The following is a 57,671-nucleotide window of genomic DNA, read 5'->3' on the forward strand; positions in this document are numbered from 1 at the left end:
ACGATATTCAGCCCATGCGAGCCGCGAATGATTTCGAGCGCCTGCGGCACGGTCAGCCCAGCGATTTCCGGCGTGCCCGTACCCGGCGCGAAAGCCGGATCGATCCCGTCGATGTCGAACGTGATGTACACCGGGCCGTCGCCCATGCGTTCGCGCACACGCGCCATCAGCGGCGCCAGCGACTGGTTCCAGCACGCCTCGGCCTGCACGACTTCGAAGCCCTGATCGCGGCACCAGTCGAAGTCTTCCGCCGCGTAACCCGTGCCGCGCAAACCGATCTGCACGACCCGTTCGCAATCCAGCAGGCCTTCTTCGACCGCGCGGCGGAACGGCGTGCCGTGCGCGATCTTCTCGCCCATCATCGTATCGTTGACGTCGGCGTGCGCGTCGACGTGAATCAAACCGACCTTGCCGTGCTTGCGATGAATCGCGCGCAGGATCGGCAGCGCGATGGTGTGGTCGCCGCCCAGCGTGATCGGCTTGCAATCGTGCTGGAGAATTTCGTCGTACGCGGCTTCAATCCGTGCGATCGAGTCGTGCAGGTTGTACGGATTGATCGCGACGTCGCCGAGATCGGCCACCCGCAGCGAATCGAACGGCGCGGCGCGCGTCGCCATGTTGTACGGGCGCAGCAGCACCGACTCGCTGCGGATCTGGCGCGGCCCGAAACGCGCGCCGGTACGGTTCGAAGTGCCGAGATCGAACGGCACGCCGACGAAGCAGGCGTCGAACCCTTCGGCCGAGCCGACGTTCGGCAGGCGCATCATCGTCGCGATGCCGCCGCAGCGGGGCATGGCGTTACCGGAGAGCGGCTGCGGCCGTTCGCCGGCGTCGGGAGAAATGAAGGAAGAAGGTTTCATCGTGGCTCGGCAATGAAAAGGCGCTGCAAACGGACTGCAAGCGAAAAACGTGCGAACCGGCCGAGGAGAAAGCATAAGAAGCGCACCTTGCCGGGCGAATCTGGATTCTTAAGCAGTTTCCCTGAAGTTAAAATACGAACAGAATAAACTTCACATCGATTTTCAGCGATGTATCCTGACGCATGTTCTCTCAACTCACCGATCTCGACCTGCGGCTGATCCGCGTGTTCCTCGCCATCGTCGACGCGGGCGGCGTGTCGCCCGCCCAGGCGACCCTCAACGTCGGCCAGTCGACCATCAGCACACAGCTCGCCACGCTGGAAACGCGTCTCGGCTACCGGCTGTGCGAACGCGGCCGCGGCGGCTTCAGCCTGACCGCGCGCGGCGAGCAGTTCATCGACGCGGCACGCGCGCTGTTATCCGCGGTCGATACCTTCGGCATGCAGGCGCGCAACGTTGGCCGCAAGCTGGTCGGCACGCTGGATATCGGCATGATCGGCCACACGCCAGTGTCGGCCAGCGCCCGTATCAGCGACGCGATCGGCCGCTTCCGGGCGCGCGATCAGTCGGTGCGGTTTTCGATTCTGGTGCGCTCGCCGGGCGAGCTGGAAGAGTTGCTGCTCAATGGGCGGATTCAGGTTGGCATCGGCTATTTCTGGCATCGCGTGCCGTCGCTCGAATACACCGAGGTGTTCGCCGAAGACCAGCTCGCGTATTGCGCGAAGGGGCATCCGCTGTTCACGCTGGCGGGCGCGGTGCCGCCCGCCGAGGCCGCACAGCATGAATGGGCGTGGCGGAGTTATCCGCTGCCCGAGGCCGAGAGTTCGACCACGCCGCAGAACGTGACCGCCGTTGCGGACAATATGGAAGCGGTCGCGATGCTGGTGTTGTCCGGGCATCACCTCGGCTATTTGCCGGGGCATTTCGCGGCGCCGTTCGTCAAGCAGGGGCTGCTCGCGGCGTTGAATCCGGAGCTGATGCGCTACCGCGTCGCGTTTCATATGGTGACGCGGGGGCGGCAGCATCGCACAGATATCGTCGAGGCGTTTATCGACGATATGAAGGCCGCGCATCCGGCGCAGGTTCTGGAGGTGGAGGCGTAGTCGAGCTGACCGTGCCCGCCGGCCCCCACCCCGGGATAGTCAGGTAATAGCGGGTCGAGCGCCCCGCACCGACCCTGCCCAGTATGCCCATGTCCTCGAGCTCGATGAGTTCGCGCGACGCCGTGGCCCGCGACGTGCCGCCGACGCTCTCGTATTTCCTCGTGTTCATGCCGCCTTCGAAACCATGGGGACCGGCATCGAGCAGCAGCTTGACGACTTTGCGCTGCCGAGTGGTCAGTACCTTGTCCTGATGGTTCATCCAGAAAAGGGCTGTTGCGAGCGCGGCGTCCATGACGCCGGACGCTTCTTCGCAAGACACCCGCACCTGCTCCACGAACCATAGAACCCATGCGGTCACGTCCAGATCGCCATGCTGGGCGCGTTCGAGCTGCTCGTAGTAGTCGCGCCGCTTGTCGAGCAGGCGCTGCGAGGTACGGATCAACCGGCTGATCTCACCGTTTTCGCGCGCCAGCACGAGATCGATGAGAACTCGACCGACGCGACCGTTCCCGTCCTCGAAGGGATGAATCGTCTCGAACCACAGGTGAGCGAGTGCCGCTTTGACCAGACTGTCGTGCTCCGTCGTGGCGTTGAACCAGTCCAGGAATTGCTGCATTTCGGCCGGGACGTGGGCCGACGACGGCGCCTCGTAGTGGACCCTTTCGCGTCCGAAGCCCCCACTGACCACTTGCATCGGCTCGGCATGCTCGCGGTAGGCCCCGACAAGAATTTTCGTCATGCCCGAGTAGCCGGTCGGGAAAAGCGCCGCCTGCCAGGCGCACAGACGCTCATGCGAGAGTGGCGCCGCCCTTTGCAGCACCGCGTCGTCCATGATGTCGAGCAGGCCTTCGACGTTTCGAGGCGCGTTGGCGCCGTCCTGATTCCCGACACCGAGCCGCCGTGCCACGGACGAACGCACCGCGGTAAGGTTGATGCGTTCACCTTCGATAGCGGCTGTTGCGACGGCATCCTGACTCCAGGCTTCGGCGGCGAGCTCGAGGCGCTGTTCGAAGCCCAGACCGGCCAGCTTGCCTTCGACCACGCCTTGCGCCCGGTGCGCGCGCGCCAGTTCGGCACCGACCTGAATGACGTCATAGTGCATGCCGGGCCACGTGGGGGCTTGCCAGATAAGGAACTGTGTCGGTGACATGGCGGGATGAGCCTTGAGTCGATTGCGGGCTTTAATCGACTCACAACGTGAGTCGATTCTGAGTATAGTCGACTCTGAGGCGATTGATCGTTTAATCGACTCAAATTGTGAGTCGATTAAACGATCAACGATGAACAGCTCCCGGGCCCGGCAAGACCCGGCATAAAAAAGCCTCGGTAAGTCGATGACTTACAGAGGCTTTTGGCAAAATCGAAACCCACTACAACGGGCGAGGCGCCAGGCCTGACGCCTGGCGCGAACGCTTACCCGTTGATCACATCCGCACCCTTCGGCACCGTAAACTTGAACGCATCCGCCGGCAACGGCGGGTTCTTCTGAATGTTCGAGAACGTCAGCAACGTCACGTTGCCGAACACGTCGTGCAACTCCATCGCTTCGAGATTGCCGTCCTTGAAGCCGATGCCCACGCGTTGAAACTGCGTGTCTTTCGCTTTCGGCGTCAGTTCGAGCCAGTCGATGCCGGCCTTCACGCCCGCGTCGCGCAGCGTGAAGTTCTTATCCAGATCGTTGCTGCCGAACAGGATCGCCGCCGGGCTCGCGCCCAGCGCGCCGCCGAGGCTGCGCACCGTCACCTGATTCAGATCCTTGTCGTACACGTAGAGCTTGTCGCCGTCCGCCTGCAGCAGTTGCGCATAGGGCTTCTCGTATTGCCAGATGAACTTGCCGGGACGCGCAAACGTGAACGTGCCGCTCGACGTACCGGTCTTGCCGGCGCCGCTGGTAGACAGCACGCCGCTCGCGCCCTGCGCCTTGCTCGGCGCACGCACTTCCTGCTGCACGAAGGTGCCGCGTGCCGAATGCACTTGCGCGACGAACGCCTTCAGTTGCTCGGTGCCGCTCGCGAATGCCTGCGACGCCACCAGCATCGACGCGCCGATCGCCACGCTGCCGACACCACGCACCAACGTGCGCGCGAATTGGCCGAAGCGGCTGGATTGAGCACTCTGTCGAGCGTGCTGCTGCGCGAATAGCTGCATAGTGTTTTTCTCCCTTGATTGAGTTCGTTGAGCGGTCGCGGCGGTGGGTCTGCACCGGGTGCGGCGCGCCGCCTTTCGTGGCTCGTAACCGTAGCTCGTAGCTTCGAGGCTCGTGGCTCACTCCTGGCTCAAGCCCGAGCGGTTTGCCGTCAGCCTTATGCGACATAGCTTAGGTGGCGAGCCTTAAACGGGCCTTAGTGCGGCGCGAAGTGCGCGCCGCACCACCAGCGCCGCGACGCTTATTCCGCTTCCCGCGCCGGCGCGAGAATCTCGCGATTGCCGTTCGATGACATGGACGACACCACGCCCGAGTTTTCCATCTGCTCGAGCAGGCGCGCCGCGCGGTTATAGCCGATGCGCAAATGCCGCTGCACCAGCGAGATCGACGCGCGGCGGTTTTTCAGCACGACGTCGACCGCCTGGTCGTACAACGGGTCCGACTCGCCGTCGCCCGCTCCGGTTCCGCCGGCGCCCGCCGAGCCTTCGTCGCCCTCGCCCGTTACGCCGCCTTCGAGAATGCCCTCGATATAGTTCGGCTCGCCCTGCTCCTTGAGCTTGTCGACCACGCGGTGCACTTCCTCGTCCGAGACGAACGCGCCGTGCACCCGCACCGGCATACCGCTGCCCGGCGGCAGATACAGCATGTCGCCCATGCCGAGCAGCGATTCCGCGCCCTGCTGGTCGAGAATGGTGCGCGAGTCGATCTTCGACGACACCTGGAAGGCCATGCGCGTCGGCACGTTGGCTTTGATCAGGCCGGTGATCACGTCGACCGACGGCCGTTGCGTAGCAAGAATCAAATGGATGCCGGCCGCGCGCGCCTTCTGCGCGATCCGCGCGATCAGCTCTTCGACTTTCTTGCCGACCACCATCATCAAGTCAGCCAGTTCGTCGATCACGACCACGATATTCGGCAGGCGCGAGAGCGGTTCCGGATCGTCCGGCGTGAGGCTGAACGGATTCGGCAGCTTTTCTTCGCGCTTGGCGGCTTCGTCGATCTTGTTGTTGTAGCCGGCGAGGTTACGCACGCCCAGCTTGCTCATCAGCTTGTAGCGGCGCTCCATTTCGGCGACCGCCCAGTTGAGCGCGTGACCCGCCTGGCGCATGTCCGTGACGACCGGACACAGCAGATGCGGAATGCCTTCGTAGACGCTCATTTCGAGCATCTTCGGATCGATCAGGATCATGCGGACCTGGTCGGCGCTCGCCTTGTAGAGCAGCGACAGGATCATCGCGTTGATCCCCACCGATTTGCCCGACCCGGTCGTGCCCGCCACCAGCAAGTGCGGCATCTTCGCGAGATCGGCGCACACCGGCTTGCCGCCGATGTCCTTGCCGAGCCCCATGGTGAGCGGCGACGCGGCGTCCGCATAAACCGCCGAGCCGAGAATCTCCGACAGGCTCACGGTCTGGCGACGCAGGTTCGGCAACTCCAGCGCCATGAAATTCTTGCCCGGAATGGTTTCGACCACGCGGATCGACACCAGCGACAGCGAGCGCGCCAGGTCTTTCGCGAGACCGACGATCTGGCTGCCCTTCACGCCCGTGGCCGGTTCGATTTCATAACGCGTGACGACCGGCCCGGGATACGCAGCGACCACGCTCACTTCGACGCCGAAGTCCTTGAGCTTCTTCTCGATCAGACGCGAGGTGAATTCGAGCGTGTCGGCGGAAATGGTTTCCTGCGCGACCGGCGCGGCGTCGAGCAGCGAGATGGGCGGCAAGGTGGAGTCGCCCGGCAGATCGGTGAACAACGGCACTTGCCGTTCTTTCTCGACGCGCTCCGATTTGGCCGGCGTGACGACCGGCGGCACGATCACGACCGGCTCGTGTTCCTCGATCCGCACACGGCCTTTTTCGACCTTGCCTTCGCGCTTCACGGCCGCCGCTTCGCCCAGCTTGCGATCGCGGCCAGCCTCGCGGCGCAGCTTCGCGAACGTGACGGCGGAAATGATCGACTCGCCGACCTTTTCCGACACCGACAGCCACGAGAAACGGAAATACAGCGACAAGCCGATCGCGAGCGCGATCAGCAAGGCCAGCGTGCCGCCGGTGAAACCGAGCGCATGCGAAACTCCGCGCGCCACCGCCTCGCCGATCACGCCGCCGGGCGCACGCGGCAACTGCACTTTCAGCGACCACATGCGCAGCGCCTCGATACCGTCGCAGGCGAGCAGCACGAGCATGAACGCGAACGCATCGGCGAGCCAACTGACGTCGCGCGGCTTGTCTTCCTGCTCGTCTTCGTTGCGGGTGATGCGCTTGTAGTTGGCGGAGATATGGCGGCCGAGCAGCACGATCCACCAGTAGGCGGACAGGCCGAACAGCAGCAGCAGGATGTCCGACGTCCAGGCGCCGACACGGCCCGCCCAGTTGCCGATATGGTCGACCTGAGCAGCGTGGGTCCAGCTCGGATCGCGCCGGCTGTAGCTGACGAGCGCCATGAGCAGGAACACGCCGAGCGCCACCTGCAGGATCCAGCGGATTTCGGTGAAAAGGCGCGACATGCGGTGCGGCAATGCCTGCGCGCTCGCGGAATAGGGAGCTTTTGCCATTGATCCTGTTGCGTGTGGGGCCACGTACGGCCGATTCCCGGCTGGCGCCTCGCCCAGCGCGGTTTCGGGCCCGCTCGCGGCGACCGGAAACTTCGATCCGGCCTATTGTAAACGCAGTGTCCCGCGCAAGGCTGTAAATGACGGTAACTTGGCCGATTGGCTACACCAACGCGCCGCGGCCCGCGCGGCAACCCCGCGACAACCCTATCGGCGCGATCGGAAAGCTTCATGGAGCAGCCTCGCGCCCCGCCCTTTATAATGCCGCACTAACACCCCATCTGTAGTTTCAGCTCAAGTCGCACGGCCTCGCATGGGCGAGCCGGGCGCCGTAAAAGGATTCGATCATGCCCGCTACTTCCACGAAACACGCCAAGGTTCTGATTCTCGGTTCCGGCCCTGCCGGCTACACGGCTGCGGTCTACGCGGCGCGCGCCAACCTGGCGCCGGTGCTGGTCACGGGTCTCGCCCAGGGCGGTCAGTTGATGACCACGACCGACGTCGAAAACTGGCCCGCAGATGCGCACGGCGTGCAAGGTCCGGAACTGATGACGCGCTTCCTGGAGCACGCGGAGCGCTTCAACACCGAGATCCTGTTCGACCACATCCACACGGCCAAGCTGGACGAAAAGCCGATCCGCCTGATCGGCGACTCGGGCGAATACACCTGCGACTCGCTGATCATCGCGACGGGCGCGTCGGCGCAGTACCTCGGCCTGGCGTCGGAAGAAGCGTTCATGGGCAAGGGCGTGTCGGCTTGCGCCACCTGCGACGGCTTCTTCTACAAGCAGCAGCACGTGGCCGTGATCGGCGGCGGCAATACCGCGGTCGAAGAAGCGCTCTACCTGTCCGGTATCGCGAAGAAGGTGACCGTGATCCATCGCCGCGACAAGTTCCGCGCCGAGCCGATCCTGATCGACCGTCTGCTGGCGAAAGAAAAGGAAGGCCTGGTCGAGATCAAGTGGAACCACACGCTCGACGAAGTGACCGGCGACCAGACTGGCGTCACCGGCCTGCGCATCAAGCACGCGCAAACCGGCGCAACGGAAGACATCGCGCTGCAAGGGCTGTTCGTCGCGATCGGCCACAAGCCGAACACGGACATTTTCGCCGGCCAGCTGGAGATGAAGAACGGCTACATCATCACCAAGGGTGGCCTGAACGGTTTCGCGACCGCCACCAGCGTCCCGGGCGTGTTCGCTGCCGGCGACGTGCAAGACCACGTCTATCGTCAGGCGATCACCAGCGCGGGCACCGGCTGTATGGCCGCACTCGACGCGCAACGCTACCTGGAAACCATCGACGAGATGGTCGGCGAGCATGCCATGAGCCAGGAAGCCGGACGTTGATGCACGGCGCCGGGCGGCAACGCACGGCGCAACGGTAAAATGGCGACTGGGCGTGGCCCGGCCGCCTGCCTGATAAAAGGCCGCGGCTGACAAGCCTGCGGCCTTTTTTGCGTCTGCGTCTGCGTCTGCGTCTGCGTCTGCGTCTGCGTCATGCCGCTCGTGGTCAGCGTCGCGCGATCGATCTCCTTGTCTGCGTTGTCTTCCCGATATGCCGAAAAACCAGCCTCACCCCAACGAACCGAAGCGCGCCCGCACCGCCGCCAGGCCGGCACCGGAACCCGCCGTCCCCGTCGCCCAGGCGAAGCTCGAACCGGCGGCCGGTCTTGCCGGCCTCGGCGCGCTGCGCGACGCGTTGAAGGGCGAAACGCAACGGCGCGACCGCGAGCGTGCCGCCGCCGCGGTCGCACAACGCGAAGTAACGGCCGACGCGGATCTGTTCCGCCGCGAGATCGGCGCGGTGGCGCCGTTAGCAGTACCGCCACGCGCCACGCTGCCGCGTAATCCCCCGCCGCCGCTGCCGGTGCAAACCAGGCTCGACGAAGAAGCCGTCCTGCACGAAGCGATCTCCGACGAGTTCGATCCCGAGGTGCTGCTCGAAACCGATGAAACGCTGTCGTATTGCCGTCCCGGCGTCAGTCAGGAAGTCGTGCGCAAACTGCGGCGCGGCGACTGGATCGTGCAGGCGCAAATCGACCTGCACGGTATGCGGCGTGAAGAAGCGCGCGAGGCGCTGGCCGAGTTCATCCGCGAGTCGGTGAAGCGCGGGTTGCGCTGTTTGCGCGTGATTCACGGCAAGGGTTTGGGGTCGATCGGCAAGGAGCCGGTGCTGAAGGGCAAAGTGCGTGCGTGGCTCGTGCAGAAGTCCGAGGTCATCGCGTTCTGCCAGGCGCGTCCGCACGACGGCGGCGCCGGCGCGGTGGTCGTGCTGCTGCAGCCGGGCGCTTTACCGGCGCACGCCAAATCCTGAGGCCGCCACGGTGATCCATCCGAGGCTGACGCTGGCGCTGACCCTCATGGAAGCGCTGGCGATTTTCGCGTACGCGATTTCCGGCTTCATCGAAGCGCGTACCCGCCGGCTCGACGCCGTGGGCACCTTTCTCGTGGCGATCGCCACGGCGTTCGGCGGCGGCACGTTGCGCGACGTGTTGCTGGAGCGCCGCCCGTTCTACTGGGTCGAGCATCAGGGTTATCTGATCGCGATCTTCGTGATGTCGCTGTTCGCGCCCATGCTGTTGAAGATGACCTCGCGCCTGCTGTCCGAGCGCGTGCTGCTGGTCGCGGATGCCATCGGCCTGGGCTTGTTCAGTATCGCGGGCACGTCGATCGCGCACGACGCGCAGATGCCGTGGTTCACCGCGGTGATGATGGGTGTGCTGACAGGCGTGTTCGGCGGTGTGATCCGCGACGTGCTGTGCAACGAAGTGCCGCTGATCCTGCGCGACTCGCGGCCTTATGCGACCTGCGCGTTCGTGGGTTGCTGGCTGTATGTGCTGCTGGACTATGCGAACGTCGATACCGTGTACAGCGTGTTGATCGCTACGGCTTTTATCCTGCTCGCCCGGCTGTTGACGTTCAGGTTCAACGTACGTTTGCCGCACTGACGGCGACGGCGTTAGTCGGGCGCATTCGCCCTATCGAACGCTGCATCGAGCGCCGTACCGCCCGCGAATGCGAACGCAAACGCAAACGCGGACGACACAGCGCCCTTCACGCTTACTTATTGGTGGCCAGCGCGCCCGCGCTCTTCGAGCCGCCGAACAGCGCCGTCAGATAGGCGGAGTTGTTATTCATCGTCGCCATCAGCGTGTTCAGCGCGGTGAACTGGCTCTGATACTGCTTGGTCAGTTGCGTCGCGTAGTCGGCGAGCTTGGACTGCTGCGCGGTGACACTCTTCAGATCGGCGTTCAACGCGCTGTTGCGCGCGTCGATAATGCCGCCGGTCCGGGTGAACTCCGTGATGCTCCTGTTCAGCTTCGCGCCGAGCCCGTCGGTCGTGTTGAACAGTTGCGCCACGCGCGCCGGCGCGGTGCTGAGCGCCGAGCTCAGCTTCGCGCTGTCGATCACCAGCGTGCCGTCCGCCGGATCGCCCTTCAGCGTGATGCCGAGATGCGCGAGGCTCACCGTCGAAGTGCCCTTACCCACCCCGCCGCCGATAATCGACGCCAGCGAATTCTTGATGGTCTGCAGCGTCGAGTCGCCCAGCAGCGCGCCGCCGGTCTTCGACGTTTTGTCGTACGAGGACAGTTTGTTGACCGTCGTGACGACCGTGTTGTACAGGTTCGCGAAATTCGTGATCGCGGTGTTCTGCGCGGTGGTGTCCGGTGCGATGGTCAGCGTCTGCGTGGTGCCGATCGCGTCGCGCGACAGATTCAGCGATACGCCCGAGATCGCGTCGGTCACGGCGTTGGTCGCGCTGCGCGCGTCGATCCCGCCGATGGTGAGCAGCGCGTCCTGCGCGGCTTCGCTCTGACGCCAGGCCTTGGTGCTGTCCGACGAGACAAACGTGGACGCCGCGCCATCCGCGCCGGGCGTCGATTTGACGCCGAGCGCCGCCAGGCCCGCATCGTTCTGCACGTTGCTGGTGGTGACGTCGATCGTATTGGCTGCGCCGGTGGTGGCCGCGCGCAGCACGAGGTGCGCGCCGCCCGTGCCGGTCACGATCGTGGCGGTGACGCCCGGGTTGTTGCTCGCCTTGTTGATCGCGTCGGCGATGCCGCCGAGCGTGTTGTTCTTGCTGTCGACCGCGATGTCCATCGACTTGCCGCCGACCGCGATGCTCAACGTGCCGGTGCCCAGTGGCGTGGTCGCGCCGAACGCGGCGGACGCCAGGCTCTGCGACGTGGCGATCTGCTTGACCTCGACGGCGTAGCTGCCGGGCACGGCGCCGACGCCCGCTTTCGGGTCGAGTCCTTTACCGCTGGCCGTGGCCGCGAAGGTCGACAGCGTGGTGCCGTCCGACAGATTCTTGATCGCCGCCTGCAGCGCGCTCAGCGCCGACGTCAACGCGCCGTACGCGGACAGCGTGGTGTTGTCGGTGGTTTGCCGGGCTTGCAACGCCGCCGACTGACCCGCCGTCTTCGCATTCACCAGCGCCGACACGAGGCTCGCCACGTCCATGGACGAATTGCCGGTCGAGCCGCTGATGATGGATTGCGCCGCCTGCTGCACCTGGTTGCGTGCGTTGGACGTCGCCTGATTGACGGACGTGTTGTTGATCGTTGACATGCCATGGCTCCGTGCGTCGAGTGGTTCGTGATCTCTGGTGTGACGCCCCGGGCCTGTTCAGTTGCGCCATCTATCCGGTCACATCGGCGTCGCTTACATTTTTTTCAAATGTTACACCATATTTCTTGAACCGAATGTGACGATTTGTCGGAAATAAGCTAGCTAGATGTAATTTTGATTTGTAGAAACGAGATATTTGAGCGCTTTGCGCTCAAAAAAGACGTGATGCGATGCAACACCACTTTTGGAGGGAACAGCGACACCCGACGTCTGGCGCGTCCCGGGTGTTTGAAGCCGGCGGGGCGCCGCTGCCAGATCGCAGCGCGCCCCACCGTGACTACGTCAGCTCGTATTACTGCAGGAGCTTCAGAACTTGCTGCGGGTTCGAGTTAGCTTGCGCCAACACCGAGATGCCCGCTTGTTGCAGCACTTGCGCCTTGCTCAGGTTCGCCGTTTCTTGTGCGAAGTTGGCGTCCGTGATTTGCGACTGTGCCGACGACAGATCGGTCGACTCAGCTTGCTGCGACGTGGCGATTGCCGTGAAACGGTTTTGCGCGGCGCCCAGCGATGCTTGCAGGTTGTTGACCGTAGCCAGTGCGTTGTCGATCGACACCATGGCCTGGTTCGCGCCCGTCACGGTGCTGATGTTCAGGTTCGACACCGTCGGCGGCGTGTTGATCGCGTTGATCTGCGCCACGGCCGAAGCCTGAGCCGCCGAACCAGCGCCTGCGGTCGTCGTTGCCGCGCCCTGGAGTGCCAGCGCCGTGCCTTGCGTACCCGTACCCGCCGTAGCGCCCGAGCCGAGGATCGCGGCTGCGACGGTTTGGCCGATCGCCTGGTTGTTCTGGTCGGTGAAGTTGTAGCCGCCCTTGCCGTCCGACAACACGTTGATCGCCGTGATAGCCGGGCTCGCCGCCGACGTGTAAACACCGGCTGCGTCCGTGCTGACCGCCACCGTGCCGACCGTTTGACCGGTTTGCACCAGGCCGCCGCCGACCTTGGCTGCCGACATCGACTGGCTCAGGTTCAGGCTGATGGTCTGGCCAACGTTCGCGCCGACCTGGAACGTCACGTTACCTGCCGAGCCGTCCAGAATGTTCGTGCCGTTGTACGTGGTTTGCGACGCGATACGGTTCACTTCCGAGATCTGCGCCGACACTTCCTTCTGCAGCGCAGCCTGGTCGCTCGTCGACAGCGTGCCGGTCGATGCCTGCACAGCCAGTTGGCGAATACGTTGCAGGCTGGAGGTCAGCGACGACAGTGCGCTCGATGCCGTTTGAATCATCGACACGCCGTCGTTGGCGTTCGACACGCCCTGGTTCAGGCCGTTGATCTGCGTCGTCATACGCGTCGAGATCGCCAGACCTGCTGCGTCGTCGGCCGCGCTGTTGATGCGCTTGCCCGAAGACAGACGCGTAATGGCTTGCGAGAGGGCGCTTTGCGAGCCGTTCAGGTTCTGTTGCGCAACCAGCGAGTTGATATTGCTATTGATTCCGAGCATGGAAGATCTCTCAAATAAGCATTGGATTTTTTACCGACATCGGCAACGGCGGAATCATTCAATTGATGTCTACCGCATCACCAATGACGGCCTGGGCCAACGAAACTTGAGACATTTATCGAAAATTGACTTAAATAAGTTTTGTCGATATTTGTCAAGTCCCATTTATTCCATTTGCGATCCTAATTAACTAGCGCAATTTTGCCCGCCCGGCTTATCCCTGCTGGCTTCGCGAGCCCATGCCCCGGCTCGCGAAGAAAAACCCTTTGACGATAAACACTTATCGCTTTGCGCGACTGTCGCGCAAAGTTTATCAATACGCCATTTGCAACAACGTCGCGATGGTTTAAAGGTTCATTAATGTCTGATCGACGGTCTTTTGCGTCTTGATCGTCTGCGCGTTCGCCTGATAGTTGCGTTGCGCGGTAATCAGCTTGACCAGTTCGCTGGTCAGATCGACGTTCGAGTTTTCCACCGCGCCGCCCTGCAGCACGCCGTGGTTCGTCGAACCCGGCGCCGAAATCTGCGCGACTCCCGATTGCGAAGTCTGCTGGAACTCGTTGTTACCGAGGTTCACCAGGCCGTTCTGATTCGAGAAGTTCGCGAGCACGATCTGGCCGAGCGCGGCGGTTTGCTGGTTCGAGTAATTGCCGGTGAGCGTGCCGTCGGCGGCAATCGTGAAGCTCGTCAGCGTGCCGGCGGCATAGCCGTCGGGTTGCAGCGTGTTCACGCCGTTCTTGCCGCCGTACTGCGTCGTGCCGCCGATGTTCAGCGTCAGGTTCTGCGGCGTCGACGAACCGTCCGTGGTCGGCACGCCGAAGTTGAACACGAACGGCGTGGTGGTGGCGACGCCGCTCTTGTCCGTCGTGCCGAGCAGCGTGCCCGACGAGTTGAAATTCGCGTGGCCGATCAGTTGCGCCGCGCCGCTCGACGGCCCCGCGTAGACATTCCACGCGCCGGCCGCCGTCTTGGCGAAGTACATGTTGACCGTCTGCGAGCCGCCCAGCGAGTCGTAGACCGTCGTGCTGGTCGAGTAGTTATACGTCGTCGAGCTGTTCTGGTTGAACGCGATCGGCGTCGGGGCGATCGTGTAGCTGTCGTTCGTGGCCGGCAGACCGTTGAACGTGATGGTCTGACCGTTGCCGAGCGGAATCGCCGTACCGGCCGTGTACGTGCCGGTGGTCGACGTGCCGAGCGTGTTGTCGGTCACCGTGTAGGCGGTCGCGCTCGTGAACTTGACGGTGTAGTTGTCGTTGTTCGTGCCGGAAGCCGGGTGCGTGATGGTCGCGCCTGGCGTGGTGAGCGTGCCGGTGTTCGCGCCGGGTGTGACGGTCGGCGTACCGAGCATCAGCTTGTCCTGCGCGTTCAGGTTCAGGCCGGCGACGATCTTCGTGGTCGCCTGCGGCGCGATGTTCGCGGTCGGCACGCTGAGCGGCACGGTTTGCGCGGTGTTGACGACACCCGCGGCGTTCGCACCGAAGCCCATCAGTTTCAGGCCTTGCGCGTTGGTGATGAAGCCGTTCTTGTCGAGCTGGAACACGCCGTTGCGCGAGTACACCGCCGTCCCGTTGTTCGACAACTGGAAGAACCCGTTGCCGTTGATCGCGACGTTGAGCGCCTGGTTGGTGCTGTTGATCGTGCCTTGCGAGAATTGCTGCTGCACTTCGGCGAGCCGGGTGCCGATGCCAACCTGATTGCCCACCGCGGTCGCCACCGAATTGGCGTACATGTCGGCGAATTGCGCGGAACCGCTCTTGAAGCCGACCGTATGCGAGTTGGCGACGTTATTGCCGATCACGTCGAGATTCTGCGACGCGGCCGTCACCCCACTCAAACCTTGCTGGTATCCCATCGTGGTCTCCGTTCTGGAAAATCGTAATTTCGGTGGTGTTGTTCTGAAGAGCGATGCGGCGCCGTGATGTCGGCACCTGGCAATATCAGGCGCTCGTCGAGTCGCCGGACACGCTATCGGGAAGAGGATTGACGGCCGGTTGCGATGCCGCGGTGTTCGCATTCGCCAGCGCCGACGCCGCCACAAGGCTTGAAACGAGGCTCGACACGTTCATCGCCGCGCTGCCGGTCGAGCCGCTAATAGCGAATGGCGCCGCCGGCTGTATCGGGTTCTGCACACTGGCGGTCGCAGTGCTGACCGACGTGGTGGTGATCGATGACATGCAAAGGCTCCGTGCGCCGAGTTATTCGCTGTTTTTGGTGTGACGCCCCGAGCCCGCTGAACTGGGCCATTTATTCGCCACACCCGCATCCTTACAATTGTTTCAAATGTTACGCTATATTTCTCAAAAACATTGTGAAGATTTGTCGTAGGAATGCGGCGGCGCAACCCTGTGTGCGGTTTTTACGCAGCGGTCGCGCGCCACGATGACGACCTCGGCGCGCTATCCGCGCATGTCGATTTCCGCTGTTATCGTTCGTCGTCGGGTAAACGGCCCCTACGGCCGTCGTTGCGCCACAACAGCGCCCCCAGCAACCGCCCACGGTGACCACGATGACCCTGAAGCTTTATGCCCATCCCTTCTCTTCCTACTGCCAGAAGGTCCTGACCGCGCTCTACGAAAACGGCACGCCGTTCGAACTGCGCAAACTGGCGCACGACGACCCGCAAGTCATGGCCGAATTCGCCGCGCTCTGGCCGATCAAGCGCTTTCCGTTGCTGGTCGACGGCAGCCGGACCGTGATGGAGGCGACCGTCATCATCGAGTACCTCGGGTTGGTGTATCCCGGGCCGGTGCGGCTGCTGCCAGCCGCCCCGCTCGCCGCGCTGGAAGTGCGCGCTATGGATCGCTTCTTCGACAATTACATCTCGACGCCGCAGCAGAAAATCGTGTTCGACAGCATGCGGCCGGAAGCGGACCGCGACCCGCTCGGCGTCGCCGATGCGCGCGCCATGCTCGACACCGCGTACGGCTGGTTGAACGACGTGATGGCGGAGCGCGAATGGGCCGCCGGCGACCACTTCAGCCTTGCCGATTGCGGCGCCGCGCCGTTCCTGTTCTACGCCGACTGGACGCACCGCATCGGGCCCGCGTATCCGCACGTGCTGGCGTACCGCAAGCGCCTGCTGGCGCGTCCGTCGTTCGCGCGCGCGGTCGACGAAGCGCGGCCGTACCGCTCGTACTTTCCGCTCGGCGCGCCCGACCGCGATTAATCGGACACCCGCCGTCCACCGCACGCCGGCGGCCCCATGCACGAGGCCGCCGGACCGCCGCGCGCGCGCATCCCTCGCCGCCCGCTAAACCCCCACTGCGACAACAGGTTTTCCACCCTATACACTTCACGTCGAAACCTAATTCCGCCCATTACTCATAAGGCAAAAAACATGGACCGTTTCGAAGCGATGGAGATATTTACGCGGGTGGTGGAGGCGAACAGCTTCACCAAAGTATCCGAATCGCTCGACCTGCCCCGCGCCAAAGTCAGCCGCACGATTCAGGCGCTGGAGGAACACGTCGGCGTGCGTCTGTTGAACCGTTCGACGCGCCAGGTCAGCGTCACCGAAGACGGCGCGGCCTTCTACGAGCGCTGCGTGAGCATCCTCGCCGAAGTCGCCGAGGCCGAATCGTCGCTGTCGAACAAGCGCGAAAATCCGGCCGGCACGATTCGCGTGGATACGTCAGGCACGCTCGCGCGGGCGCTGCTGCTGCCCGCGCTCGACGATTTCTACCGCCAGTACCCCGAGATCGACGTGCGGCTCGGACTTGCGGATCGCAATATCGATCTGATTCAGGACGGCGTGGATTGCGTGATCCGCATGGGCACGCCGGAGGAGTCGAGTCTGGTGGCGCGGCGCATCGGCCAGGCGCGCATTGTTACGTGCGCGTCGCCGGCGTATCTGGAGCAGCACGGCACGCCGACCACGCTCGAAGAATTGAGCGAGCATCGCGCGGTCAATTACGTGTCGGCACGCACCGGTCGAACCTTCCCGTTCGAATACGAAGTGGCCGGCGAAATCGCCAAGGTCACGCTGAAGAGCGTGCTCGCCGTGAACGACGGCTCGGTCTATATCGGCGCGGCCGCGCTCGGCCACGGCATCATTCAGCCGTCGCGCTTCATGGTGGCCGATCTGATCAAGGAAGGCGCGCTGAAGGAAATCCTGACTGACCACACCAGCCCGAGCACGCCGCTGTCGATTCTGTACGCGCATCGCCGCAATCTGAGCTCGCGGCTGCGTGCGTTTATCGACTGGGTGAGCGAGTTGTCGCGCAACAATCCCGATCTGCGCATACCGGACGCTTGAACGGCAAGCGGTAATCAGCGGCAAGCACCCCGCGCACCAAAAGCAAAAACCCCATGCGTTGAAATAAACGCATGGGGTTTTTATTTGCAGAACCCGACTTCGCAGCAGTCAGACTCTCAACCTCGATCAGGCAATCCGCTCTTCGTTCGACGGATCGAACAGCACCGCCTTCGACGTATCGAACAACAGCGTGGTGTTCGTCAGCGGCTGCGGATTCGACGCCGGGTGCACACGGCTCACGATACGCTTGCCGTTCACTTGCGCGAACACCAGCGTATCCGGACCGGTCGGCTCGATCACGTCGACCTTCACTTCGATCGACTGCAACTGCGAGTTGTCGCCGTGCGCGCCGCGCGCGTCGGTGATGCGTTCCGGACGCAGACCCAGAATCACGTCACGGCCCACATGGGACTTCACCTTGGCCGAATCGAACGGCAGGTTCAACGCCGTGCGCGTCACGCCCGTATCCAGTTCGAGCGCCACACCTGCGCCCTGCTCCACCAGCTTGCCCTGAATGAAGTTCATCGGCGGCGCGCCGATGAAACCGGCCACGAACAGATTCGACGGCGAGTCGTAGATTTCCTGCGGCGCGCCGAACTGCTGCACGATGCCGTCTTTCATCACCGCGATGCGGTCGCCGAGCGTCATCGCTTCGATCTGATCGTGCGTCACGTAGACGATCGTCGTGCCGAGGCGTTGATGCAGCAGCTTGATTTCCGAACGCATCTCGATGCGCAGCTTGGCGTCGAGGTTCGACAGCGGTTCGTCGAACAGGAACATCACCGGATCGCGCGCGAGCGCACGGCCCATCGCCACGCGCTGACGCTGGCCGCCGGACAGTTGGCCCGGCTTGCGGTCCAGCAGGTGCGTGATCTGCAGCGTGTTCGACACACGGTCGACGATCTGCGCCTGCTCCTGCTTCGGCACCTTGCGGATGTTCAGGCCGAACGAGATGTTCTCGCGCACCGTCATCGACGGATACAGCGCGTACGACTGGAACACCATCGCGATATCGCGATCTTTCGGCGACAGGTTGTTCACCGTCTTGCCGTCGATCTGGATCTCGCCCTTGGTGACCGTTTCGAGGCCGGCGATCATGTTGAGCAGCGTCGACTTACCGCAGCCCGAGCCGCCGACCAGAATCAGGAACTGGCCGTCTTCGATGTCGATGTTGACACCCTTCAGAACCGGCACCCCGTTCGGGTAGGTCTTGTACACGTCACGGATGGAAAGGCTTGCCATGCTGTGAATCCTCTTTGTCTCTGGTACTGCTTGAAAACGTCTTATCGGGTGACGGCGCTGTCCGTTCGACGCGCCGCCCTCGGATGGTTTAGCCCGGCGTTAGCGTTAGCCTTTGACTGCGCCCGCCGTCAGGCCGCGCACGAAATAGCGTCCGGCCACGATGTAGACCAGCAAGGTGGGCAGCGCCGCGATGATCGCGCCGGCCATGTCCACGTTGTATTCCTTCACGCCGGTCGAAGTGTTCACGAGGTTGTTCAGCGCCACCGTGATCGGCATCGAATCGACGCCGGAGAACACGATCCCGAACAGGAAGTCATTCCAGATCTGCGTGAATTGCCAGATCAGGCACACCATGAAAATGGGCAGCGAGACCGGCATCAGAATCTTCGTGAAAATCGTGAAGAAACCCGCGCCGTCGATCCGCGCCGCTTTCACGAGTTCAGCCGGAATGCTGACGTAGAAGTTGCGGAAGAACATCGTCGTGAAGGCGATCCCGTAGATCACGTGCACCACCACCAGACCGGTCGTGGTGTTCGACAGACCCATCATGCCTTCGAAGCGCGCCATCGGCAGCAGGATCGCCTGGAACGGGATGAAGCAGCCGACCAGAATCATCGTGAAGATCGGGTCCGCGCCACGGAAGCGCCAGTGCGTCAGCACATAGCCGTTGAACGCGCCGATGATCGACGAGATCAGCACGGCGGGAATCACCATCCGCACCGAGTTCATGAAGAACGGCTGCATCCCGTCGCAGCGCACACCGGTACAGGCGCCGCTCCATGCCTTGATCCACGGATCGATGGTCCAGTGCGTGGGCGGCGTCAACAGATTGCCGGTGCGCAACTGATCGATGTCCTTGAACGACGTGGACAGCATCACGTACAGCGGAAACAGGAAGTACAGGGCGAACAGAATCAAGGCCGCATAAATGACGGCACGGCTGATCGTCATCTTAGGCTGCATTGCGGGTGCTCCTCGATTCCAGATACATCAGCGGCACGAGCACGGCGACGACGGTGGCGAGCATCATCATCGACGAAGCCGCGCCGACGCCCAGTTGCCCGCGATTGAACGAAAACGTGTACATGAAAATAGCCGGCAGCGACGAAGACGTGCCCGGACCGCCCGCGGTCAACGCGACGACCAGGTCGAAGGTCTTGATCGTGATGTGGCAGAGAATCAGCAGCACGGAGAAGAACACCGGACGCATGCTCGGAATCACGATCTTGCGATAGATGGTGGGCAGCGCCGCGCCGTCCATCTGGGCAGCCTTGAAGATTTCAGCGTCGACACCGCGCAAGCCCGCGAGAAACAGCGCCATCACGAAGCCGGTGGATTGCCAGACGGCCGCGATCACGACGCAGAAGATCGCCTTGTCCGGGTCTCCCAGCCAGCTGAACGAGAAGCTCGTCCAGCCCCAGTCGTGGAACACCTTTTCGAGGCCGACGCTCGGCGTCATGATCCATTGCCACGCGGTACCCGTCACGATGAACGACAGCGCCATCGGGTACAGGAACACGGCGCGCAGCGCGCCTTCGTTGCGGATCTGCTGATCAAGCAGGATCGCGAGGAACAGACCGAGACCGATACAGATACCGATGAACGGAATCCCGAACCAGCCGAGGTTGGCCGCCGACGTCCAGAACACGTCGTTATCGAACAGCTCGCGATAACGGTCGAGACCGACAAAATTATAACGAGGCATCAGCCGCGAATCGGACAGCGACAGAAAGCCGGTAATTGCGATGAAGCCATACACGAAGATCAGGCTGATCACGACGCTGGGTGCGAGCACCAGCTTCGGAATCCAGCGATCGGCAAGCGCCGCCATCGGCGACGTGCGGCGGGTAACGGTGGCCGTTTTCCCGTTTCCGCTGATAGAAGCAGTCACTACTCGACTCCTGCTGAAACTGAGCCGCCGCGATACTCGCGCCTGACAGACGCAAGGCTGCAACGACCTAGGTATGACTCGATAAATCCAGAGGTGAAACCGCCTGCCGACACTACAGTCAGTGCAGTCGGCGGTCTGAAGAGCGCGCCCGGAGTGCGTGGAGTCACACCGGACGCGCCGCTTCGCTTACTTCACTTACTTGGTCTTTGCTGCCTTCGCGAGCGCTGCAACCGCGCTCTTCGAATCCTGCTGCGAGTTCATGAACTTCGTGACCACGTCCGAGATCGCGCCGGCTGCTGCATCCGGTTGCGCCATGCCGTGAGCCAGCGACGGCACGTAGCCGCCCGACTTGATCGCCACTTGTTCATCCGCGTACGACTTCTTCGCGCAGTCGTCGAACTTGGCCATCGACACGCCCAGACGCACCGGGATCGAGCCCTTGTTCAGGCTGAACTGTTCCTGGAAGTCCGGCGACATGATCGTCTTGGCCAGAGCCAGTTGACCCGGCGTTGCGGTCTTTTGGCCCTTCTGCTGGAAGAACACGAACGAGTCGACGTTGAACGTGTAGGCCTTTTCCGTGCCCGGCACAGCAGCGCAGACGTAATCCACACCCGACTTCTTGCCGGCGTTGGCGAATTCGCCCTTCGCCCAGTCGCCCATGAACTGCATGCCGGCCTTGCCGTTGATGACCATGGCCGTGGCGAGGTTCCAGTCACGGCCCGTACGGCCCGCGTCGAAGTAACCCTGGATCTTGCGGACCGTGTCGAACACGCCGACCATCTGATCCGACGTCAGCGTCTTCTCGTCCAGATCCACCAGCGCCTTCTTGTAGAAGCCCGCGCCTTGCGACAGCACGACGTCTTCCCACAGCGTCAGGTCTTGCCACGGTTGACCGCCCATCGCGATCGGCTGGATGCCGTCGGCCTTCATCTTGTCGGCCAGCGCGAAGAACTCAGGCCACGTGGTCGGCACCTTGCCGCCAGCCTTGTCCAGCGCTGCCTTGTTGATGTACAGCCAGTTCACGCGGTGCACCGAGAACGGCGCTGCCACGTAGTGACCGTCGGCGTGCATGATCTTGTCGATTTCCGGCGGCAGATTCTTCTTCCAGTCGCCGGCGGCTGCGTCGATCGGCACCAGCACGCCTTGCGACGCCCAGTCCTGAATCAGCGGACCCTTGATCTGCGCGGCGCTCGGTGCGTTGCCCGAGATCACCTGCGTCTTCAGTGCCGTCATGGCAGCCGCGCCCGCGCCACCTGCAACCGCGAAGTCCTTCCACGTGTAACCCTGTTTCGTCATGTCGTCCTTGAGGACGCCGACGGCTTTCGATTCGCCGCCCGAAGTCCACCAGTGCAACACTTCGATCGACTCGGCAGCTTGAACGGCCGAGACGCCACACATCAGACCCGCGGCGCACAAAGCGCCCATGATCGCGCGAAATTTCATTGCTTATCTCCTCCAGACACCTGAACAAAAAACAAATGGCCCCTGATGTCGCCAGGGTGCTGTGGTTGGTTCAAACAGGCAAAACACTGGGCGATCGAGCACGGTCGGGCGCATGCGTAAAGCATGTGCCGGCGGACCGATGTCCGGCCGCTGGAAGCTCAACAGATGAGTGGTTCGGGATGCAACTGACTGTCTCCTCTTTTGATTTTTGCCTGCCCGCGTTGAGCGCGGCAGACTCGAGGTACCTTGCACGTCAATTCGGGCAATCGCCTTTGCTGGCCGGTCGGCTTCCCAGCGTTCCCTAAGGCTCGCCGGGCCGTGCTGGCACGTGCCGAAAGGCAATGTCCGTTAACATGCAGGGCGCGCCTGCCGATTCGGGAAAACGCGCATCTTGCCTGCCAGCGCACGCTTTTTTCATCGAATTAGCGCTACCTCTTGATTTGGATTGTAGTTAAACTACAATTCAGTGTCAAAAAATATTTTATCGGACTACGGTCGCCCTTTCCGGTCATCCCGGCGGCCCCAGGACATCGACGGAGACTCATGCAAACCGACTCAAGCTTCACCTTCGTTCTCTTCGGCGGAACCGGCGATCTGTCGATGCGCAAGATCCTGCCGGCATTGTTTGAAGCACACCGTGCAGGCGGCATGCTCGCGGATAGCGGCAAGATCGTCGCGGTGGCGCGGCATGCTTCGGATCGTGCGGATTACATCCAGTGGGTGAACGAGCACGTCAAATCGCATGTGTCGAAGAACGGGGTGGATGAAACGGCATGGGCCAGCTTTCTCGCGCGCATCGAGTTCATCAACATCGACCTCAGCAAAGCGGAAGACTTCGTGCAGTTGCGCGAGGTGATCGAGGGTTTGCCCGGTATTCGCGTGTTCTATCTGGCGACGGGGCCGTCGCTGTTCGTGCCGATCTGCCGCGCGCTCGCGTCGGTGGGGCTGAATGAAAATGCGCGCATCGTGCTGGAAAAGCCGCTCGGCTACGACCTGAAGTCGTCGAATGCGATTAACGATGCGGTCGGCGAAATCTTCACCGAAGAACAGATCTACCGGATCGACCACTACCTCGGCAAGGAACCGGTGCAGAACCTGCTGGCGCTGCGCTTCGGCAATGCGTTGTTCGAGCCGCTGTGGCGCCGCGAGTGGGTCGAGAGCATCCAGATCACGATTGCCGAGGAACTCGGCGTGGAAGCGCGCGGCGACTTCTACGACAACACCGGCGCGTTGCGCGACATGGTGCAGAACCATTTGCTGCAACTGCTTTCCATCGTCGCGATGGAACCGCCGCATTCCATGGATTCGGACTCGGTGCGCGATGAAAAGCTGCGCGTGCTGCGGGCGTTGAAACCGATCGATCCGCGCGATATCGGCAAGGTTGCCGTGCGCGGCCAGTATCATTCGGGCGTGATCCGCGGCAATGCGGTGCCGGCCTACGCCACCGAACCCGGCGTGAAGCCGGACAGCAGCACCGAAACCTTCGTCGCGCTGAAGGTCGAGATCGAGAACTGGCGTTGGGCCGGCGTGCCGTTTTTCCTGCGCACCGGTAAACGGCTGGCCGATCGCGTCGCCGAAATCGTGGTGAATTTTCGTGCGGTGCCGCATTCGGCGCTCGGCGCCTCGGCGTTGCGTGCCGGCGCGAACCGTCTGGTGATCCGTCTGCAGCCGAACGAAACCATTCGCCTCTACTGCCTCGCAAAGCAGCCGGGCGAAGGCATGAACCTCGCCAGCGTGCACCTCGACCTCGCGTTCGACCAGTTCTTCCGCGAAGGGCAAATGGAAGCGTATCAACGCCTGTTGCTCGACGTGATCAACGGCCGCCTCGCGCTGTTTGTGCGGCGCGACGAACAGGAAGCCGCATGGCGTTGGGTCGAACCGATCCTCAACGAATGGAAGGCGTCGATCAAGCCGCCGAAGCCGTATGCATCGGGTACGTGGGGACCGGCCGCCTCGAGCGCGATGCTCGCGCAGCACGGCACCTGCTGGCTCGAAGAAGAGAATTGAACTGACGCGCGGGACCTTCCCGCAGATCCAACAAAAAAGCAGCACGGAGGAGAAGTGATCCAGCTTCACGCTTTCGACGATCAACGCGCCCAATCCGACGCGTTGGCGAAAGCGGTCGGCGACGCATTACAAGCGTCGCTCGCCGCTCAGGCGGCCACATCCCAAAGCGGTGTGCGCCCGGCCATGCTTGCAGTGTCCGGCGGCAGCAGTCCGCGTCCGTTCCTGCAAACTTTGTCCACGCAAACTTTCGACTGGGCGCGCATTGCCGTGACGCTGGTCGACGACCGCTGGGTGCCCGAAACGGACAGCGCGAGCAACTCGCAACTGGCGCACGACACGCTGTTGCAGAACGCCGCGAAAAACGCCGCGTTCTGGCCGCTGGTCGACACAAGCCAGGAGCTGAACGCGCACGTTGCCGCGTTGAATACCGACCCGCGCTTTAGCGTGGTGCCGGACGTCGCAATTCTCGGCATGGGTGAAGACGGCCATACGGCATCGATCTTTGCCGACTCGCCCGAATGGGACCACGCGATCACCACGACCGAACGCTTCGTCGCCGTGCATCCCGGCAGCGCGCCGCATGCACGCGTGAGTTGGTCGCTGTCCGCCTTGAAAGAAGTGAAGCATCTGTTTTTGCTGATCGCAGGACCGCGCAAGATGGACGTGCTGAACGCCGCGTCCGCTTCGCTACAAAAAAATGCCATCTCGCAGTTGGCAAACGACAAGGGAGTGAGACTCGATGTCTACTGGTGTGCAAACTAAGGCTGTTCCGGGCGCGGGCCAGCACGCCGATGGACCGAGGCTGCTGGCCGACATCGGCGGCACCAATGCGCGCTTCGCACTGGAAAACGCACCGGGCGAGATCGGCTCGGTGCAGGTGTATCCGTGCGCGGACTATCCGGGTGTTACCGAAGTTATCAAAAAGTATCTGAAGGACGTCAAGATCGGCCGCGTGAATCATGCGGCGATCGCAATTGCGAACCCGGTCGACGGCGATCAGGTGAGCATGACCAATCACGACTGGAGCTTTTCGATCGAAGCCACGCGCCGTGCGCTCGGCTTCGACACGCTGCTCGTGGTGAACGACTTCACCGCGCTGGCCATGGCGCTGCCCGGTCTCACCGACCAGCAGCGCGTGCAGGTTGGCGGCGGCTCGCGCCGCCCGAATAGCGTGATCGGTTTGTTGGGCCCGGGCACCGGCATGGGCGTGTCCGGCCTGATTCCCGCCGACGACCGCTGGATCGCGCTCGGTAGCGAAGGCGGTCACGCCACCTTCGCACCGGCCGACGAAACTGAAGACATCGTGCTGCAGTACGCGCGCAAGAAGTGGCCGCATGTGTCGTTCGAACGGGTGGCCGCGGGACCTGGCATCGAAGTGATTTATCGCGCGCTCGCGGGCCGCGACAAGAAGCGCGTGGCGGCGAATGTCGACACGATCGAGATCGTCAAGCGCGCGCTGGAAGGCGAGCCGCTCGCGGCCGAGTCCGTCGATGTGTTCTGCGGCATTCTCGGCACGTTTGCCGGGAATATCGCGGTGACGCTCGGCGCGCTGGGCGGCATCTATATTGGTGGCGGCGTCGTGCCGCGGCTGGGCGAATTTTTCGCGAAGTCGTCGTTTCGCAAGCGGTTCGAGGCGAAGGGTCGCTTCGAGGCGTATTTGCAGAACGTGCCGACGTATGTGATTACCGCTGAGTATCCGGCGTTTCTCGGCGTGTCGGCGATTCTGGCCGAGCAGTTGTCGAATCGCGCGGGCGGGAGTTCATCGGCGGTGTTCGAGCGGATCCGGCAGATGCGCGATGCGTTGACGCCTGCTGAGCGGCGCGTGGCGGATCTGGCGTTGAATCATCCGCGCTCGATCATCAACGATCCGATTGTGGATATCGCGCGTAAGGCGGATGTGAGTCAGCCGACGGTGATTCGCTTTTGCCGGTCGCTTGGGTGCCAGGGGTTGTCGGATTTCAAGCTGAAACTGGCGACGGGGTTAACCGGGACGATTCCGGTGAGTCATAGCCAGGTGCATCTCGGCGATACGGCGACGGACTTCGGCGCGAAAGTGCTGGATAACACCGTGTCGGCGATTTTGCAGTTGCGCGAGCATTTGAATTTCGAGCATGTCGAGCGGGCTATCGATCTGCTGAACGGGGCTCGAAGGATCGAGTTTTATGGGCTCGGGAATTCGAATATCGTCGCGCAGGATGCGCATTACAAGTTCTTCCGGTTTGGGATTCCTACCATTGCGTATGGGGATCTGTACATGCAGGCGGCTTCTGCTGCCTTACTTGGAAAGGGGGATGTGATCGTTGCTGTGTCCAAGTCCGGGCGGGCGCCTGAGTTGCTGCGCGTGCTCGATGTTGCGATGCAGGCTGGGGCTAAGGTGATTGCTATTACCTCCAGTAATACGCCTTTGGCTAAGCGGGCTACTGTTGCGCTTGAGACCGATCACATTGAAATTCGTGAGTCGCAGTTGTCGATGATTTCCCGGATTTTGCATTTGGTCATGATTGATATTCTGGCTGTGGGGGTCGCTATTCGGCGGGCTGTGCCTTCTGCCGATGTGGCTGAAACTGTGGCTAAGGCCCGGCAAGGAGCCGATGATGATGCTTCCGCTGTGCTCGACTGGTTGAGTCACGGGGCGGCTTCTTCGGCTCGTGACTAGGTTCCGGGTTATGCCTTCGGTGCAGGTCTTTTCCTGCTTTGCAGAGGGTCTAAAACTGTTGCTTCCTTAGGAAGCAACAGTTCGAATCAGTTTTCCGCCGTGGTCTTCAGCGCCATCGCAGCATGGGCAGATGCGCTGCGGGCGTTGAGGCGCGTGCGACGGAAGTTGAAATAGACGCAACTCAGCGACAGAATCACAATGGCGAATATCAGCAGCGACTGGCTGGTAATCGTAGCGTCGCGCTTGCTGATCCTGTCGAACAGCAAGACGACGAAAGGCGAAATGGACAACGTCGTGCTAACTACCATCGGGCTGGATAATTCGATGCCTTTTTGCAGGCAGAAGTTGGTCATGGCCAGCCCAATTAACGCGATGGCCGCGATAATCGCCAACTCTACCGGCGTCACGGTGCTGAAGATACCTGCCGGCGTCATGACCCAGGAAATCATGACGAGTAGCGGGAAACGGGTAGACAGCACGACGTAACCCGGCAGGCCTTTGTTGGCGAAAACCTTCGACACGCCGATCGTCACCGACACCGTTATCGCACAGAGCACGGCGATCGCGCTTCCCAGCACCGCATTGCCTTCATGGCCCGCTGGTGTCTGAAGAATGTCCCGCAGCAGCAGGATCGTGCATAGCAGGATCATGCCGTGAAAAATCAGTGTGCTTTTGAGGACGACCTTGCGGCTTGCCAGCGTGTACAGCGTGATAAGCACCGGCGGCAGGCATTGGGTCAGGGTCACCACCGCGGCCGCATTCAGATATTTAATCGCGAAGAAATAGAATATCCAGTTTCCGGCAGACACCAGATTGAGCGCAAGAATATCGGCCTTCATACCCCTCAACGTCGCGATATGTTTTCGTCCCAGGATGAACGTCAACGTCGAATACAAGGTCATGACGATGGTGAAACTCATGGCCATCACAAAATAAACGTTCACGCCCTTGAGCCAGTGGCTCAAAAATACACTCTGAAACGAGGCGACGATGATGTTGCCCAGTATGAACAGAAATCCCTGAATCATGCTTTTACCTGTTGATTGGATAAGTGGGAACTAGCAGTCCAGCGTGGTCGACCGTTCCCACTCGCTGACGCTCTTCATATAGTCGTGCCATTGCCCGGTCCGCAAATTGACAATAGCGTCCGTCAGCGCACCGCCCAGGTAAGTTCGCACGATGTCGTCCCCGGCGAGATGGTTCAGGGCATCGAACAGGCTGGTCGGCAAGGCATGGCTCGCGAAACGTGTCGAAAAATAAGGGGCTTCCGCCGGACCCGGATCGGTTTGATGCGCAATGCCGCTCATGCCCGCCGCGAGTACTGCGAGTTGCAGCAAGTAGGGATTGGCCGCGCCATCGGGAATCCGGAATTCGAGCCGGTCGTGGGCAGGCACTCGAATCGCGTGGGTACGATTGTCCCCCGCCCACGAGAGCTTTTGCGAAACCCAGGTCGCACCCGACACCGTGCTGTTGGCGTTGAGACGTTTATAGCTGTTGACCGACGGGTTGGTCAGCGCGCAGATGGCCGGCGCGTGTTCGAGCAGACCCGCGGCGAAATGCAAACCGGTGTTCGACAGAAGCGCCTCTTCGTCGCGCTCGACGAAGAGGTTATCGCCGCTCGGACTCCACACGGAACAATGAATGTGGCACCCGCTTCCCGTTAAATTTTCAAACGGTTTCGGCATGAAGCAAGCCTTCATTCGGTGCTTTTCCGCGATGCTCTTTGCCGCAAATTTGAAAAAAGTATGTCGGTCTGCCGTGGTGAGCGCATCACTGTAGGTCCAGTTGATTTCAAACTGGCCGTTGGCGTCCTCATGATCGTTTTGATAGGGTTGCCAGCCGAGTTGATCGATCGTCTCGCAGATCTCGCCGATCACGTCGTAGCTGCGCATTAGCGCGACCTGATCGTAGCAGGGCTTGGTGTAGCTATCCTGATCGTCTCCAATACGCGCGCCATCGGCCGATAGCAGGAAGAACTCCGCTTCGACGCCTGTTTTGAGGACACGTCCGTGGTGTCGCTCCTGCTCCAGTTGCAGACGAAGCCGGTTGCGAGGGGACTGTTCCAGAAGCTTGCCGGCCATCGTCAGGTCGCCGGTAATCCAGGCAACACCGGGCTTCCACGGCAATGGGATAAAGGTCGTGGCATCGGGATGGACCACGATGTCCGGGTGGGCGGGCGTGAGATCGAAGTGCGCGGCAAAGCCGGCGAACGATGCACCGTTGCGCGTCAGTATCTCGAGTGCCGAAACGGGAACCAGCTTGGATCGCACGACGCCGAAGAGATCGGTAAAGGAAACCAGCAGGAATTTCGTACTGTGCTGCTCACAGAGCTTTTTTAACATATCAACGCCTATTTATCTTGCAGCGAAAACGGTCGGGCATCAGGCGGCGTTCTGGAATTCGGTCTTCGACAAAGCAACATAAGCGCCATTCATTGCGTCGATGAATCGGTCGAGAGAAGCGCGGCTTTCGGTCTCCGTCGGTTCGATCAGCATGGCCGCGGACAACTCGCCGGGAAACCATACGCAGCCCGCTCCTACCAGCGTGGGCGGATGAATGCCCGCTTCGATCAGCGATTGCGCCAGATCCGCCAGCGGCCGACGCAGGTCTCGCGCCGTGAGCAGACATTCATGCATGCAGGTCTTGCCGAATACGGAAGGGAAATGCTTGCCCAGATGAAATTGCACGTAGTTGGCATTCAGAATTGCGTGCTCCGAGGCTTCGCGCAGTCCTTTCGCACCCAGCGTGCGAATGTAGCTCCACGCTCTGATCAGCACCGAAACATGGCCGTAAAACTGCTTGATCTTGCCCACGCTGGACGCCACGGTTTCGTCGAGCCGCCAGCGCCGGCCCACTTCGTCATAGACGATCCTGGGCACGGGAAGATAGTCCGCCAGCGTTGCCTTGACAGCGACCGGGCCCGCTCCGGGACCGCCGCCGCCATGCGGTGTCGACAAGGTCTTGTGGACGTTGAGGTGAACCACGTCGAACCCCATGTCGCCAGGTCTCACCAACCCCATCAGCGCATTCATGTTGGCGCCGTCGTAGTAGAGCAATCCGCCTTGCGCATGAACGATTTCCGACACCTGCACGATGTTCTCTTCAAACAATCCCAGCGTGGAGGGATTGGTGATCATCAACCCGGCGACCCGATCGTTCATCTTGCGTTGCAGATCGTCGATGTCCAACATGCCGTCCGGCGTGGTCGCGATGATTTCGCAGCGGAAGCCCGCCATGGAGGCGGACGACGGATTGGTGCCGTGTGCGGAATCCGCGATCAGCAGGGTGTCGCGGCGTTGCTGACGGCTAGCGAAATATTTCCTGATCATCAACAAGCCGGTCAACTCGCCATGCGCGCCGGCCGCGGGATGAAGCGACACCGCATCCATGCCGGTCAGCTCGACGAGATACGTCTCCAGTTCGTGCAGAGTCAGCAGCAATCCCTGAATGTCGTCCAGCGGCTGCAACGGATGCACATGGCGAAACCCGTCTAGTGCCGCGTACTTGTCGTTTCGCTTCGGGTTGTACTTCATCGTGCATGAGCCGAGCGGGTAAATGCCCTGGTCAATGCTGTAGTTTTTTTGACTCAGACGGGTATAGCGGCGCACCACTTCGGATTCCGACAACTTCGGTAAGTGCAGACTGGAGCGCCTGGGCGGGTTGGACGCCAGCAACGCATCCAGTAGCGCGGGGACGGGCTGCGAGAACGACGCCGGCGTGACACCGGCGGCTTTCTCCCGCAGGACGCTCAGCGCATCTTCGAAGGCCTGTGCCGCGGCTTCAAGTTGCTGATCGTCTTTGGTCTCGGTGACCGCTATCAACAGCGAAGCCGGATACCCCCAGGCGGCGGCATCGATGCCGCCGTAGATTCCACGCTCACGGAGCGCCGCCAGCAGCACAGCAGCCGGCACCGGAAGAGAGAGCAGAAATTCATTGAAGAACGGACCGGGGAATTGCAGCCGTACGCCTTCGATTCGTGTCAGCCGCTCACACAAGGTGTGGGCATTCTTCGCATTGCGCCGCGCGAGCGTAACCAGCCCCCGATCTCCCGCCAAGGCGAGGAAGAAGGTGGCGCGCATGACGTTGTTCGCCTGATTGGTGCAGATGTTGCTCGTCGCTTTATCACGCGCGACGTGCTGCTCACGCTCTTCGTTGACGAGCGCAAACTCGCGCTGGCCCGCTTCTTCAGCCCGCCTGATGCCGACCATCCGACCGGGTATCGCAAACGCAAAAGCAGACTGGCATCCGAGGAAGCCCAGTGATGCGCCACCGGCATTCAGCGGATTTCCCAGCATCTGCCCTTCGCCACAGACGATATCGACGCCGAGTTCACCCGGCGGCACGAATATCCCGGACAGGAAAGGATGGTAGTAAAGAACCGACACGACATCGTACTGGCGGCATAACCGTACGACTGCCGGAATGTCCTCGGCAACGCCAAAGCAATTGGGCGACTGGAAACCGAAGGCGGCCGGCTTGTTCACCGCGAAATGCGTTTCGAGTTCATCCAGATCGAGTTGGCCCTTGCGGGTATAGCCGGTGGATTCGAACCGAACCGCCTTGCCGGCGAAACCGCTTTCGACAATCTGTCGGGTCTGCGGCCAGATCGTCTCCGCGAGAATGAACACGCCGTCTTGAGATGCCGCCCGATAGCACACCATGTTGAATGCATCGGCCATGGCGGTCGATCCGTCGTAGCAGGACGCGTTCACGACCGGCATACCCAGCAGCGACTGCATCATCTGCTGATACTCCCACAGCACTTCCAACGATCCCTGACTCATGCGCGGTTGGTAGGGGGTATAACTCGTCAGAAATTCGCCGCGTTCGCTCAGGTAGTCGACGACCGCCGGGATAGTATGTTCATACAGCCCACCGCCAAGAAAGCTGGTGCGGCTCAAGACGGAATGGTTGAGCGACGCGCGCTGGCGGATCAGCCGGTCGGATTGGCCTTCGTCGAGCGGCGCGGGCAGATTCAGATCCCGTTTCAGGCGGATCGTCGCCGGCATAGGGCTCAGGAGCTGCTCGATATGCGTCAGCCCCATCGAGTTGAGCATGGACTGCACATCTGCCTGAGTGTGGCAAGAATACGGGTTATGCATGGTTTGCTGTATGGCGTCCATTAATTGATCGCGGCCAACGTCACGACGACGCGCTTGTAAATGGAATCCGCGTGCCGATAGGCCTGCTCCAACGTATTCCCGGTCGCACAGATTTGCCCCAGCAGGATGTTTCCATGAGGCGGACGGAGATTGATGTCGCCCGGCGACAGGAAAATCTTGAAGTAAATCAGCTCGGGGGAGCGCTCGGCTTCCGGTGGCACGCTGATGTGCTGGATGCGGCCTTCGTCGCAAATCATGGCGATCGCCAGCACCACCTGGCCGGTGGGCTGCAGCGCCGGTTGCACCGGCTTGATCCCAAGGGCCATGTCGAACGACGCCTGCACCGGGCAATAGCCGTATGCCGCGCGAGTCATGTGCGAGATCGGGCCGCCACCGGCGCGCGCACCCATCTCAACCAGATAGGGCGTGCCATTGTGGTAACGGATTTCCGGGTGCAACGTTCCGCGGACGATTCCCTGCGCTTTCGCCGCTTTTTCCACCAACTCGCGGATCGCTTCGATCTGACCGGCATCGAGCCGCGTCGGCATGGTGTAAATGTCGTTGTCGAACAGATTGCCTTCCGGCGACAGCCGGTCGCCGATTGCACCGATCGTGACCTCGCCGTCCCATACCCAGGCCTCGAGGCTGTGCTCATTGCCGTTCAGGTAGGCTTCGACCAGGATACCGTTCGGACCTCTATCTGCGATCTGCGGCTCGGAGTCGGAAAAGGAGTGGATCGAAATGCCCTCCAACGCCTTGGGAAACACCGCCAACATCTGCTCGCGGCTGGCAATCTTGTAGATATGCTCGCTGCCGCCGCCAAGCGTCGGCTTGATAACGACCGGATAGCCAATGCGGTCGGCAAAATCCGCCGCGGCGTGCTCGTCATGCGCCAGCGAGAACGCAGGATGGTTGACGCCGCCTTTCTCGTGGGCCTGCCGCATGAAAAACTTGTTGCGGCAAGCCAGCCCGGCGGCATAGCCAAGACCCGGCTTGCCAAGCCTGGATGCGATCAACGACGTAGCAATGACAGAAAACTCCGTGAGTGTCACCACGCCATCGAACTGTTCGCTCTCATGCCATTTTGCGGCTTCGTCCACGAAATCTTGTGCCGTCCGGCCCGGTGCGACCCTCACGTTGGGCCGGTACAAATGGGCATGCTTCTCTGCGGCGATCAGAAAATAAAGCGCATATCCTTTTTCGATGAAAGACCGGTATTGCGTGTTCTTGCATTCGCCGGAAGGATCGACTTCAACCACAAGCAACTTAGGCACGAGATCACTCCACGTAAAAAGGTTTATTCGGCCCAGCCCAACTGACGGGCCGAATACGGTTGAATGAAGGGCGATGCGTATCCGTCTTCGCGCCACAAAATGGGGAAATCCGTCTCGTCCATGGTGAGATCGCCGAAGCGCTTATAGCGGCTGTATGTGCGATTGACGGCTTTCGGATTCGGGTTGTACTCGCATTCCGAGGACATGCAGTGCGCGACGACAGTGCGCCGCGGCAGGTCCCGCCTGTTGACATTCGACCCATGCCACACCCAGCCTGAATGGAAGGTGCCACCGCCGGCAGGCACTTCGACCTTCACCGTATCGAAGTCGTCGAACTGCATTTTCCTGGTGGCTGCGCGCAGATCTTCATGGGGATCGTCCGGCCCATGAAACTGGCGGATCTTGCCCGTCTTGTGCCACAGATGCGAGCCTTTCACATACTCGACCGTCCCGCCTTCCGCGGTCGTGTCGTCCAGTGCGATCCAGCAGCTCACCCAGTCGTTGGGCACGATGAACTCTTCATAAGACGAGTCCTGATGAAAGCCGATCGGGCGGCCGCCCGGTGGCTTCCATAGCAGGTTGTCCTGCGTGATACGGGTGCCGGGCCAACCGCCAAGCCGGGCGCACGCTTCGCCGATGGCGGGTTGAAGAATCACACTCGCCACATAACGGTCGGACTTCCATCCGTTGCAAATCTGGCGAGTGAGCTGTTCGTCGTCGCGGCCGTGCTTCCAGTTGACCTCGTCGGGATCCAGGCCCGTTTCGTATTCGCCATAGAAGATCTTGTCGAAGCGCTCCAGCAGCAGGCTCACCTCGTCTTTCTCAATGATCCTGTCAACGATGATGAAACCATTTTCGCGGTAATCATCGACCTGCTTATCGGTAATGCTAATCATCGTTCTCCCCTCTCATCAAGCATGATCGATATCGTCGCCAACACGGGCGAACCACACCATATCCGTGAAAACCGATTCGACTTCGGCCGGCGTGCAGACAAATCCCTTGAGCTTGAAGAACATGTGATAAGCGTTCGCGTCGGGCTCAACGTTCGACAACTCGAATTGCAGCGACTTGTCGACGGCGAGCGCGTCCATCAATGCGGTCAAACCGGTCATATCCATTTCCTTTCGTGACGGTCGTTTCTGGTGACGAGAAGGCAGGCTCAGGAGCGGACCACGCGCCAGCCGTTCAGGTACAGCACCACGTCGTCGGACGTATTGCGCAGGAATTCGATCGCGGCTTCCGGCGTTTCGATAATCGGCTCGCCCGGTCCGTTCAGCGAGGTGTTCATCACGACGGGACAGTGCGTCTTCGCGTAGAAAGCATTGATCACTTCGTGATAGCGGCCGTTTTCCCGCGTTACCGTTTGGACACGCGATGTTTGGTCCACGTGAGTGACGGCCGGCAGCAGATTGTTTTTCGCTGTGAAGTTAAACAGCATGTAAGGTGAATTGGCCGGACCACCGTCGAAGTAATCGCGCAGCATTTCTTTCAGAATCGCCGGTGCAAACGGGCGCCACAGGGCGCGCGTCTTAACGTTGTTGACACGCGGCCAATTGTCGGCTTGACGCGGATCGGCCATCAGGGAACGGTGGCCTAGCGCGCGCGGCCCGACTTCGCTACTGCCGTCGAAGAACGCGAGAATCCGGTTCTTGTCCAGGTCGTTCGCCGCGGCTTCGCCCAGATGCCGCGGACGCTCGAACGTAATGCCTTCAGCCCGTTCCAGCGCGCTCAGGCACTGTTCGTCGGTGACGGGATTGCCGAGGTAGGGGCTGACGGGCAGCACGGCGGAGCGTTGGATGAGCGGCTGGCCGAGCAGATTGTGGTAAGCCCACAGGCCAGCACCAATCGCGCACCCGCTGTCGTCGGTGAAAGGCGGCACGAACAGATCGTCGAACAGCTTGCTGTCGTAGATCCTGGTATTCGACGGGCAGTTCAGCATGCAGCCACCGGCCAGACACAATCCCTCCGCCGGCAGGTCGAGGCGGGCAACGATGTCTTTCGCCACTTCCGCGGTCGCGAACATCGTCTCTTCGAACAGCTTCTGCAGCGTGGCGGCCAGATCGATATTCGGGCCCTCAAGCACTTTGTCCGGGTCCCCCAGCAACGCCATGTCGTAGCCGTTCTCCTTGAGTTGCTGGAGCAGGTATTCGTGCCATGCGTAACGTTTCTCGGCTGCGGCCGGAAGGACGCCCCGTTCTTGCAGCGCATCGAAGTCCGCGGCGTTGCCGACCAGTTCCGGTTTGAAGAGGGAGGGCTTCCCATAAGGCGCAAGCCCCATCATCTTGCCGTCTGGGGAACCGCCAAGCTTGATCAACGAACGCGAGGTCTGCGAGTAAAAGCCGCCGATCTCCAGATGATTCGGCGTGATCGGCGTCAGGACATGGTCCCGACCGTGGAAGAACCAGCCGCCGCGCATGCCGCCGGCGCCGCCGTCGGCCGTGATGACAGCAGCCGAAGAATAGCCTGAGCAGTAATAGGCGGTGGCCGCATGGGCCGCGTGGTGATTGACGATATAGCAGGGCAGCGATTTGCCCATGAACACCGCGCTGGCCGGAAAGTGAAAGCCGTAAGGTGCCTGGTCGAACGAACTGGCGGAGTCGCCTATGGCTTCCGCTATTTCACGCAGGGGCACATAGGGGGTGGCATGATCGACTTTCGCGAAGTCCATCCACGGAATGAAGACAAAGGAAGCCGCGCGGTCGCGATAGCGCGGATCGAGCGCGTGCGGCACCAACATTCGGCGTAAGCGGAGCGCCTTCTCCTCGGGCGAATTGCCAAGGAAGAAATCCACCGGATCCTTGCCTTCCTGCAGTAAATGCGCCTCGATCAGCGACGGCACCTGGTCGGCCGGGTGACGCCGGTATTCAACCGACAGCAGACCATCCATTTCGATATAGACATCTTCTCGCTGGGTCGAAGTCAGTGCGATGGCGTCGATGTCGTCCGGAGTAATGCCGTGCTTTTGCATGAACTGCAAAATGAGCTCGGAACTGAGACCAATGAACAGCTTTTTCTTCTTGACGCGCTCAGATAACTGCGACCCTATGATTTCTCCGTTCCGGATGAACGTGACAGCCGAATCGTGCCCAAAGTGAAATGCCAAAACATTCATCTTAATTCCTCGACATGCCGTCATGCGACATGATTATTTTTTAGTCTAAATTATTCGCCGAAATTAATATGCGCGAGCGCAGGCACTCCCATTAAAGATGGGAGTGATCAACAGCAAGAGACGCCAATGCATATCAAAAGCAAGCGATGTAGCTAGTTGAAAAATTCTAGAAAATCAATATCCGATTGAAACGTCGATCCCTGCCCGAATGGACAAAGAATGAGAAAATCCGACCACACCCCGCCTGGTCGGAAGTCGAACAACGAATACACCCTTAGCATTTCCTGCGGGCATCTTCAAGACAGAGAGGCGTGATCGATAGTTGCGCGCTGACGATATCCGATTGCAATCTTATCTTTTAATTGCGCCCAAACCTTATTCGATTCCACTAAATCAAAATTAACTCAAGGCAAATTCACGTTTTACAATTTTCAGAATAATACATGAACGTCTTTTTCCACGCAATAGGACCCCGACAGTCCACCCTAGAATCAACCGATGCGATTTGAATAATCACGTTAAAAGTTACCAATATTTAACGATTATGTACGCAGCATGAAATTGCCTTGCAAAGATGCTTAATCAATTTATACGCAAAAAGAATAGAATTGAAATTCATTGGGCATTCTTATAGGCGAAACGAACTCAGCACGGCAGCATCGGGCAAGGCGCGCCCGGCGGGCAAGTACTTGGAAGATACCAGCGCCAGAAGCGATAAAATCTCCCGCATTGCCGCAGCCCAAACCCGAGCCCCTGATGATCATCCGCCCGCACCTCCACTGGTTCCGCATGCTGCTAGCCTGGCGAGGCTCGGTCCTCCCGCGACTGCTCCCGCGCTTATTCCTGATCTTCTGCATTTCGATCATCGCGGTAGCGGCGCACGACCATCTGCTCCCGGTGTCGTTGAACCTGAACACCACCGCCCCCTTCTCGCTAATAGGCATAGCTCTGGCGGTATTCCTTGGCTTCCGGAACAACGCCAGCTACGACCGCTGGTGGGAGGCGCGCAAACTCTGGGGCCAATTGCTGAACGAGTCGCGCTCGCTAACCCGCGAGGTCCTCACACTGCCGAGCCGGCCACTCCCCAAAGAAGACACGCAGGAATTTTTCGCCGCCCTAAGCGCCCTACCGCACGCACTGCGTCACCAACTCCGCAAGAGCGACCCAACCGAAGACCTCACAGCACGCCTGCCACAAGCCCTCTTCAACCGCGTCATAGTGTCGCGCTACAAACCCGCAACCCTGATGCTCTACCTCGGCGAATGGGTCCAACGCCAGGCGCGCGCAGGCGCCATCGACCCGATGGCCGTGATCGCCTTCGATCGAAATCTGAATGGACTCTCTGATGTAATCGGCGGATGCGAGCGCATCGCCTCGACGCCGCTGCCGTTCGCCTATTCGGTGATGATTCACCGCACGGTCTATTTCTTCTGCGCGTCGCTGCCGTTCGGTCTGGTGGACAGCATCGGCATTTTCACGCCGGTGTTCGCGGTGTTCGTCGCGTACACCTTCATGGCGCACGAAGCCATCGCATCGCAAATCGAAGAACCCTTCGGCACCGACGACAACGACCTCGCACTCAACGCGATATCCGCGACGATCGAAGACGCCACACGCGATCTGCTAGGCGAAGCGTCTCTGCCGATGCCCAAGCCGCAACCCGAAGACTACGCGCTAGATTGATCGATTCGCACGGGGCACTGAGCACGAAGCGCGGTCCACGTCGGTGAATACGCGGTCCAGCGCGAGTTCGCAATGGGCGCGTTGCGCGCCGCATGGCGCGCCCGGCTCACGCTCAACAAAACGCTCAAGCGAACACCCGGCAAACGCTCAGCTATTCCCCACCGTCTCCGACAACCGCTTAAGTGTCGCCACCCGCGCCCCGATGATATCGATCCGCCCACGCTCATCGAGCAACGGCGTGGTGGCATCGAGATACGCATTCCACGCGCGTTGTGCGCGAACCAGCGTCGGCCGTGAACGCGCGGGCATCTTGGCCTGCAAACGCCGGTAATAGCGGTTCAGATCGAATGTAGCGTGTTCGCATTGCGCGTCCGATCGGCACGCCCGCAACCGCGCCGGCGGAGCGCTGCCGGCGTTAGCCACCGCGCTGCGTAGCGCCTGCGCGCGATCACGCACCGGCTGCAACTGCATATCGGCTTCGGCCAGTATGTACATCGAGCCTTGCGTCGTCGCGAATACGGCGGCCAGCAGTTGCTTCTCGGCATCGCGTGAAGCCAGCCAGCTAGTCTGGCTCTTTTCCCACTGCTTGCGACGCGCGGCCGGCAACTTCGGCTGAAGCTGCTGCCATGCGTTGTCGAGGGCGCTCTTCCAGCCGATCCGCGCATTGTCCATGCACTGCACCTGCCCGGTCGTCGACGACATGTCGCTGCGCGCCAGACACGCGCGCATCGACGCATCGATCGGATCGGCGGCGGCGACTTCGGCATGCGCCGGCGAGGGCGCAACGCCGAGCAACGCAACGAACAACGTGGCTGCAGCCAGGGCGAACGTCAACGTCGACGTCAGCGCCGAAGTCGACGCAATCAGCAACGACAGCGCCGCAACCGCACGCCGCCACGCACCGCGAAACAACCCGCTCGCGCCGCCCGCCCCGGCCACCTTCTTCCGCATCGTCAACCGCGCACGCAATCGACGAAGTACTCGATGCGCCCGTTGATCGTCTCACCCACCAACCCGTGGATATCCGTATGGAACCCCGGAAAGCGCTCGTTGAACTCACGCGCGAACCGCAGATAGTTGACGATGGTCTTGTTGAAGCGCTCGCCCGGAATCAGCAACGGAATGCCCGGCGGATACGGCGTCAGCAAAATCGACGTGACGCGGCCTTCGAGCTCGTCGATCGGTACCCGGTCGATCTCGCGGTGCGCGAGCTTGGCGAACGCGTCGGACGGCTTCATCGCCGGTTCCATGCTCGACAGGTACATCTCGGTCGTCAGACGCGCAATGTCGTTGGCACGGTAGACGCCATGGATCTGCTGGCACAGATCGCGCAGACCGACGCGCTCGTACATGGGGTGATGCGCGACGAACTCGGGCAGCACACGCCACAGCGGCTGGTTGTTGTCGTAGTCGTCCTTGAACTGTTGCAGTTCGGTGACCATCGAGTTCCAGCGGCCCTTGGTGATGCCGATCGTGAACATGATGAAGAACGAATACAACCCGGTCTTCTCCACGATGATGCCGTGCTCGGCCAGATACTTCGTGACGATCGCGGCCGGAATGCCGGTCTCGCCGAAGCCGCCGTCCATGTCCAGACCCGGCGTGACGATGGTCGCCTTGATCGGGTCGAGCATGTTGAAGCCTTCGGCCAACGGGCCGAAACCGTGCCACGCTTCGTTCGGACGCAGCACCCAGTCTTCGCGCGAGCCGATACCTTCTTCGGCAAACTGTTCCGGGCCCCACACCTTGAAGAACCAGTCGTCGCCGTATTCGGTGTCGACCTTGATCATCGCGCGGCGGAAATCGAGCGCTTCGGCGATCGATTCTTCCACCAGCGCGGGACCGCCCGGCGCTTCCATCATGGCCGCGGCCACGTCGCACGAGGCGATGATCGCGTACTGCGGGCTGGTCGACGTGTGCATCAGATACGCTTCGTTGAAGCGATGCTTGTCGAAGCGGCTGTTCTTCGAATCCTGCACGACGATCTGCGACGCTTGCGAAATGCCGGCCAGCAGTTTGTGCGTGGAGTGCGTCGCGAACACCAGCGCGCCGATCCGCGGACGACCCGCGCCGATCGCGTGCATGTCCTGATAGAACTCGTGGAATTCCGCGTGCGGCAGCCAGGCTTCGTCGAAGTGCAGCGTGTCGAGCCAGTCGCCGAGCATTTCCTTGATCATCTCGACGTTGTAGATCACGCCGTCGTAAGTGCTCTGCGTGATGGTCAGAATGCGCGGCTTGAGGCCCGGGTTTTTCGCCAGCGCTTCACGGGCGAACGGGTTCGCCTCGATCTTCCGGCGGATGTTTTCCGGTTCGAACTCGCTGCGCGGAATCGGACCGATGATGCCGAAGTTATTACGCGTCGGCGTCAGGAACACCGGAATCGAGCCGGTCATCGTGATCGCGTGCAGGATCGACTTGTGGCAGTTGCGGTCTACCAGCACGATGTCACCCGGCGCGACCGTGCCGTGCCAGACGATCTTGTTCGACGTGGACGTGCCGTTGGTCACGAAGAACACGTGGTCGGCGCTGAAAATGCGCGCGGCGTTGCGCTCGGAGGCGGCCACCGGACCGGTATGGTCGAGCAACTGGCCGAGTTCGTCGACGGCGTTACACACGTCGGCGCGCAGCATGTTCTCGCCGAAGAACTGGTGGAACATCTGGCCGAGCGGGCTCTTCAGGAATGCCACGCCGCCCGAGTGCCCCGGGCAGTGCCACGAATACGAACCTTCGTCCGCGTACTGCACCAGTTCCTTGAAGAACGGCGGCGCGAGCGAGTCCAGATACACCTTGGTTTCGCGGATGATATGGCGCGCGACGAACTCCGGTGTGTCCTCGAACATGTGGATGAAGCCGTGCAGTTCGCGCAGGATATCGTTCGGCAAGTGGCGCGACGTGCGCGTTTCGCCATACAGAAAGATCGGAATGTCCGCGTTGCGACGGCGCACTTCGGTCACGAACGCGCGCAAGGCGACGATCGCCGCGGCCAGTTCGGGTGTCTCGCCTTCCACCACCACGTTATCGACGTACGGCAGCAGTTCGTCGTCGTCGATCGACAGGATGAAGCACGACGCGCGGCTCGACTGCTGCGCGAACGACGTCAGATCGCCGTAGCTCGTCAACCCGAGGACTTCCGCGCCTTCTTTTTCGATGGCTTCGGCCAAAGCCCGGATGCCGGAACCCGAGATATTCTCGGAGCGAAAATCTTCGTCGATGATGACGACGGGAAAACGAAACTTCATGGGCGATTCTCCAAAAAGAACGACCGCTGCATTCTGTAAATAGCAGCGGTCACCCGGTGTAGCTGGTGAGTCAATACGCTGCCGGCGTCAGGTCTTGGGCAACGTGACGCCGTGCTGACCTTGATATTTGCCGCCGCGATCCGCGTACGACGTTTCACAAATCTCGTCGCTTTCAAAAAACAGCACCTGGGCGACGCCTTCGTTCGCGTAGATTTTGGCAGGCAAAGGTGTCGTATTCGAGAATTCCAGCGTGACGTGCCCTTCCCATTCCGGCTCGAACGGCGTCACGTTGACGATGATCCCGCAACGCGCATACGTGGACTTGCCCAGACACACGGTCAGGACGCTGCGCGGAATGCGGAAATACTCGACCGTGCGGGCCAGCGCGAACGAATTCGGCGGGATGATGCAGACGTCGCCCTTGAAGTCGACGAACGACTTCTCGTCGAAGTTCTTCGGATCGACGATGGTCGAGTTGATATTGGTGAAGATCTTGAATTCGTCGGCGCAGCGAATGTCGTAGCCGTAGCTCGACGTGCCGTAGCTGACGATCTTCCGGCCGTCTTCGGAGACGCGCACCTGATCGGGCGCGAACGGCTCGATCATATTGGTCGACGCGGCCATGCGGCGGATCCACTTGTCGGATTTGATGGTCATAGGTGAACGCTGCTCGACGTGAATGACAGAGGTGTGACGGATAACAACCCGGTTGGGACCGGGATCCGCCGACGAAAGGCGCTTATTTTACGCGATCGTGAAAATGCTGCCGCGGGTGGGCCTGAGATCGACCCGATGCATACCTCTAGACGGCTGGTCGACCAGTCGGGCTAGTTCGGCCGCGCCCCGTGGAGCGCTCTCGGGCGGGGCGCCCGCCAATCACTGACGAATCAGCCCGCAGGCAAGCGCAGGACCCGCGCCATGCGGCGGATATGCGTAGGAGTCGCTCGGGTCGCGATGCAGCACGACCGCGCGTTGCAACACCGAGCGGATGCCGTCCAGCGACACATCTGGCGCGACGATGAAACCGGTAGCCACGCCATTCGCATCCGCATGAATGTTGCCGAGGTCGCCTTCCACCCGAGCACCCGCTCTCAGACGCTCGGCGGCCGGCGAGAACACTTCGCCGGCGCTGGAGCCGTCGGCGGCATTGCAGTCGCCGCGCTCGTGGACCTGCAACGCGTGGTCGCTATTGGGCGGCAAGCCCGCGAGATTGTAGGTCACCTGCACGCCGTCCGACCGCTCGATGAACGTGACGAGGCCGCGCGTCTGGTTGCCCACGGTGGGCAGCAACTGCGCGTCGGCGCGCTTTTCCTGTGGTCTCAGGAACGTGCTGCAGCCGCACAGCAGCACGCTGCCGGCAGCCAGGACGATGAACGCATGTACCGCGTGCCCGTCGATTCGTTTTCCCATGCGATCCTCTTGCCGGCCAGGCGGCCGCCCCTGCGGCCGCTGAGCCGAACTTGTGAAGCCGACATGATACCGCGAGACCCGACGCAAATAGACCCCTTGCGCCCTGCATAGGCCCTTCGGCCAGGGGCCGCTCAGGTGTTCTGCACGACGATGCTGGGGAACTTCGACGTCATGTCGCGCGCGCGCTCGGCGATATGGACCGCGACCTTGCGCGCGATCGACCGGTAGATCTCCGCGATACGCCCGTCCGGGTCCGCCACGACGGTCGGCTTACCCGAGTCGGCCTGCTCGCGGATCGCGATGTCGAGCGGCAAGCTGCCGAGCACCTCGACGCCATATTCCTTGCCCATCCGCTCGCCGCCGCCGGCGCCGAAGATATGCTCTTCGTGCCCGCAATTCGAGCAGATATGCATACCCATGTTCTCGACGATACCGAGAATCGGAATGCCGACCTTCTCGAACATCTTGAGGCCCTTCTTCGCGTCGAGCAGCGCAATGTCCTGCGGCGTCGTGACGATCACCGCGCCTGTCACGGGCACGCGTTGCGACAGCGTCAGTTGAATGTCGCCGGTGCCAGGCGGCATGTCGACGATCAGGTAGTCGAGGTCGTGCCAGTTGGTCTGCCGCAGCAATTGTTCAAGCGCCGACGTGGCCATCGGGCCGCGCCACACCATCGGGTTGTCCTGCTCGATCAGAAAACCGATCGAATTGGCTTGCAGGCCGTGGCCGGTCATGGGATTCATCGACTTCTCGTCGGGCGACTCGGGCCGGCCTTCGATGCCTAGCATCATGGGCAGTGACGGGCCGTAGATGTCCGCGTCGAGTATGCCGACCGACGCGCCTTCGCTCGCCAGCGCCAGCGCCAGGTTCACCGCGGTCGTGCTCTTGCCGACGCCGCCCTTGCCCGACGCCACCGCGACGATGTTTTTAACGTTCGGCAAGAGTTTCACGCCGCGCTGCACGGTATGCGCGGCGACTTCCTGGCTCACCTCGACGCGCGCGTTCGCCACACCCGGTACGGCTTGCAGCGCCGCGCCGAACTGCGCGCGGATCGCCTCGAACTGGCGCCTGGCCGGATAGCCGAGTACCACCTGGAGGCTAACCGTGTCATCCTGCACGGCGACGTTTTTGATGTTCTTGGCCGCCGCGTACGGCCGGCCGGTGTTGGGGTCAGTGACGGCTGCGAGGGCAGCGTCGACCATAGCCCGATCGATACTCATTGACACTCCGTGGGGAACACCTGCGGCGCAGCGGGATCGAAGTCTCGGCCACGCGCCGGAATTTGAAAGAAATTGTTAGACGGCATTGCGAAAACCAGACGTGCCGGGCACGCTTCGGCAGGCGGAACGCTAGGGGCCGCATCGCCGTGTACGTCTGCCATTATTGTAGTGGCTCGCGCCGGGCCTTGCCTGAAGACCCTGTTTCACTATCGGACCGGGGCGGTGAAAGACCCGAAATTTCCCGTCTTTCGATCCGTCTGCTTTACTGAATTACTGGAACGGTCAGCACCCAGATTGACCGCCACTCGCTGCTTTACCCGCTTCACTCAAGAGGAATCGAAAATGAATGCAAAAATCATGACTCGCCTGGCCGTTTTCGCCGTTGCCGGCTCGCTACTGGCAGGCTGCGCCACCCAACAGGGCACTAACACCGCAGTCGGTACGGGCGTAGGCGCCGGCACCGGCGCGGCACTCGGCGCGATCTTCGGCGGCGGCAAGGGCGCGGCGATCGGCGCGGGCGTCGGCGCGGCGGTAGGCGGCATCACCGGTTACAACTGGCAAGCCATTCACAACAAGCTGTCGGGCGCCACCAAGGGCACCGGCACGCAGATCACCGAACAGCCGGACGGCTCGCTCAAGCTGAACATCCCGAGCTCGGTCACGTTCGACACCAACAGCTACGCGATCAAGTCGTCGTTCGCGCCGGTGCTGGACCAACTGACGCAGACCCTGCAGCAGAACCCGGAAGTGATCGCGCAAGTGGTCGGCTATACGGACAGCACGGGTCAGCCGGCTTATAACCAGACGCTGTCGGTCAATCGCGCTGAAAGCGTGACGGGTTATCTGGGTCAGCGCGGCGTTGCGCCGCAGCGCCTGTCGGCACAAGGCATGGGCCAGAACCAACCGATCGCCGACAACAACACCGAAGCCGGCCGTGCGGCGAACCGTCGCGTGGAAATCTATCTGCGCGCCACGGCTCAACACACTACGCAATAAGCCTCTGACTTGAGAGGAAGGTGGGAGCCGGCCGGCGAGATCTGAACGCCGGCTCGTGACAAACCGTAAAAAGCGGAAGAATCAAAATCTCGCGCAGACCGAAAAAATTTCGAACTCTGCCGAAAATCCGCTGTCTGTCTTTACGGTACGCGGTTGGCGATCGCCGCCGCGTCACCATTCTCCTCTTGTCGTTGTTGCTCCGGGGTTAATAACCCCGGTTTTTTTTGGGCGCTCGGTTTACGCACCTTCGCACTCAGCAACGATCCGGCGCCGCCTCACGCGGGCCGTCCGGGCACCCGGCCCGCTCCGCGTCGAACGCCTGCCCTGCTAGAATCAACCTTTCGTCCCACCGCAGGCTCCCACCATCCCTATGTCAGCACCCGCAACCGATCTCTCCGCAGGCGCGCCGTCAGGCCGTCGCCAGGTTCTCGTCACGTCGGCCCTTCCGTATGCGAATGGGCAAATCCATATCGGCCATCTGGTTGAATATATCCAGACGGACATCTGGGTCCGGACGTTGCGAATGCACGGGCACGAGGTCTATTACGTGGGCGCCGACGACACGCACGGCACGCCGGTCATGCTGCGCGCGGAAAAGGAAGGTCTCACGCCGAAGCAGCTGATCGATCGCGTCTGGCAGGAACACAAGCGCGACTTCGACAGCTTCGGGATTTCGTTCGACAATTACTACTCGACCGACACCGAAGAGAACCGCGTTCTCAGCGAAAACGTCTACCTGGCGCTCAAGGAAGCGGGCCTGATCGAAGCGCGCGACATCGAACAGGCGTACGACCCGGTCAAGGAAATGTTCCTGCCGGATCGCTTCATCAAGGGCGAGTGCCCGAAGTGCGGCGCGAAAGATCAATACGGCGATAGCTGCGAAGTCTGCGGTTCCACGTACCAGCCGACCGAGCTGATCAACCCGTTCTCGGTCGTCTCGGGCGCCACGCCGATCCGCAAGACCTCGACGCACTACTTTTTCCGTCTGTCCGATCCGCGCTGCGAGAATTTCCTGCGCGCATGGGTGGGTGGCCTGGCGCAGCCGGAAGCGACCAACAAGATGCGCGAATGGCTCGGCGACGCCGGTGATGCCAAGCTCGCCGACTGGGACATCTCGCGCGACGCGCCGTATTTCGGCTTCGAAATTCCGGGCGCACCGGGCAAGTATTTCTACGTGTGGCTAGACGCACCGGTCGGCTACTACGCGAGCTTCAAGAACCTCGCGGAAAAGCGCGGCCTCGATTTCGACGCGTGGGTCAACAAAGGGTCGAAGGCCGAGCAGTACCACTTCATCGGCAAAGACATTCTGTATTTCCACACGCTGTTCTGGCCGGCCATGCTCGAATTCTCGGGTCATCGCACGCCGACCAACGTGTTCGCGCACGGCTTCCTGACCGTGGACGGCGCGAAGATGTCGAAGTCGCGCGGCACCTTCATCACCGCGCAAAGCGTGATCGACACGGGCCTGAATCCGGAATGGCTGCGCTATTACTTCGCGGCCAAGCTGAACAGCACGATGGAAGACCTCGACCTGAACCTCGACGACTTCCAGGCGCGTGTGAACAGCGATCTGGTCGGCAAGTACGTGAACATCGCGAGCCGCGCCGCCGGTTTCCTGATCAAGCGTTTCGACGGCCGCGTGCAGGACAGCGCGATGCAGCATCCGCTGCTGGCCACGCTGCGCGCCGCCGTGCCGCAGATCGCCGCGAACTACGAAGCCCGCGAGTACAACCGCGCGCTGCGTCAGACCATGGACCTCGCGGACGCGGTCAACGCGTACGTCGACTCCGCAAAGCCGTGGGATCAGGCGAAAGACCCGGCCAACGGTGTAGCGCTGCATGAAACGTGCAGCGTGAGCGTCGAGGCGTTCCGTCTGTTGTCGCTGGCGCTGAAGCCGGTGTTGCCGAAGCTGGCCGAAGCGGTGGAAGCGTTCCTCGGCATCGAGCCGCTGGTGTGGGCCGACGCGAACGTGCCGCTCAGCTCCGCGCGACCGATCAACGCGTACAAGCATCTGATGACGCGTGTCGATCCGAAGCAGATCGAAGCGCTGCTGGCCGCCAATCGCGATTCGCTGCAAGCCACGCCGGACGCAGCGGCGCCGGCCGACGCAAAGGCCAAGGCGAAGGCGGCGAAAGCCGCCGCGGCAGATAAGGACGAAACGCCGGGCATTATCTCGATCGACGATTTCGCGAAGATCGATCTGCGCATCGCCAAGATCGTCGACTGCAAGGCGGTGGAAGGATCGGACAAGCTGCTGCAACTCACGCTGGACATCGGCGAAGAGAAGACCCGCAACGTGTTCTCCGGCATCAAGTCGGCGTATCAGCCGGAGCAACTGATCGGCAAGCTGACGGTGATGGTCGCGAACCTCGCACCGCGCAAGATGAAGTTCGGCCTGTCGGAAGGCATGGTGCTCGCCGCATCGGCAACGGATGAAAAGGCCGAACCGGGTCTCTACATTCTCGAACCGCATAGCGGCGCAAAGCCGGGCATGCGCGTGAAGTAAAGGCACAGCGGCGCGTCTTCAGCGCCCGTTCGCATCTGCAAAAAGCACACTCCATTCGAGTGTGCTTTTTTTTCGTGCATTAGCCACAGAGGGCGCGAGTCCAGCGTCACGCAGTTAGCGCCGACAACCCGACGCCGCACTACCCGGGTTCATACACATCACCCGGTAAGGCATGACACATTGCTCGAACCCCACCCTGTGGGCCTAATCACGGAGCCGTCGATGCGAGCAAATTCCCGATTCAATCCAACCGGCACAAGCCGCCACGGTGACGATCCCAACCAGGCCAATCCTGCCGTCTCGCCCCCCAGCGCGAGCACGCCGATTCGGTCGGCCGCGATCCGCCAGGCGAGTCAAGCAACACGAGCGTCGCGACTACTGAATTTTCTGCCGGGCGGCGACCTCTCGACCGTGCCGACCAACGCCACCTCGGTCGAGTTCAACGGTCAGACGATCAAGCTACGTCCCAGCCGCGCGACGCCGGACACCGTGCCCGGCCAACTCTCGTCTGTCCGGACGCTCGACGCGCTGAACCGGCCGTCCAGCCAGTCGACCGGCGTCACATCGAGTCGACTCAACCAGGCCGATCTGGCGACGAATCCGCGGCTCCACGCACTCGGCGGAGGCGTCCCGATACCCGCCGGCTGTCTTGGCTGCACATTGCACATCATGCGAGTCGCCGCGACCGCGCAGCAAAGCGGCGGTCTGGGCAGCGCCGCTATGTGGGTCGGCGTGCGCTATCAGCAGGGTGGTGCGGCACGGCAGGCGGTGATCGACAGCATCCGACGCTTGCAAGCCGACAATCGGCTCTCAGGTCCGGGCCGCGATTTACCCGGTTACATCAGGCATCCAGGTTCCGCCGGCCTGCGCAGCGGCGACGAGCTGATCGCCGATCTCACGCAACACTTCGCCACGCTTTTCAACCCCCATCGCGAGCCGTTCGGCCACCCTGAAACGTTCGTGCTTGTCGGGCTCAGCCTTGGCAATGCACCCGCCGGCGTGTTCACGGAAACAGAGCGGCCTGCCCACACACTGGCAATACAACGGATGCACACGACCGCCGAGTTCCGCCGCGATACCTACGCACTCTACGATCCGAGCTATGGCGCTTTTCAGTACGAAAACTTCAGTCAGCTAACCTACGCTCTGCAAAATTACTATCCGGCCGCGTATCCGCGCGTCGGCGGATATACATCCGCCAACACCACCTACTACGCAATGCGCAACGTCCTTCTGCACCCGCGCCCGGGGCAGCGCCTCGGCGAGCCGGGTGGCGGGTATGGCATCCCCGCGCTGCAGTTGCCGCTCAACGACCTCACGCGCGGTATCGTTGCGCCGCCACCCGTCGATCTACTACCGTCGTCGTCGGCCGACCCGGATCGACCGGGTCCATCAGGCTACGTACCGCGACCTCGTGACGAATCGCAAGGCTCGATCGACGACTCAACGACAAGCTGAGACTTGCGCACCGAAACCGAAGACACCCAGCTCGACGTCCGCGACTTCCACCCGGCGACGGGCGACAGGCCGGCTGAGTGGTCAGCCACTCAGCCGGTTACCACTGGATCCGATCGAAGCGCCGTGTATAAAGCAGCGTCGCGCCATAGAACGTGCCGCCATACGCTGCCACGGACCAATACCGTGTCAGGTTGACGGTCGCCTTGATCGCATTGCTCGCCGACTGCAGACCCTGCTCATAGCCCAGCACGAGCCATTCGCTGATCGCCTTCGACACCATCACCACCTGCGGATCGGTCAACCCGACCTCGCTCTGCCCAATCGAAAACTCGTCGAGCCCGAAGGTCTGCGCGATCCGCTTGCCGCTTGCGCTGCCGAGCAGCGCAAGCGCCGTGGTCATGGTGCTTTGCTGACCGAGGTTATTGCCCTGATCGGTGCCGTGACCGAACAGTAGCCAAGAGAGCTTTTCGTTGTCCGCCACGTTCGGCTCGGACACCAGCTTCGCCACCGGGAACTGCACGGTGCCCGTCACCTGAACGCCCGCCTCGACCTGCTGATTGCGACGCATGGCGAGAATGTTGATGCCGGGATTAGCCACCGGACCGTTGAACGTGAAGAAGCCGTTCTCGATGTTGAGCTTGCGGCCGAATGCGGTGTAGGTCGACCCCTGCGTGACCCGCACGTTGCCGACCGCGCGCAGCGGCAGGTTCGGCGCGCTCAACGCGGTGATCGTGCCGGTCAGGCCGAGATCGGCGCCTTGTCCGCGGAAACGGAAGTTGTTGCCAAGGCTGATGTCGATATCGGCGCGCGGCGCGAATGGGCCGACCGGCTTGTTGGTGCCCGCGATCGGCGGCGACCGCTCGCCGGCCACGGTGCCGTCCGGGCGCACGATCACCACGTCGTCGCCGAGCTTCGGCGCGGCCTGCTCCGGCAAGTCGAACAACGCGTGATCGACCGCGAACTTGCCGTTGATCGCGAGGCCACCTTGCGCGCCGGCATTCGCGACGCTCGCACTGCCCGACAGCGACAGATTGCGGTCCGGCGCCGCGAACAGTTCGAGCTTGTCGGCGACGATACTCGCCGTCAGGTCCGGTTCCGCGCCATCCAGACGCACGCGGCCGGTGGCGCGCAACGTGCCGCTCGCGCCGTGAAACTCGACCTGCTGGAAGTCCACCAGATTCTGCGACAACGCAATGCGCACCACGCCGTCCTTCAACTGCACGCCCTGGTCGACCATCGTCGCGGAAAGGCCGTCGCCGAGCAGCGAGCCGGTCAGGTTCGGCTTGGCAACCGTCCCGCCGAGCGCGAGCTTGAGCGCCAGGTGGCCGTCCAGCAGATAGCTCGGGCCGAATAACCCGCCAGTCGTTTTCAGCGACGGCACATTCGCATTCACGTTACCGCTCAGTGCGCCCTCTTCGTTGACGGTCAGGAAGCCGTCGCGCGCCACCAGCGTGGTGTGCGCGTCGGCGTCGATCACGCCGATCCGGCTCGCCTGCGCGTGCACAGTGGCGTTGAGCCGGTTGCCGCCGCTGAATTCGGCGCGCGCGGTGATGTCCGTGATGCCGAGCGATGCGAGTCCGCGCCCAATTTCGACGGTGACGTCGCCGCCGCGCCGCTTCAACTGGATATGACCGCTCGCCGTGCTGCCGAGCGCGAAGTCCCAGTCGCCGTCGAAGATCAGATCGGTTTTGACGGCCGCCGGCTCGCCGGTGATCTCACGCCGCAGGTCCTGCAAACGGGCGAGCGAAATGTCGGTCAAGGTGCCGGCCGACTGAATCTTGCCGTGGTCGAAGGCGAAGGTTTTCAGGCTCAAGACGGCGCCTTCGAGCGTCAGGCGCGTGGCGCCGAGCGTGAGGCGTTGCGGACCGGCACTCACGGCGAGCGGCGACTCGAGATTCAACGCGGGCGTGCCGCGATTCTGGAAACGGGTGACGGTGCCGTCCCAGTGCGTGCCGTCGCGTGCGTCGGTCAGCTTGCCGTTGGCGGCGAGCGTCAGATCGAGCGGTCGGTCCTGCAATTTGCCGGTGGCCGCGGCTTCCAGCGTGTGATTCGCGCGCGTGCCGGACAGCCGCGCGGTGAGCGTGGTCAGGTCGACGCCGCCCGCGCTCAGATCGCGCGCGTCGGTCGTGAAGACGAGCGCGCCGTTCGCGCCGTCGCGCAACTCCGCGTGACCTTCCGCATGACCGATGCGGTTGCTGCTGAACACCACGCTGTCGGCCTTGTAGTTCAGCGTGACATTCGGATGCGCGAATGAGCCGGTCACATCGCCGTCGGCCGCGATGAGGCCCGCGAGGCCGAAACCGAGGCGTTCGAGTTGCGGCGCGTCGACGCGAAACCGCAACCGGTCGCCACGCTCGCCGAAGCTGCCTTGCAGATCCACCTGGTTGCCCGCTACCGACAGATTCGCGCGACTCGGCAGAATCCGCGAGCCGGCCAACTGGACGGTGCCGCCGCCGGTCAGCGGCAGGTTGTCGTAGACGCTCGGGCCCAGCTTGAATTCGGCCTTGGTCGTGAAGACCGGGCCGAGCATACCGGCTGCGGTGAGTGTGCCGTTCACGCGCGCTTCGATCCTGCTCTTGCGGGGTGCCGCTGCGACGTGTTTGGGTGGCGCTGTCTTGCGCTGAGCGAGTTCGGTTTTCACCGCCGCCTTGGCGGTGTTTTTCACTGCGGCGGCGGCCTGATCGGCGGGCGCGGCGCTTTTCGCGCCGGCCGTACTGCCCACTTCGGCTGCGGCTGCGGCTTCGGCTTGTGCTTTGCCGGCTTGCGTGAGCTTCTTGCCTTTGGCACTAACGGCTGTGGATGTGGCAGCGGAAGCCGACGTCGCGCCGCTCACCGGCTTGCGTGAAGGCATCTGCGATGTCAGCGTCAGCGGATCGAAATCGGTGAGCTGCGCTTTCAGGTTGTAGGTGGAATTCGCGTCGTGCTTGAGCGCGCCGGATAGGTCGATGCGGCCTTTGCCCGACGTAATGCGCACGTCGTTGAAGCTGGTTCTGGCGGGGTCGAACGTGATCTTGCCTTGAGCACGCAACGCGGCTTTCGGATCGGCGAGATCGAGCGTGACGCTCTGTATGTCGTCGTTCAAACGAATGCCGATAGGCCCGGAAAGTTGCGTGGGCCGCACGGTGGCTTCGAGCGCGTTCAGGTCGAGCCCGGCCACCTGCAGATCGAACTGCCCGCGTTTGCCGGTCAGCGTGCCGGCGCCGCTAAGCGTGGCGCTTTTGACGAGCCGCACGGCCAGGTTCGAAATGCGCTGCGACTCGGCGTCGAGACGCACGTCCGCGTTGGCGTCGATGATTGGCAGCAGGTTCTGGTCGATCGCGCCGGGCTTGGCGTTGACGATCGAGACATGGCCCGCGACGGCGAAGTTCGTGGCGGCGGGTGTTGCCACGCTAGCAGGTGTCGCTGCACTGGCCGCGCTGGCCCCCAACACAACCGTCCCCGCCCCGTTCTGCGTCACCGGCTGCAACTCCGCCCGCACGGCCAGATCCGCCAGCGGCGCACCCGGCGCAAACGCCTGCGGATTCACATGATCGAAAGTCAGCGTGGCGCGCCGCAACGGCACGGTGCCGAATGGCGTGGCCTCGACGCGCGCGTGACCGGCGAGCTTCATGCCGCTGGCGTCGAGCTCAGCGACGAGATTTTCGAGCGAGCCGCTCAGATGGCCGCCCACCTGCACCGCCTCGTTGTTGACCTTGCCCGAATAGCCGATGTCGCCGGTCAACGGAAACGGCCGCACGCCGTCCAGTTTCGCCGACGCCGTCACCGCGCCGAACGGCGTATCGAGCCGCTCGATTGCAGCCTCGTGATGACGCCCGTCGCTGCGCCCGTGAAACATGAAGCGCGAGAACTCGGTGGTCGACCCGCCCTCGCGCAGCAGCAGTTTGTCGAGCTGAACGTCGCGGACCTCGAGTTGCATCGGCAAACGCAAATCTTGCGGCAGCTTCAACGGCTCGCTGCTGCTCGACGACGAAGCGCCGATGCGCGCGTCGACGGTGCCGACATGCAGATAGTCGATCGTCAAACGCCACGGCTCGCGCGTCAGCCCCCAGCGGGCCGCCACACGATCGATCTGGATATCGGTGCCGCTACCGTCGAGGCTGCGCCAACGCACCTGGCGCAATTGCAAGCCGTTCGCGAGCGTGCCGCTTTCGAGCGTGCCGCTCAGCTTGCCGCCCAACAGTTTGACCGCCGCCTGCCAGGCATAGGCGGTACCGCGCTCGGTGGTCAGCGCGCCATACACCAGGCCGGCCGCCAGCGCGACCAGCAGCACCAGCACGCCAACCGTCCACGCGAGCGTTTTCAGCAACAGACGGCCGGGCCGGCGCTTCGGCGGCGGCGCATCGGGCGACGGCGGGTCCGGTGGATACGCGCCGGGCGGCTGTGCGGGTGGTTGGGCGGAAACGTCCGTTGTCATGCGGGAATCATGTCGAAGCAGGTGTCCATCAGAAGGCGATGCCCAGCGTCAGATACGGCCGCACGTCTTTATTGCGGATGCCATACGCGACGTCGACATTGACCGGGCCGACCGGGCTGCGCCAGCGCGCGCCCACCCCGACGCCGGGATAAAAGACTTTTTCGCCCCAGGTATCCGTGGCGGTGCCGACATCGAAAAACGCGGCGGCGCCCCAGTCGTGCGAAAACCAGTGCTGGTACTCGGCCGCGGCCGTGACGAGATATTTGGTGGGCAGCACCGAACCGTCGACTTCGTTACCGATGCTCTGATAACCATAGCCGCGCACCGAGTTCGACCCGCCGGCGCGGAACAGCAGCGAAGCCGGTATGCCGCTCGAACTGCCGCTAGTAAACACACCGCCGAGTTCGGCGCGGAGCACCACGAGGTCTTCCTTGCCGATCGGCAGGTACTGCTGGCCGCGCGCATAGCCGCGCACGAAGGTCTGATCCGTCAGCACACCCTTTATCGCGAAGCCCGCCTCGGCGTGAATCAGGTTGCCCTTGCGCGGGAACAGCGGGTCGTCGGTATCGCGCCGGGTCCACGACCACGACGGCACGAGCGCGCGGCTCGTGGTCGGCGCAATCGCGTTCTGATCGAGCCGGTCCTGGTAGTAGAGGATCGAGTAGTTGTAGTCGATGAACTGCGACGTGCGCGCCCGCTGCACACCGCCGCGGATACTGTAGATGCGCGTGTCGGAAACGTCGGTCGTGGTGTAGGACGCCAGCACGCTATTGGTCCACGCGCGCGGGCCCGGCGGCATGGCCAACTGGATTTGCCCGTATTGCTGAATCTGGTCGGCGCGGCCTTCGACGGTGAACGGCCACGCCTTGCCGAAGGTATCCAGATACGAATACGCGCCCTGGATCAGCGGGCCGTTGTCGGTCGAATAACCGAGACCGCCGCGGAAGCTGTTGTACGGATACTCGGACACTTTCACGTGCACCGGCGTGTCGGCCGGTTTGGCCGGGTCGCTGTCCACGTCGATCGCGACGCTCGCGTAGTACGGCGTGTTCTGCAATTGCCGCTGCAATTCGGCGACGCGCTGCACGTCGTAAATATCGCCGACCGAGATCGGGTTGACGTTGTCGATGATCTGTTCCGGATAGCGCCGCGTGCCCGACACGTCGAGCTTGCCCATCGTGAAGGTCGGCCCGCTGTCATACGTGACCGACAGTTTGGCCTCGTGCGTGCGCGGATCGACGCGCGCCTCGGAATGGTAGATTTTTGCGCCCAGGTAACGCCGCGCCTGCAGTGCCTTCAGCGACGCGTTCTTCGCGTCCTCCCAGTCGCCCTGCGAGAACGCATCGCCTTCATGCAGCGAAAACGCGAAACGAGCGGTATTTTCCTGCGCGGGGTCTTCGGTCAGCACGGGCCCGCGAAACGACAGCGAGACCGATGAAATCAGGGTTTGCGGACCCGGATCGACGCTTACCGTGACGCGTTTCGCGCTGTCGACGGTGCGCACGTCGGTACGCACGATCGGCGTGAAATAGCCCTGCGTGGCCGCCAGATCGCGCACCTGCTGGGGCGTGGCGGTAATCAGAAACTCGAACTGGTCGTCGCTGATGTCGGGCCGTTTGGCGAAGCGCGCGATATCCAGATGCGCCTCGAGCAGCTTGCGCAGCGAGCGCGGCGAGGCGTCGATGTCGACCTTGTAGCTGGCGGCGGGGCGCGCGGCGTGCGCGGCGCCGGCCGACAGTGTCAGCATGACGATGCCGAACGCCAGCCACGCGCGCAGCCAGCGCAACACGGGCGTGAGATGCCCACGCCCGATGCCGCCCTTGCCACGCCGCTGACGCGGCTTTTCGATCGCACTTACCGCCAAACAGGACCTCCGGCCGGGTTGATGAATTTGTCGCTCAGGCGCGCCGCGGCGGCCAAAGCACGCTATTTGACCACATCGGCGCGAGGCAGCCGATCTCTAAAAGGGCGCGAAGCGCGCGGCGACGACTTGCCGCCGCCCACCGCGCAACGCACGTTCAGCCGCACCAAGGAGCCGTGCGCCGGACGCCCGCCTTTGACGCACCGCACACAAGCCGGGTTCCGGAATTTTCACAGCGGCGCGCGCCGGCCGCGCACGCCACCGCCTCTTCCGCCATCGCTGCCCACGTTTTTCGACCGCGCGCGGCGCATCGGGTAAAATTATGGAATAACGGCGCGGCCACCCGGCACCCTCCCGCACACCAGCGGATTCCGGGCGAGCAGCCGCCCCTCACCCACTACGGACGTCGAGCCATGTATCAATCGGACATCACCCAGTTCCTGAACCAGCTCAAGCAACAGAAGCCCAGCCTGGAAGCCGAGCAACGCCGTGGCCGCGCGCTGCTGTGGGACAAACAGCCGATCGATCTGGAAGAGCGCGCCGAGCAGACAGCCTCGCGCGTGGAGCAGACGCCTTACTCGTACTATCAAAACTTCTAAACGGGTGAGCGTGAGTCACGCCGACGAGGCTCACGGCGCCACGCCGGCATCCGCCGACGCCGCGCTAGCCACGCCCGCCACCGATTCGACGCCCGACACCGTCGACGGCATCGCTTTCGCACGCCTGTACGGCGAGCCGCTCTTCAAGCTGCCCACCGACCTGTACATTCCGCCCGACGCACTCGAGGTGTTCCTCGAAACGTTCGAAGGACCGCTGGATCTGTTGCTGTACCTGATCCGCAAGCAGAACTTCAACGTGCTCGACATTCCCATGGCGGATGTCACGGTGCAGTACCTCGGCTACGTCGACCAGCTGCGCCAGACCAATCTCGAACTCGCGTCCGAATATCTGCTGATGGCCGCGATGCTGATCGAGATCAAGTCGCGCATGCTGCTGCCGGTGAAGAAGGCCGACAGCGGCGAAGAAGCCGAAGATCCGCGCGCGGAACTGGTGCGCCGCCTGCTCGAATACGAGCAGATGAAGCTGGCCGCGCAGCGTATCGACCAACTGCCGCAACTCGGGCGCGACTTCCTGCGCGCCGAGGTCTACATCGAGCAAAGCATCACGCCGCGTTTTCCCGACGTGGACAGCGAAGACCTGCGCGCCGCGTGGGCCGACGTGATCAAGCGCGCCAAGCTGGTCCAGCATCACAAGATTTCGCGTGAAGAATTGTCGGTGCGCGAGCACATGAGTTCGATCCTGCGGCAGTTGCAAAACGCGCGCTTCGTCGAATTCGCCGACCTGTTCGACACGACCAAGGGCGTGCCGGTCGTGGTGGTGAATTTCATCGCCATGCTGGAGCTGTGCCGCGAGTCGCTGGTCGAGATCACCCAGGCCGAACCGTTCGCGCCGATCTACGTGCGGCTCGCGTATTCGCCGGCCTGACCTCACAGTACACACCGACACGCCTCGTTTCGGTGCGTACGGCGCGCAAATCCACTACAATCCCGCGCTCCGAACCTGTCATTACCAGTGAGGCGGCGGACTGCGCGATTCCTTGAGGTTTCGCATCGACCGAGTCTCGCGCCGCGCGAGGAATTCCCTGTCCGATCATGAAAGTCATCAGCTCGATCCATGAATTGCGCGACCAGTTGCGCGGCCAGAATCGCACGGCCTTCGTGCCGACCATGGGCAATCTGCACGAAGGGCATCTGTCGCTGATGCGTCTCGCGCGCCAGCACGGCGATCCGGTGGTGGCGAGCATCTTCGTCAACCGCCTGCAATTCGGTCCGAACGAAGATTTCGACAAATACCCGCGCACGATGGAAGCGGACATCGAAAAGCTGCAGAAGGAAAACGTCTACGTGCTGTTCGCGCCGACCGAGCGCGACCTGTATCCGGAGCCGCAGGAGTATCGCGTGCATCCGCCACACGATCTGGGGGACATCCTCGAAGGCGAATTCCGGCCCGGTTTCTTCCAGGGCGTGTGTACGGTCGTGATGAAGCTGATGTCGTGCGTGCAGCCGCGCGTCGCGGTATTCGGCAAGAAGGATTACCAGCAATTGATGATCGTGCGCCGCATGTGCAACCAGTTCGCGCTGCCGACCGACATCATTGCCGCCGAAACCATTCGCGACGCCGATGGCCTCGCGCTCAGTTCGCGCAACCGCTATCTGCAGACCGCCGAGCGCGCCGAAGCGCCGGTGCTGGCCGCGGAACTGAATCGTGTGCGTGAAGCCGTGCTGTCCGGCGACCGCGATTTCGCGAAAATCGAACAGGCGGCCATGGCCACGTTGGCCGCGCGCGGCTGGGAGCCCGATTACATCGCGGTGCGCAAGCGCTCAAACCTGCTGCCGCCGGGTCCGCAGGACGCGGAGGCAGAACTGGTCGTGCTGGCCGCCGCCAAACTCGGCGCCACGCGCCTCATCGACAACCTCGAAATCTGACCCGGCCTCGGCCGGCGCAGACACGCATCAGAAGCCACAAGGGATTGATTGGTCATGCAACGCAACATGCTGAAGTCGAAGATCCACCGTGTCGCGGTCACGCACTGCGAGCTGCACTACGAAGGCTCGTGCGCGATCGACGAAGACTTGCTGGAAGCAGCGAACATCGTCGAAAACGAACGGATCGACATCTGGAATATCAACAACGGCGAGCGTTTCTCGACCTACGCGATCAAGGGCGAGCGCGGTAGCGGCATGATTTCGCTGAACGGTTCGGCCGCGCGGCGCGCGCAACTGGGCGATCTGGTGATCATCGCGGCGTTCGCGGTGGTCGAGGAGGCCGAGTTGAAGGCGGGCTGGAAGCCGGATCTGGTGTTCGTCGACGACAACAACAAGATCAAGGGCAGCCGCGATCACGTGCCCACGCAGAACTGGACCTGAGGGTCGGCGCTTCGCACAGCGATTCGCGCCAATCTTCCGCGCGCTGACCGCGCGTTCTGCTCGTAGTGACTGCACTGCTTCGCCGCGCGTTCTTCGCGCGGCGGTTTCCCGTAGCGGCCGGCCGCCTGCCCCGCGCAGCCTCGTTTCTGCCGCCCTACCTCAGCCCTTCTTTGCCGTCCCGTCGACCCATTCGACGATCGACTGCCACTGTTCCAGATCCTTCTCCACGCGGCT

44 protein-coding genes (2 of these 44 cut by a window edge) are annotated in these 57,671 nt (G+C 62.2%); 18 read left to right on the forward strand and 26 right to left on the reverse strand.

Translation table 11 applies throughout. From position 1 onward, the window contains the following. Window positions 1-860 carry the 5' portion of an agmatinase gene (gene speB, locus GGD40_RS08245; RefSeq protein WP_035552395.1) on the reverse strand. 130 nt of this gene lie to the left of the window's left edge, so 860 of the gene's 990 nt are visible here — the first part of the coding sequence; the start codon lies at window positions 858-860; its stop codon lies off the left edge, out of view. A gap of 182 nt (window positions 861-1,042) precedes the next feature. Here speB and GGD40_RS08250 point away from each other — a divergent pair, with 182 nt between their 5' ends. Further along, entirely contained in the window at window positions 1,043-1,963 is a 921-nt protein-coding gene (locus tag GGD40_RS08250) for a LysR family transcriptional regulator (RefSeq protein WP_179706379.1), read from the forward strand. On the opposite strand, the gene GGD40_RS08255 is transcribed toward GGD40_RS08250, so the two are convergent. From GGD40_RS08255 to GGD40_RS08265, 3 genes are all read right to left on the reverse strand, one after another. Beyond that, window positions 1,908-3,113, reverse strand: a complete 1,206-nt coding sequence (locus tag GGD40_RS08255) for a Fic family protein (protein WP_257030376.1) — start codon at window positions 3,111-3,113, stop codon at window positions 1,908-1,910. The two genes, GGD40_RS08250 and GGD40_RS08255, sit on opposite strands and share 56 nt — an antisense overlap. Window positions 3,114-3,376: 263 nt before the next feature. After that, window positions 3,377-4,111: an outer membrane lipoprotein chaperone LolA gene (gene lolA, locus GGD40_RS08260; protein WP_179706383.1), complete on the reverse strand. Its 735-nt coding sequence runs from the start codon at window positions 4,109-4,111 to the stop codon at window positions 3,377-3,379. Between the two features lie 239 nt (window positions 4,112-4,350). Beyond that, on the reverse strand, window positions 4,351-6,666 hold the full coding sequence (locus GGD40_RS08265) for a DNA translocase FtsK (RefSeq protein ID WP_179706385.1): 2,316 nt from the start codon (window positions 6,664-6,666) through the stop codon (window positions 4,351-4,353). 344 nt (window positions 6,667-7,010) lie between these two features. Here GGD40_RS08265 and trxB point away from each other — a divergent pair, with 344 nt between their 5' ends. The 3 genes from trxB to GGD40_RS08280 all read left to right on the forward strand — a co-directional run bounded on the left by trxB (window position 7,011) and on the right by GGD40_RS08280 (window position 9,613). Then, the gene (trxB, locus tag GGD40_RS08270; protein WP_179706387.1) at window positions 7,011-8,012 is read left to right on the forward strand and encodes a thioredoxin-disulfide reductase; all 1,002 of its coding nucleotides are present in this window, start codon (window positions 7,011-7,013) and stop codon (window positions 8,010-8,012) included. Between the two features lie 208 nt (window positions 8,013-8,220). Next, window positions 8,221-8,979: a Smr/MutS family protein gene (locus GGD40_RS08275; protein ID WP_179706389.1), complete on the forward strand. Its 759-nt coding sequence runs from the start codon at window positions 8,221-8,223 to the stop codon at window positions 8,977-8,979. A 13-nt stretch (window positions 8,980-8,992) separates the two neighbouring features. Next, window positions 8,993-9,613, forward strand: a complete 621-nt coding sequence (locus tag GGD40_RS08280) for a trimeric intracellular cation channel family protein (protein ID WP_111930925.1) — start codon at window positions 8,993-8,995, stop codon at window positions 9,611-9,613. 112 nt (window positions 9,614-9,725) lie between these two features. On the opposite strand, the gene fliD is transcribed toward GGD40_RS08280, so the two are convergent. From fliD to GGD40_RS08295, 3 genes are all read right to left on the reverse strand, one after another. Continuing rightward, window positions 9,726-11,237 (reverse strand): flagellar filament capping protein FliD, encoded by a 1,512-nt coding sequence (gene fliD / locus GGD40_RS08285; protein ID WP_179743331.1) that lies wholly within the window; start codon window positions 11,235-11,237, stop codon window positions 9,726-9,728. A 352-nt stretch (window positions 11,238-11,589) separates the two neighbouring features. Further along, the gene (locus GGD40_RS08290) at window positions 11,590-12,738 is read right to left on the reverse strand and encodes a flagellin (RefSeq protein ID WP_179743332.1); all 1,149 of its coding nucleotides are present in this window, start codon (window positions 12,736-12,738) and stop codon (window positions 11,590-11,592) included. A gap of 346 nt (window positions 12,739-13,084) precedes the next feature. Further along, entirely contained in the window at window positions 13,085-14,590 is a 1,506-nt protein-coding gene (locus GGD40_RS08295; RefSeq protein ID WP_179706391.1) for a flagellar hook protein FlgE, read from the reverse strand. A gap of 53 nt (window positions 14,591-14,643) precedes the next feature. On the opposite strand from GGD40_RS08295, the gene GGD40_RS36645 reads away from it, so the two are divergent. The 3 genes from GGD40_RS36645 to GGD40_RS08310 all read left to right on the forward strand — a co-directional run bounded on the left by GGD40_RS36645 (window position 14,644) and on the right by GGD40_RS08310 (window position 16,993). Further along, complete coding sequence (locus tag GGD40_RS36645; RefSeq protein ID WP_184000851.1) at window positions 14,644-14,955, forward strand: hypothetical protein; 312 nt, start codon at window positions 14,644-14,646, stop codon at window positions 14,953-14,955. Window positions 14,956-15,244: 289 nt separating this feature from the next. After that, window positions 15,245-15,904: a glutathione S-transferase family protein gene (locus GGD40_RS08305; RefSeq protein ID WP_179743334.1), complete on the forward strand. Its 660-nt coding sequence runs from the start codon at window positions 15,245-15,247 to the stop codon at window positions 15,902-15,904. 171 nt (window positions 15,905-16,075) lie between these two features. After that, window positions 16,076-16,993, forward strand: coding sequence for a LysR family transcriptional regulator (locus GGD40_RS08310; RefSeq protein WP_179706394.1), 918 nt, complete (start codon window positions 16,076-16,078; stop codon window positions 16,991-16,993). 126 nt (window positions 16,994-17,119) lie between these two features. Here the strand turns inward: GGD40_RS08310 and GGD40_RS08315 are convergent, their stop codons facing one another. The 4 genes from GGD40_RS08315 to GGD40_RS08330 all read right to left on the reverse strand — a co-directional run bounded on the left by GGD40_RS08315 (window position 17,120) and on the right by GGD40_RS08330 (window position 21,569). Further along, a complete protein-coding gene (locus tag GGD40_RS08315; RefSeq protein WP_179706395.1) occupies window positions 17,120-18,235 on the reverse strand; it encodes an ABC transporter ATP-binding protein in 1,116 nt (371 codons plus the stop codon). A 105-nt stretch (window positions 18,236-18,340) separates the two neighbouring features. Further along, window positions 18,341-19,198, reverse strand: coding sequence for a carbohydrate ABC transporter permease (locus GGD40_RS08320; protein WP_105507541.1), 858 nt, complete (start codon window positions 19,196-19,198; stop codon window positions 18,341-18,343). After that, window positions 19,188-20,126: a carbohydrate ABC transporter permease gene (locus GGD40_RS08325; protein ID WP_179706396.1), complete on the reverse strand. Its 939-nt coding sequence runs from the start codon at window positions 20,124-20,126 to the stop codon at window positions 19,188-19,190. Before GGD40_RS08325 ends, GGD40_RS08320 begins: the two co-directional genes overlap by 11 nt. Window positions 20,127-20,321: 195 nt before the next feature. After that, window positions 20,322-21,569: an ABC transporter substrate-binding protein gene (locus tag GGD40_RS08330; RefSeq protein WP_035552441.1), complete on the reverse strand. Its 1,248-nt coding sequence runs from the start codon at window positions 21,567-21,569 to the stop codon at window positions 20,322-20,324. 543 nt (window positions 21,570-22,112) lie between these two features. Between GGD40_RS08330 and zwf the strand changes: the two genes are divergently transcribed. Genes zwf through GGD40_RS08345 form a run of 3 tightly spaced genes read left to right on the forward strand, consistent with a single transcriptional unit; the run spans window position 22,113 to window position 26,232 of the window. Next, a complete protein-coding gene (gene zwf, locus GGD40_RS08335; RefSeq protein ID WP_179743335.1) occupies window positions 22,113-23,576 on the forward strand; it encodes a glucose-6-phosphate dehydrogenase in 1,464 nt (487 codons plus the stop codon). 54 nt (window positions 23,577-23,630) lie between these two features. Beyond that, window positions 23,631-24,338 (forward strand): 6-phosphogluconolactonase, encoded by a 708-nt coding sequence (gene pgl, locus GGD40_RS08340; RefSeq protein WP_179706398.1) that lies wholly within the window; start codon window positions 23,631-23,633, stop codon window positions 24,336-24,338. Beyond that, window positions 24,316-26,232 carry a bifunctional transcriptional regulator/glucokinase gene (locus GGD40_RS08345; protein WP_179743336.1) on the forward strand — a complete coding sequence of 639 codons (1,917 nt, stop codon included), beginning with the start codon at window positions 24,316-24,318 and terminating at the stop codon, window positions 26,230-26,232. The genes pgl and GGD40_RS08345 overlap by 23 nt, the downstream gene beginning before the upstream one ends. Window positions 26,233-26,318: 86 nt before the next feature. On the opposite strand, the gene GGD40_RS08350 is transcribed toward GGD40_RS08345, so the two are convergent. From GGD40_RS08350 to GGD40_RS08385, 7 genes are read right to left on the reverse strand one after another with little or no spacing between them, the layout of a single operon-like run. Continuing rightward, entirely contained in the window at window positions 26,319-27,260 is a 942-nt protein-coding gene (locus GGD40_RS08350) for a hypothetical protein (protein ID WP_179743337.1), read from the reverse strand. Between the two features lie 30 nt (window positions 27,261-27,290). Continuing rightward, window positions 27,291-28,574 carry a type III glutamate--ammonia ligase gene (gene glnT / locus GGD40_RS08355; RefSeq protein WP_179743338.1) on the reverse strand — a complete coding sequence of 428 codons (1,284 nt, stop codon included), beginning with the start codon at window positions 28,572-28,574 and terminating at the stop codon, window positions 27,291-27,293. A 39-nt stretch (window positions 28,575-28,613) separates the two neighbouring features. Beyond that, on the reverse strand, window positions 28,614-31,355 hold the full coding sequence (gene gcvPB, locus GGD40_RS36650) for an aminomethyl-transferring glycine dehydrogenase subunit GcvPB (RefSeq protein ID WP_306456592.1): 2,742 nt from the start codon (window positions 31,353-31,355) through the stop codon (window positions 28,614-28,616). After that, a complete protein-coding gene (locus GGD40_RS36860) occupies window positions 31,355-32,608 on the reverse strand; it encodes an ATP-grasp domain-containing protein (RefSeq protein WP_179743339.1) in 1,254 nt (417 codons plus the stop codon). Before GGD40_RS36860 ends, gcvPB begins: the two co-directional genes overlap by 1 nt. Before the next feature lie 23 nt (window positions 32,609-32,631). Beyond that, window positions 32,632-33,504 carry a phytanoyl-CoA dioxygenase family protein gene (locus tag GGD40_RS08375; protein WP_179706408.1) on the reverse strand — a complete coding sequence of 291 codons (873 nt, stop codon included), beginning with the start codon at window positions 33,502-33,504 and terminating at the stop codon, window positions 32,632-32,634. A gap of 15 nt (window positions 33,505-33,519) precedes the next feature. Further along, window positions 33,520-33,723 carry a hypothetical protein gene (locus tag GGD40_RS08380; protein ID WP_179706410.1) on the reverse strand — a complete coding sequence of 68 codons (204 nt, stop codon included), beginning with the start codon at window positions 33,721-33,723 and terminating at the stop codon, window positions 33,520-33,522. Window positions 33,724-33,770: 47 nt separating this feature from the next. Further along, window positions 33,771-35,747 carry a carbamoyltransferase C-terminal domain-containing protein gene (locus GGD40_RS08385; protein ID WP_179743340.1) on the reverse strand — a complete coding sequence of 659 codons (1,977 nt, stop codon included), beginning with the start codon at window positions 35,745-35,747 and terminating at the stop codon, window positions 33,771-33,773. Window positions 35,748-36,479: 732 nt separating this feature from the next. Here GGD40_RS08385 and GGD40_RS08390 point away from each other — a divergent pair. Continuing rightward, complete coding sequence (locus tag GGD40_RS08390; RefSeq protein ID WP_179706414.1) at window positions 36,480-37,406, forward strand: bestrophin family protein; 927 nt, start codon at window positions 36,480-36,482, stop codon at window positions 37,404-37,406. Between the two features lie 147 nt (window positions 37,407-37,553). On the opposite strand, the gene GGD40_RS08395 is transcribed toward GGD40_RS08390, so the two are convergent. The 5 genes from GGD40_RS08395 to apbC form a co-directional block, all read right to left on the reverse strand. Continuing rightward, complete coding sequence (locus GGD40_RS08395) at window positions 37,554-38,357, reverse strand: lysozyme inhibitor LprI family protein (protein ID WP_179743341.1); 804 nt, start codon at window positions 38,355-38,357, stop codon at window positions 37,554-37,556. 2 nt (window positions 38,358-38,359) lie between these two features. Then, entirely contained in the window at window positions 38,360-40,645 is a 2,286-nt protein-coding gene (locus GGD40_RS08400; RefSeq protein ID WP_035552457.1) for an arginine/lysine/ornithine decarboxylase, read from the reverse strand. Between the two features lie 87 nt (window positions 40,646-40,732). Next, window positions 40,733-41,302, reverse strand: coding sequence for a dCTP deaminase (gene dcd, locus GGD40_RS08405; protein ID WP_134960695.1), 570 nt, complete (start codon window positions 41,300-41,302; stop codon window positions 40,733-40,735). 219 nt (window positions 41,303-41,521) lie between these two features. Beyond that, the gene (locus GGD40_RS08410) at window positions 41,522-42,055 is read right to left on the reverse strand and encodes a superoxide dismutase family protein (protein ID WP_179706418.1); all 534 of its coding nucleotides are present in this window, start codon (window positions 42,053-42,055) and stop codon (window positions 41,522-41,524) included. 131 nt (window positions 42,056-42,186) lie between these two features. Next, on the reverse strand, window positions 42,187-43,275 hold the full coding sequence (gene apbC / locus GGD40_RS08415) for an iron-sulfur cluster carrier protein ApbC (protein ID WP_105507524.1): 1,089 nt from the start codon (window positions 43,273-43,275) through the stop codon (window positions 42,187-42,189). 342 nt (window positions 43,276-43,617) lie between these two features. On the opposite strand from apbC, the gene GGD40_RS08420 reads away from it, so the two are divergent. The 3 genes from GGD40_RS08420 (at window position 43,618) to GGD40_RS08430 (ending at window position 48,235) form a co-directional block, all read left to right on the forward strand. Further along, on the forward strand, window positions 43,618-44,271 hold the full coding sequence (locus tag GGD40_RS08420) for an OmpA family protein (protein ID WP_179706421.1): 654 nt from the start codon (window positions 43,618-43,620) through the stop codon (window positions 44,269-44,271). A gap of 370 nt (window positions 44,272-44,641) precedes the next feature. After that, window positions 44,642-46,777, forward strand: coding sequence for a methionine--tRNA ligase (gene metG / locus GGD40_RS08425; RefSeq protein WP_179743342.1), 2,136 nt, complete (start codon window positions 44,642-44,644; stop codon window positions 46,775-46,777). 180 nt (window positions 46,778-46,957) lie between these two features. Beyond that, window positions 46,958-48,235, forward strand: coding sequence for a hypothetical protein (locus GGD40_RS08430; protein ID WP_179743343.1), 1,278 nt, complete (start codon window positions 46,958-46,960; stop codon window positions 48,233-48,235). A 97-nt stretch (window positions 48,236-48,332) separates the two neighbouring features. Here the strand turns inward: GGD40_RS08430 and GGD40_RS08435 are convergent, their stop codons facing one another. Further along, on the reverse strand, window positions 48,333-52,649 hold the full coding sequence (locus GGD40_RS08435; protein ID WP_179743344.1) for a translocation/assembly module TamB domain-containing protein: 4,317 nt from the start codon (window positions 52,647-52,649) through the stop codon (window positions 48,333-48,335). 28 nt (window positions 52,650-52,677) lie between these two features. Further along, window positions 52,678-54,513 (reverse strand): autotransporter assembly complex protein TamA, encoded by a 1,836-nt coding sequence (locus GGD40_RS08440; RefSeq protein ID WP_179743345.1) that lies wholly within the window; start codon window positions 54,511-54,513, stop codon window positions 52,678-52,680. Window positions 54,514-54,923: 410 nt separating this feature from the next. Between GGD40_RS08440 and GGD40_RS08445 the strand changes: the two genes are divergently transcribed. The 4 genes from GGD40_RS08445 to panD all read left to right on the forward strand — a co-directional run bounded on the left by GGD40_RS08445 (window position 54,924) and on the right by panD (window position 57,437). Continuing rightward, window positions 54,924-55,109, forward strand: a complete 186-nt coding sequence (locus GGD40_RS08445; protein ID WP_035552477.1) for a DUF3460 family protein — start codon at window positions 54,924-54,926, stop codon at window positions 55,107-55,109. Window positions 55,110-55,119: 10 nt separating this feature from the next. After that, window positions 55,120-55,995: a segregation and condensation protein A gene (locus GGD40_RS08450; protein ID WP_179743346.1), complete on the forward strand. Its 876-nt coding sequence runs from the start codon at window positions 55,120-55,122 to the stop codon at window positions 55,993-55,995. Window positions 55,996-56,162: 167 nt separating this feature from the next. After that, window positions 56,163-56,996 carry a pantoate--beta-alanine ligase gene (panC, locus tag GGD40_RS08455; RefSeq protein ID WP_179706426.1) on the forward strand — a complete coding sequence of 278 codons (834 nt, stop codon included), beginning with the start codon at window positions 56,163-56,165 and terminating at the stop codon, window positions 56,994-56,996. A 54-nt stretch (window positions 56,997-57,050) separates the two neighbouring features. Beyond that, entirely contained in the window at window positions 57,051-57,437 is a 387-nt protein-coding gene (panD, locus tag GGD40_RS08460; RefSeq protein WP_120346351.1) for an aspartate 1-decarboxylase, read from the forward strand. A gap of 159 nt (window positions 57,438-57,596) precedes the next feature. Here the strand turns inward: panD and GGD40_RS08465 are convergent, their stop codons facing one another. Next, a protein-coding gene (locus GGD40_RS08465; protein ID WP_179743347.1) for a ParA family protein crosses the window boundary here: on the reverse strand, window positions 57,597-57,671 show its 3' portion. It continues 564 nt past the right edge of the window; 75 of the gene's 639 nt are visible here — the last part of the coding sequence; the start codon falls outside the window, past its right edge — the gene reads right to left on this strand; its stop codon occupies window positions 57,597-57,599.

Origin of the sequence: Paraburkholderia bryophila (assembly GCF_013409255.1) — a bacterium.
GTDB lineage: Bacteria > Pseudomonadota > Gammaproteobacteria > Burkholderiales > Burkholderiaceae > Paraburkholderia.

Excerpts from the sequence above, each read along its gene's own strand:
- GGD40_RS08250 (WP_179706379.1), top strand. The coding sequence starts at position 1,043 with ATGTTCTCTCAACTCACCGATCTCGACCTGCGGCTGATCCGCGTGTTC.
- GGD40_RS08255 (WP_257030376.1), bottom strand. The coding sequence starts at position 3,113 with ATGTCACCGACACAGTTCCTTATCTGGCAAGCCCCCACGTGGCCCGGC.
- lolA (WP_179706383.1), bottom strand. The coding sequence starts at position 4,111 with ATGCAGCTATTCGCGCAGCAGCACGCTCGACAGAGTGCTCAATCCAGC.
- GGD40_RS08265 (WP_179706385.1), bottom strand. The coding sequence starts at position 6,666 with ATGGCAAAAGCTCCCTATTCCGCGAGCGCGCAGGCATTGCCGCACCGC.
- trxB (WP_179706387.1), top strand. The coding sequence starts at position 7,011 with ATGCCCGCTACTTCCACGAAACACGCCAAGGTTCTGATTCTCGGTTCC.
- GGD40_RS08275 (WP_179706389.1), top strand. The coding sequence starts at position 8,221 with ATGCCGAAAAACCAGCCTCACCCCAACGAACCGAAGCGCGCCCGCACC.
- fliD (WP_179743331.1), bottom strand. The coding sequence starts at position 11,237 with ATGTCAACGATCAACAACACGTCCGTCAATCAGGCGACGTCCAACGCA.
- GGD40_RS08290 (WP_179743332.1), bottom strand. The coding sequence starts at position 12,738 with ATGCTCGGAATCAATAGCAATATCAACTCGCTGGTTGCGCAACAGAAC.
- GGD40_RS08295 (WP_179706391.1), bottom strand. The coding sequence starts at position 14,590 with ATGGGATACCAGCAAGGTTTGAGTGGGGTGACGGCCGCGTCGCAGAAT.
- GGD40_RS36645 (WP_184000851.1), top strand. The coding sequence starts at position 14,644 with ATGCGGCGCCGTGATGTCGGCACCTGGCAATATCAGGCGCTCGTCGAG.
- GGD40_RS08305 (WP_179743334.1), top strand. The coding sequence starts at position 15,245 with ATGACCCTGAAGCTTTATGCCCATCCCTTCTCTTCCTACTGCCAGAAG.
- GGD40_RS08310 (WP_179706394.1), top strand. The coding sequence starts at position 16,076 with ATGGACCGTTTCGAAGCGATGGAGATATTTACGCGGGTGGTGGAGGCG.
- GGD40_RS08315 (WP_179706395.1), bottom strand. The coding sequence starts at position 18,235 with ATGGCAAGCCTTTCCATCCGTGACGTGTACAAGACCTACCCGAACGGG.
- GGD40_RS08320 (WP_105507541.1), bottom strand. The coding sequence starts at position 19,198 with ATGCAGCCTAAGATGACGATCAGCCGTGCCGTCATTTATGCGGCCTTG.
- GGD40_RS08330 (WP_035552441.1), bottom strand. The coding sequence starts at position 21,569 with ATGAAATTTCGCGCGATCATGGGCGCTTTGTGCGCCGCGGGTCTGATG.
- zwf (WP_179743335.1), top strand. The coding sequence starts at position 22,113 with ATGCAAACCGACTCAAGCTTCACCTTCGTTCTCTTCGGCGGAACCGGC.
- GGD40_RS08345 (WP_179743336.1), top strand. The coding sequence starts at position 24,316 with ATGTCTACTGGTGTGCAAACTAAGGCTGTTCCGGGCGCGGGCCAGCAC.
- GGD40_RS08350 (WP_179743337.1), bottom strand. The coding sequence starts at position 27,260 with ATGATTCAGGGATTTCTGTTCATACTGGGCAACATCATCGTCGCCTCG.
- glnT (WP_179743338.1), bottom strand. The coding sequence starts at position 28,574 with ATGTTAAAAAAGCTCTGTGAGCAGCACAGTACGAAATTCCTGCTGGTT.
- gcvPB (WP_306456592.1), bottom strand. The coding sequence starts at position 31,355 with ATGGACGCCATACAGCAAACCATGCATAACCCGTATTCTTGCCACACT.
- GGD40_RS08375 (WP_179706408.1), bottom strand. The coding sequence starts at position 33,504 with ATGATTAGCATTACCGATAAGCAGGTCGATGATTACCGCGAAAATGGT.
- GGD40_RS08380 (WP_179706410.1), bottom strand. The coding sequence starts at position 33,723 with ATGACCGGTTTGACCGCATTGATGGACGCGCTCGCCGTCGACAAGTCG.
- GGD40_RS08385 (WP_179743340.1), bottom strand. The coding sequence starts at position 35,747 with ATGACGGCATGTCGAGGAATTAAGATGAATGTTTTGGCATTTCACTTT.
- GGD40_RS08390 (WP_179706414.1), top strand. The coding sequence starts at position 36,480 with ATGATCATCCGCCCGCACCTCCACTGGTTCCGCATGCTGCTAGCCTGG.
- GGD40_RS08395 (WP_179743341.1), bottom strand. The coding sequence starts at position 38,357 with ATGCGGAAGAAGGTGGCCGGGGCGGGCGGCGCGAGCGGGTTGTTTCGC.
- GGD40_RS08400 (WP_035552457.1), bottom strand. The coding sequence starts at position 40,645 with ATGAAGTTTCGTTTTCCCGTCGTCATCATCGACGAAGATTTTCGCTCC.
- dcd (WP_134960695.1), bottom strand. The coding sequence starts at position 41,302 with ATGACCATCAAATCCGACAAGTGGATCCGCCGCATGGCCGCGTCGACC.
- GGD40_RS08410 (WP_179706418.1), bottom strand. The coding sequence starts at position 42,055 with ATGGGAAAACGAATCGACGGGCACGCGGTACATGCGTTCATCGTCCTG.
- apbC (WP_105507524.1), bottom strand. The coding sequence starts at position 43,275 with ATGAGTATCGATCGGGCTATGGTCGACGCTGCCCTCGCAGCCGTCACT.
- GGD40_RS08420 (WP_179706421.1), top strand. The coding sequence starts at position 43,618 with ATGAATGCAAAAATCATGACTCGCCTGGCCGTTTTCGCCGTTGCCGGC.
- metG (WP_179743342.1), top strand. The coding sequence starts at position 44,642 with ATGTCAGCACCCGCAACCGATCTCTCCGCAGGCGCGCCGTCAGGCCGT.
- GGD40_RS08435 (WP_179743344.1), bottom strand. The coding sequence starts at position 52,649 with ATGACAACGGACGTTTCCGCCCAACCACCCGCACAGCCGCCCGGCGCG.
- GGD40_RS08445 (WP_035552477.1), top strand. The coding sequence starts at position 54,924 with ATGTATCAATCGGACATCACCCAGTTCCTGAACCAGCTCAAGCAACAG.
- panC (WP_179706426.1), top strand. The coding sequence starts at position 56,163 with ATGAAAGTCATCAGCTCGATCCATGAATTGCGCGACCAGTTGCGCGGC.
- panD (WP_120346351.1), top strand. The coding sequence starts at position 57,051 with ATGCAACGCAACATGCTGAAGTCGAAGATCCACCGTGTCGCGGTCACG.